Genomic DNA, 56,774 nt, shown 5'->3' on the forward strand with positions numbered 1-56,774 from the left:
GCAAAGGCGATTGCATAGCTTTCTTTCATATCTTCCGGCTTTAGTGGAGTTCCTTTTGCTTGACAGTATGAGCAGCCATTACCGTAGGCCAGCACCCTTCTGACGTTTTCCTTTAACTTCTTCGAAAGTTTCCCATCTGCAGATATGCAATCTGAAAGCTCCGACCATTTATGCGAAATCTCTTCAGAATGAAATAATCTTTGAAACGGACTGGATCCAATCGATGATTTTTTTATTCTTGTCATGAACATCTCCCCTTTGAGATAATCCTAATATAAAAACCCAGGAATTTTAATTCCGTTTGTAAAGTATTGCGGTTGAATAATGAATGAATGTAAAGAGAAGAAGGGAAATAATTTTAAAATGAAAATAGATGAAAAAGACCAGAGTATCCTTGCCGAATTAGCGTTGAATAGCCGAATTTCCATGAGGGAATTGGCAAAGAAAGTAAACCTCTCCGCCCCCACCGTTGCCGAACGGGTACGGCAAATGGAGTCGTTCGGGATCATTAAAGGGTATGTTGCCGAGATAGATCATAAAAAGATCGGCTTTCCGATTGAGTGTATCGTGGAAGCAACGATAAAAAATGGCGAATATGAGAAATTCAAAAAGTATATTTCCAAGGAGCCGAATGTTGACTTTTGTTATCGAATTGCCGGGCAGGCTTGCTTTATGCTTAAAATACACAGTGAGAGCCTTGAAGCAGTGGAGGAATTCATCAATCGGACCATTCCTTTTGCGGCAACCGTTACCCATGTTATTCTTTCTGAGGTAAGGCTAAGTCATGAATAAGAAATTTTTTATTTCCCGTGAACGATTTCATCATCTGAAACGTCAAATAAGTATAAAGGTTACGGATGTGAGAGTGGTGACGATAAATGGACGAAAAAGATCTGGTTAAAGCAGCAAAAAAGGGAGATGATCAAGCGTTAGCTGAATTGTTTCAAGGTTCCTATCCTTTTCTGCTTAAATATTTACTGAAGTTGACCTTTGATCTCGAAAATGCTGAAGATTTAGCTCAGGAGACTTATTCGAAAGCAATTGAGAATCTCTCGAGGTTCAAGGGTGCTTCGAAGTTTTCCACATGGCTGATTTCCATTGCAACCCGTTTATTTTTGGATCAGAAACGGAAACAGAAGCGAGAATTCACCTGGTTAAAACAAGAGAAGACAGTACGAAAACTGAAATGGGAAACACAAAACAATAACCAAGCTTGGGATGATGTCATGGAAGCGTTGGGTCACCTACCGGATGAGTTACGTGTGCCAATCATTTTGAAGCATTACTATGGTTTTTCTTACGAAGAAATAGCAAAAATAGTCAAAGTTCCAGAAGGTACCGTGAAATCACGTGTCCATAAAGGTATAAAAACAGTAAGAAAGGAGTTGAATCCGGTTGATGAAGAACCATCCCATTTATCCAAACCATTCAGGCAGTGATGATCAAGAAACAATCAGCCAAATAAATCGGAGCCTGGAAAATTTTGATGAAGCTTTTACAATTGATATCCCTCAAGCAGCTTATTTTGAACAAAAAGTTAAGATACAGCGTGAAAAACTTAAAAAAAAATGGTGGAAAGAGCTGTTTATATTTACTGTAACCGCTGCAGTCATCCTAAGTTTTCTGGTTATTGCCCTATTCCATCAACCAGAAGTGTTTCTGGCGCTCCAAATGATGACCGTGATTTTCATTGGTCTATATACGTTTTACGTGAAAAGGAAGGTGAAGGTGAGTCATGAGCAGCCTTGAAATATATGCATTAATCGTGTGCGGGTTGATTTTACTGACCCAAAGCATTTATTTATTTATCGATGCCAGGAAGAATGGCTTTAACCAATGGATGTGGGGTATTTTAGGTTTGATTCAAGCACCTGTTCCATTAATTTTTTATTTGATAATAAAAAGAATAAGAAAAAAGGAAGAGGATGAGCTATATGATTATCGTGACTACTAATACCGTCCCTGGTAAAGAAATTAAAGAACTGAAGGGACTTGTTAAGGGAAACTGTGTTCAATCGAAGCATATTGGGAAAGATATTCTCGCAGGATTACGGACAATAGTCGGTGGTGAAATTACTGAGTATACAGAAATGATGATGGAAGCCAGACAAAAAGCAATTGGCAGGATGGTGGATGAAGCAAAAGGAAAAGGGGCGAACGCAATTGTCGCAATGCGTCTGGAAACCTCTGCGATCATGCAAAACGCTTGTGAAATCATTGCTTACGGCACGGCAGTTCATGTTGAGTGACAAAAGGTTTGATTCATATCCTTTTGTAGTCCTTATTTTATTGAATCAATTTCACACTATTCAGTAAAGTTGTTGGAAATGGGCAGTAGCTCCCTGGAATTTTTAATAAAATGCTACAGGCAATTTGAATGGGAGCATTCGGAATTTAATAGAGATTATTATTTACCATAAGATTATCGTTCATTGAACTTTTTTAAAACCGATTCGAAGCTATCGGACTTCGGTTTAATGTAGTAATAATTGAAATGGTTAAAGCGCCGGGATTTTTCCAGGCGTTTTCTTTTTGTAAAAAGTTCAGTCATGAGAAATGTGATAGAGCATAAGGAAGTCCATTAATGGGTAGAGGTAATAACAGTGAAAAAGATTTTTTGACATTGAAAAATGGGGTGTGTGTTATGGAGGAAAATGATAATTTGAAACCTGAACTAGCCAGGGAAGCAGTTAATGTAATTGAAGATGTAGCTGGAAAACATCCTGGTTATCGGCGTGTACATGCAAGGGGATATGTTTATGAGGGGGTTTTTACCCCAAACGGAAAAGCGTCCCCATTAACGGTGGCTTCGCATCTTCAGGATGAAGCTGTGCCGGCGATCATTCGGTTTTCAAATAGCTCGCCGATTCCAAGCCATCCTGATGCCATTTCCCCTGTAAAGGGCATGGCAGTCAAGTTTCAATTGCCGGATGGAGAGGTGTCAGATCTTATTGCTGTGACCATTCCGTTATTCTTTGCGAAAACACCGGAAGCGTTTGTTGATATTGCTGGTTTTTTCAAATCTGCCAAAGAAGGTTTCCCAAATCTGAAAGAACTTGCAAAAATCCTGTGGAAGTACCCTGAAAGCAAGGCAAGCCTGCAAATGCTTAAAGAAATGCGTTCTCCAGCCAGTTTCTCAACGTGTCAATATTACTCGATTCATGCATTCTATTTCATTAACGCGGAAGGAAGGCGGCAGGCCATCAAGTACGAGTGGGTACCTGATGCCGGCCTTAGTATGCTAGAAAAAAAGGATTTGGCCATGCATTCGCCAGAGTATCTGAATGAAGAAATGGAAGAGAGGCTTAAAGAAGGTCCGGTGGGCTTTAAATTGAACATACAAATAGGAGGGGAAAATGACCCGACTGACGATCCAACCACAGCTTGGCCGGAAGATAAACAGGTAATCACGATTGGGCATTTAATGATCTCCAAAAAATCGGAAGTGTGTAAAGATACTTTATTGTTTGATCCAACCAATATTCCTGAAGGAATCGAGTGCTCGGAAGACCGGATCTTGCATTTCCGCCATAGTGCGTATGCCGTTTCATATGAACGACGGATAAATAACCAATGAATGAAATCACGAAAAGGGAACCCTGCATTAAAGGGGTTCCCTTCAGACTGCTGGAAAACCTGCTTTCAGAAATCCACTCCCTTTCCCACTGTCAGACAAGCCTCATCAAAGCAAGCGTCTGTGGGGTTTCGGTTAGCCAGTTATTCGGCAGGAGTGTTGCAAATTTCCTCAATCCAGTGAGAATTGCAGTAAAAAACTTAAAGGATAAGGACTTGTTTTAAATTCATGGTTCGGGATGAGACCAATCTGAACCCCTTTTATAGTAGGTTACATTTTTCCGGATCTGAAAATGGTGTAGAGCATAAGTAGGAACATCAGGGTTGCAACGACAAATCCAATCTCGATAACCGGTATTTTCCATAGGGTCAAGGTTTCCCCGCCTATTGCAGAGCCGATAATGAGACCGACCATGATTATGCTGAATGCAAGCAGGATAATACTGAACGACAACCGGTTCGAGATTTGATCAAGCTTATGTAAAAATACTTGAAGTTCGGGAATGTTGATATCGAGCCGCAATTTCCCTTTTTTAATGATACCTGTCACTTCCTTGATATCCTTGGGCAGTTCGGCAATGGCTTCAGCAGACTCGATGAATTGATTCCAAGCGTTTTTCGCAATGTTTTTTGGATTGTAGCGTTCTTTAAAAAGCCTCTCCCCAAAAGGTTCAGCTGCCTTCATGATGCTGAAATTCGGATCTAACCCTTCGACAATGGCCTCCATGGTAAGCAGAGCCTTGCCGAGCATCGTGAATTCGGGTGGGATTTGGACTTGGTGCCGATTGGCAACAGTGAACAGGTCATTGACTGCTCCGCCTAAGCTGATTTGGCTCAATGGGATATCATAATATTTGTTTCGCAGTTCATCAATATCCCCCCTTAATGGGGCCATATCGATTTCGTCCGTCAGGAGGCCCATATCTGAAAGCGTCTTGATCAATCCATTGGTGCTTCCGCGTTTCAGGTTGATGACAAGCGAGGCGAACTGATATTTCGTTTCTTCCTCCAGACGTCCCACCATTCCGAAATCCATGAGTGCGACGACATTTCCCGGCAAAATGATGATATTGCCAGGATGGGGATCGCCGTGGTAAAAGCCATCGATCAATATTTGCTGAAGCATGGAGTTCGCTAATCTTTCCGCGATTTGCCGGCGATCATAACCTTCATCATCAAGCTGTTTATAATGATTGATCTTAATTCCTTGAATGAAATCCATCGTCAGGACCCTTTTTGTGGAATACTCCCAATGGATCCTTGGTACCTTAAACCCTTGATCACCGGTGAACTGCTTGGCAATTCTTTCCCCGTTTCGACCCTCGGAGTTATAATCGAGTTCTGCGCGGAGTGATTTAGCGAATTCATCAATCATTTTTCTGATTTGGTAGCGTCTTGCCCAAGATATGCGAGCTTCCATAAGTCTTGCCAAATCATCGAGAATTTCCAAATCCGTTTCCACTGTCGGCAGAATATCGGGCCGCTGCACTTTGATTGCTACGACTTCCTGTGAAGGAAGCCGTGCCGTATGGACCTGTCCAATTGAAGCGGTTGCCAGAGGGGTTTCATTAAATTCAAGAAAAATGTTTTCCAAAGAATCGCCCAATTCGGCTTCGACAATTTTGCGAACCTTATCAAATGGAAAGGGGGTCACTTGGTCCTGTAGCTTTTCAAGTTCGCGGACGATCTCGTCGGGAACGAAATCACGCCTCGTGCTTGCAATCTGACCAAGTTTAATGAATGTTGGTCCCAAGCTTTGTAATATCTTATGCAGCCGCTCTCCGATTGAGCGGAGGTTCAGGTTTTCATCGGGTTGGAGTTTCGATACCGCTTTGTTCTCGGATAATCCCAGGCGATAGATGAAGTAACCGAAACCATTTTTCAAGAAGGCATTAATGATTTCCTGGTAACGATGTGCGTGTTTCAGTCGCTTGCGAAACATTCAAGTACCTCCTGTCACGATTGTAAGTTTTGGTTCTGCTTCTCCAAAATTACGATACGGCGCTCCAATTCCTGAACTTCTTCTTTAGTTGCCAAGTTTAGGCCATTGAGCGCTTGATTGACTTTGGCCTTGACGGAATCATCCAGCTGCTTTTGGGCTTGTTCCCCTTTTTCGATCCATTGCTTCAAAAGGACCCTGGAGTCTTCTTTGCTGATATCGCCTTTTTTGACAAGAGAGTCCACTGCTTTTTCAATTTGCTCTTTTGTAGCAGCGGCAGCACCTAATCCTAAAGAAAACACATTTTTTAATAAGTCCATTTTTACATTCCTCCAATATAAGTTTTTTACACCGTAAGAAGATAATAGCGGATGCCGTTCACTCTGGTTCATTCTTGCTGTTACCATCTATCATACATCACTTTAGGGCAGCTAGAGAAATATAAGGGTCCTGCAGGTTTTTGATGATAGGAAATTGTTTGAAGTGAAGCGAATTGGATATTATGATAGGGACAAATCTGTGAAAGTGAGGGTGGAATAATGGGTTTCAAAAATAAAACGGTGATTGTAACAGGCGCTTCGAATGGTATAGGGAGAGGTGTGGCAAAGGGATATGCAGAAAGCGGCGCTTCAGTCGTTCTCGCAGATTTGGACGAGCGGGAAGGTCTTTCGTATGTGGAAGAGCTCAAAAGTAACGGTCATGAAGCCATGTTCGTCAAAACGGATGTACGCAAGGAAGCTGACATCCGTCATTTGATGGATGTAACTCTAAAAACATATAAGACCATTGATATATTAATCAATAATGCAGGAAAGGCATTATTCAAATCGCTTTATGACCTGACGATTGAGGAATGGGACGATATGATGAATACGAATTTGCGCAGTGTTTTCCTTTGTTCCCGGGCTGCGGCAGAATCGATGCGGAAAAATGAAAAGGGAGGTGCAATCATCAATTTGGCATCAACCAGAGCGATGATGTCTGAGCCTGATTCGGAATCCTATGCAGCGACAAAAGGGGGGATCAAAGCACTGACACATGCACTTGCCGCTTCTTTAGGCAAAGAGAAAATTACGGTCAATTCGATTTCGCCGGGATGGATTGAAACGCGAGATTATGAATCGCTGAGGGATAAAGATCACCAGCAGCATTTTTCCAATCGGGTTGGCAAGCCTGAAGATATTGCAAGGGCCTGTCTTTATTTGACGGCACCGGAAAATGATTTCGTTACGGGTGCGGATCTTATCGTCGATGGAGGCATGACAAGAAAAATGATGTACGAGGAGTGATCTCATTTTTTTCGATAAAGATATTGCAGTTCAGTCCCGAGTTCACGGTTGAGCAGCTGTTCCATTTCTTCAAGCTCTTTTATGCCGATTGGGCCATCGGCAGCTGTCCAGTGAATGGTATAAACAAAATAGTAATCTCTTATTTTTCGGAAAATAACAGGCGAATTCGGGAATTGATCAAAAATTGCCTTGATATTATAGCGTCTCATGTAGGACCACTTAACAAGCTGCATGTAGCTACCCATCCTTTTCAAAAGAGATCAATGACTGCCATAGTGGCAGCCATTGGTCCGTTTCTTATTTATCGTTGAATAAATTGAATAAGCCTCTAGCTACGCTGCCTTCTTCGGAGGATCCTCCATTTTGCGGCGCTGCAGCAAAAACACGGCTTGCAAGCCGGCTGAATGGCAAAGATTGCACCCAGACGGTTCCGGGTCCTTTTAATGTTGCAAAGAACAAACCTTCGCCTCCGAATAAAGCGGTTTTCACGCCTTTTACAGTTTCAATATTATAATCTACCCCGCTAGTCATTGCTACTAAACATCCTGTATCGACGCGTAAGATCTCTCCTGCAGCCAATTCTTTTTTATGGATCGTGCCGCCGGCATGAACGAAGGTCATTCCATCTCCTTCAAGTTTTTGCATGATGAAGCCTTCACCGCCAAAGAAGCCTGCCCCTATCTTTCTTTGAAACTCAATTCCGACTGAAACGCCTTTCGCTGCCGCCAGGAATGCGTCTTTTTGACAAATGATTTTCCCGCCGAGCTCGCTTAAATCCATCGGAATGATTTTACCTGGATAAGGCGAGGCGAATGAAACGTGTTTTTTATCTCGTCCTTCATTCGTAAAAGCCGTCATGAAAAGACTCTCACCAGTAAGGAGCCGTTTCCCGGCACCGAATAGCTTACCCATCATTCCGCTGTCACCATTCGAAGACCCATCGCCAAAGATGGTTTCCATCTTGATTTGATCTTCCATCATCATCAAACTTCCGGCTTCGGCAATCACCGTTTCCTGAGGATCCAATTCCACTTCAACAAACTGCATGTCATCTCCATATAATTTAAAATCTATTTCATGGTTATTCATTTTCCATTCCTCCTATCAATCTTATTTTCATTGTAAAAGATAAACTCTTAACCTGCCAATATTTTTCAGTTTACTGCTGTAATTTATATATTTTTGTTTTCACGGGTAAATCTAGTAAAATGAAGAAAGAAAAAACAGCATGACACTTAAGCTGAAATGAACCTTTTCTTAAGTGCAGGAGGAGACAGCCGTGGAGACTTACATACTATCATTGGACCAGGGAACGACAAGTTCCCGGGCCATTTTATTTAATAAAAGCGGGGAAGTTTTGCATATTGCCCAAAAGGAATTCACCCAATATTTCAGAAATCCAGGATGGGTGGAGCATAACGCCAATGAAATTTGGGGTTCCATCCTATCGGTAATCGCTTCCTGTCTATCGGAAATGAATGTAAAGCCTGAACAGATCGCTGGAATTGGCATAACGAATCAACGGGAAACGACCGTGGTATGGGATAAGGAAACAGGTCAGCCGATTCATCATGCCATCGTCTGGCAATCCCGGCAGACAAGCGAAATTTGTACGCAATTGAAGGATGAGGGCCTCGATGACTTATTTTTGCAGAAAACCGGATTGTTGATTGATGCATATTTTTCCGGAACAAAGGTGAAATGGATTCTCGACCATGTAGATGGGGCACGTGAAAAGGCTGAAAACGGAGACTTATTGTTTGGTACGATCGATACGTGGCTGATATGGAAACTTTCGGGTGGTAAATCACATGTAACCGATTATTCGAATGCTTCAAGGACGCTGATGTATAACATTCATGACCTGAAGTGGGACGAAGAGCTGCTGGAAATCCTGCAAGTGCCGCGATCGATGCTTCCGGATGTTCGTTCTTCATCGGAGATATACGGGAAAACAGCGCCACACCATTTCTTTGGGCACGAAATCCCGATTGCCGGAGCAGCGGGAGATCAACAGGCTGCCTTGTTCGGACAAGAATGCTTTGAAAAAGGAATGGCTAAGAATACGTATGGCACCGGATGCTTCATGCTGATGAACACAGGAGAAAAGGCAGTGAAATCAGAGCATGGCCTGTTGACCACGATTGCATGGGGACTGAATGGAAAAGTCGAATATGCCTTGGAAGGAAGTATTTTTGTCGCAGGTTCGGCCATACAATGGTTAAGGGATGGACTGAAACTCTTGCATGATCCGAAAGACAGTGAAAAGTATGCTTTGCGGGTCACTTCAGCCGATGGTGTTTATGTAGTTCCCGCATTTGTTGGATTAGGTACCCCTTATTGGGATAGTGATGTCAGGGGAGCTGTATTCGGACTGACAAGGGGGACATCGAAGGAGCATTTCGTCCGGGCAACATTGGAAGCATTGGCCTACCAGACAAAAGATGTCCTCAGCGCCATGGAAGTCGATTCAGGGATTAACCTAAAGGCATTGAGGGTTGATGGCGGGGTTGTCAAAAACAACTTCTTGATGGAATTTCAAAGCGGCCTCCTGAATGTACCAGTCGAAAGACCCGTTATTAGTGAAACGACAGCGTTAGGAGCGGCGTATTTGGCTGGGCTCGCTGTCGGTTATTGGGAAAGTCAGGAAGAGATTTCAAAGCTATGGGCAGTCGATAAGAAATTCGAACCCGGGATGGAAGAACAGGAACGGAAGGATTTATATAATGGCTGGAAAAAGGCAGTTCAGGCGGCAAGGGTTTTTAAATAGAGTAAGTAAGGGTATTAATAGGGGAGAGATGAATACAGAACGTACAAACTTAAAAAAGGGGTGGTAATATGTTAGTTAAGGATTTCATGATAAGGGAAGTCTTTGTAGCCCGTCCTGATTTTACATTAAAGGAAATTCTGCGGATCTTAATCGAAAATAAAGTGGGCGGGGTCCCTGTTGTGGATGAACATGATAAGCTATTGGGAATGGTGACTGACGGGGATATCCTTCGTTACTTGACACCTGCAGAGGAAGCCATCATGGGGTATTTCACCTACATTACGGTTCTTCCCGGTGAAGAATTGGATGAAAAGGTTACATCCAAAATGAATGATAAAGTCTCACAAATCATTAAAAATAAAAAGATTACAAAGCTATCTCCCGAAGATCCGTTAGATGAATTGATAAAGGTCCTTTCCAAGCATCATTTCAAGAAAATCCCTGTCGTGGACAAAAATGATAAAGTCGTCGGCATCATCAGCAGGGGAGATGCACTTAGGGCCCTTTATAAGGAATTCGTCCAAAAGCTGGAATAAATGGGCATCATAAAAAAGGCCTGCTCGATTACGAGCAGGCCTTTTTTGTAATCATCATTGAGTGCTTTCTACTGCCTTATCTGCATCAGATTCACCTTTTGCTCTTTTTTCCTTCAATTTAAAGTAGGCGTCCATTACGTCCCGCCCGATCCTTTTGTTTATATCATCAGAGGGCTTGCCTTGATACACCCATGGCACGACAACAGAAAATGCCACTTCCGGATTATTGTGAGGTGCATAACCTACAAGAGTCAAATTTATGGTTTCCAAGGGTTCACTATATTGATTTCTCCGCGGTCCGTCGTAAAAGGCCTCGGCAGTACCCGTTTTTGCTGCCGCACGGTAGGACTTACCGCCGAAATATTTATATGCCGTCCCGCCTGGCTCCTGTGCGACCTGTCTGAATCCTTCCTGGACACGTTGCATCCAAACGTCTTTTCCGCCTAAGTCGTTTAATACTTTAGGACTCATTGTTTTAAAAACGCTGCCCAATTCTTGGTGTTCGTTGGAAGGATTCCTGATTTCCCTGACCATATGGGGCTCAAGCCTTTTTCCGCCATTTGCAATCGTCGATACGTACTGTGCCAATTGCATAGGAGTATATGTATCATACTGCCCAATCGATAAATCCAGCAGCAATCCGTCTGTTGACATATCGACTCCTTTAAACCCTACGGATTCATTTGGAAGGTCGATGCCTGTGCGGACACCCAATCCAAATTGGGCATAATGATTTCGCATGATTGAATAAGCTTCCCGGTTGATTCCTAACGGCCGGTTAGGGATATAATGACCGCCGGCAATTTTGATTGCCGTCATGAACATATAGACATTCGACGATTTCTTTAACGCAGAGACATCGGTTACATAACCCAATTCACTATAAGATCCTTTGGGCTTAGCCCTTGCTAATTGGAGTTTTCTGTCAAAAAAAGCTGACCCTGGTGCGATGGCTCCTGTCTGAAAGCCTGTGTAGACAGTGGCTCCTTTAACAGATGACCCCATCGTATAGGATGTCGTAATGTTTCCAAGGGCGAAATCGTTCATTTCGGTCAAGCCGGTTTTACTGTTGCGGCCGTATTGCCTGCCGGCCATCGTGAGCACCTCGCCTGTATTCGGGTCCATTAAAACGACAAAGGCACGATCCAATAAGTAGGTATTTCCTTTGGCTTTCGTTTTCCGCAATTCTCTCTCGATGATTTTTTCAACCTGCTGCTGCAGCTCCATATCAATTGTAAGGACCAAGTCTTTTCCGCTTTGCCCTTCAGTGAGGGTATTCGTTTTGATTACTTCCCCTTTGCTCAGCACATTTTCAATCCGTGTCTTTTGACCGCGCAGGACATCTTCATATTGCTTTTCGATATAACTTTTTCCGACCCGATCATTCCTGGTATAGTCTCGTGCCAGATAATAGTCGATATTTTCACTGGGAATGCCTTCTTCGGAAGAAGAGACCTTGCCAAGAACCGAACGAAGGGTCTTGGCATACTTATAGGTCCTTTCCCAATCCGTCGTTACATCCACGCCTGGCATTTCATCCAAATGTTCGCTGACCCTGGCGAATTCCTTAGTGGTGACATCTTTATTTTTCACGATCGAGGGTGCAAGGGCATAGCCGCTATTGAATTCCCGGAAGATGGCGATCACTTCCAATTCATCTTTGGTGAATTCGTTGATATCCTCATCGGTTACCCGTTCCATTTGAAGTTTGTATAAATTTTTTTGCTCCAGTTTCTTTTCGACTACTTTCTTCCTCTCGGCCTTGGTAATCAAGGCTTCGGCTTCTTTCGGATGCTTTAAAATCCAAAAATCCTTTTTATCCGGCAGGGTTACCTTTTTGGTATCTTTTTCTATCAAGGTGGCAAGGACCTCTGCCGTCTTCACCATATCTGCCGTTTTCGTATTCGGGTATTTCGTATAGGTGATGGCATTGCGTGGCTCATTATCAACGACCGGATTCAAGTTACGGTCATACATCTTGCCACGGGGAACGGGGGTATTGGCCACATCGTTTTCCGTTCGGTCGACTTCGCGGAGGTAATCATCCCCATATACGATTTGGACGATGCCAAGCCGGATTATTAAGCTTGAAAATAAAATGAATATTAAAAAGAACATAAAGTTCAGTCGGAAAGGAATTGGGGTTTTTTTCTTTTTTTCTTTGGCCATCATTAACATTCCTTTCTAGTAAAAGTAAAAAATAAGAAAATTCCTATCTCCAATGATATATAAAATTAACTTATTTTTCTATGGTTTATCCGTAAATTTATCTATATTTCCAAAAGATTGTTCTGAAGTTAGATAATCCCTAGTAATCTTATAATTGGGAAAATTAATACAAATATAAAGGTCAATGGGGGTTTTAATAGATAAAGAGAGAGCGAAGCGGCAAAGCGACAAAGCGACAATCATGAGGAGAGATGCAATTATGAGTCGCTCTTGTGACCAAAGCGCTTGGAAGGAAATTTTTAAATGAAAGAAAAATGTAAACCTTATAATCCATTCACAATGACTTAAGTACCATGATAAACATTAATTTGCTTCATATTTCCTAACGGGAGTTTGAGTCGTGACACTGATAACCTCTTTGAAATATCCGCATAGCTCAAGCCATTTTTCAGGGTAAATATAGTTGAAGCGTTCGATCGTTTCTAGGGAGTGAAGCACAAGGCAATCAATTTGACCCGTTTTTTTACTTTGTAAATTGAATAGAAGCTCATGCGGGATTGTGTAATAAGGGTGGATTTGATACGGATTGAGTATGACCGGGGAAATATTCTTCTCTTCCATATACTTGTCCGTCACGATCTTTTGGATTGCAAAGCTTTCATCTGTATGTAAATCCCCGATTTTGTAATTTGGGTTCAATAGTACAATGCCTCTCATTTGCTTCACCCATCCTTTTTGCTAACCATTCTTGCCAAATGGGGGAAGGGATATTCAAAGTAAGAGGCTTCATGCTAGAAAATGGCTTTCATTCCGTTAAGGGTTTTGAGATGCGTGACATTTTCGAGCACCTCGTTGGTCAGGTCCGCCCTTTTAATGATCGGTAAGCTTCGTAAATCTTCTATGAAGCTTTCATTCGTGAACCAATCAAAGGAATGGGGAGGAAAGACTAGATGGTCTTTCCATGCATCATGAAGAGTGGGGCTGTAAACTTTATCATCTTTTGACGTGGAACCATCAGAGGTATATATGCTTGCCCAGTAATCCTCTCTTGAACCCGTGTGAGGAATCTCTTTTGTAAATTGGCCAACACCGCGAAAAACCACCGGATGCTGAAAAAGAAGCTCATATAATGATTTGCCCGTTTCAATACGCTGTTTCGGGTCGGCAAAGCGTTCAACGGTAAGGCCTGTCAAGGAATGAAATCCTTTTTGCTTGTTTGCATAAGGAAAAATCACTTTCATGAAGCCTAAGTATTCCTGCAGTTGAAAATCAAGCCTGCGGAGGATTTCGCCATGACGGGTGCGTTTTAATATCCTTTCCTGAAGCATTCTTTGTTCATTGATGATAAGGGCCGTTGTCAAAAGGGGGGAATGGGGCTCTTCAATGAAAGATTCCCAAATCGGGGCCATGAATCTTGAAATGCGGAATACCGGTAAATACCTTCTTAGCGGAAGTTCTTTTTGTTTGGAATGTTCATATAAAAGAAGCTGGGGGAAAGCATCAGCAAATATGGCTGAATTGGCGCGCTCAAGGAAAAGGAAGAATTTCTGCCGTTCCGCTCGGTCAAGGAGGTGGGTCATGATTGAACTTTTCAAGTCAGACATATGGTATCCTCCATTCCTCGAAACCATATGTGCTAAAAAGGCCCAATGGACCTCTGGATTACGATTGTAAAAGGCAAGATATGCTTGTGTTCTTGTGATATTGTTCCGGTTCAAGGCAGCCGTCACGGTTCGAATCCTTTTTATAAGAGCGGTTTCCTCAGGGAAAAAAGCTTTTGACTCATCAAAAGGCTGAAAGAGCTCTTTTTGTAAAAGGGATTTTAGCGTGACATATCTTTCAGCATCGATGATGGGTTTTGTTTTGGCAGGGTGTTTACCCAACAGCTTTTTCAAATATTGGGAGAGCATACAATCACCACGAATGTTTTTCGATCATTATATGCAGAGCCGTCAAGAAAGGGGCGTTGCATTTGCAACGCCCCCAGGTGATGTCATTTTTTCCTTTCCCGGTACAATAAAATATAATAGACTATCCAGAAAAGAAACACAGGAATGAAGGATAAAAATCTATATTGGACCGGTACGGCAAATAAGATGAAAATGGATGATAATAAAAAGGGAACCGCCAGGAGTATATATTTTCTCCATTGCATATGCTGAACCTCCTTAGGTTACGTCATCCTATAAGAATAAAGGAATATCCATCAATAATCTAGAATAGTCGCAATTGACAAAAATAAGCAAACGTAGTAATCTTTAAATATAAGTTAAAAATTACCATTAATTTTAAAAAAGGAGGCGAACGTCATGACTAAATCAGTTAAGCACAGTGATGTCATAATCGAATATCATACGTCCGCCTGCCCAGAGATCTTGTCTTTCTAGATAAGGGATCCGACGTGTTCATTGATCATTTTAAAGCGCAGGTTGTGGAATTTTCGCGGCCTGCGCTTTTATATGTGTTATTACGCATCTAAAAAAGCTTCCGCTAATTGGCGGGGGCTTTTTGGCATTTGGGATCTAGGTGCATTAGCATCCTTTCCATATAAAAGATAGGAGGAACTTAAAATGAGACAAAAGACATTGGAAATTTTATTGAAGCCGGGAGATCCAGAAAGCGGTTAGCGAGTGAAAGATTTGACCAAAAGGGAGGGGAATTCATGTTTGCGATTTTTAAAAAGCTGTCCTGGTTCTTTAAAGAACAGTGGCAGCGTTACACCTTGGCGATTTTATTTCTATGTCTAGTGAATATCTTGGAGGTTATCCCGCCAAAACTTGTCGGGAATGCCATCGATGATATGAACAATGGCACCATGACGCAGGAAGCGGTCATGAAATACGTTATTTATTTGCTCATGGTACTGATCGGCAGTTACATATTTGGTTACTTATGGAGTTATCTGTTATTCGGCGGAGGTAACCTGGTCGAACGAAAACTAAGGTCCGGATTTATGGGCCATTTGCTGAAAATGACGCCGAGCTTTTATGAAAAAAACCGTACAGGGGATTTAATGGCAAGGGCAACCAATGATTTAAAGGCAATATCCCTCACGGCTGGTTTCGGGATATTGACCCTCGTTGACGCAGTGCTGTTCACCATTACGGTAGTGGTCATGATGGGGGCCACGATCAGCTGGCAGTTGACGATTGCGGCGGTGCTGCCGCTTCCGATCATGGCAGTGATGATGCAAATTTACGTGAAGAAAATTTACAAACGTTTTACGGATGCACAAGCAGCCTTTGGTACTTTAAATGACAAGGTCCTGGAATCCATTTCAGGTGTCCGTGTTATCCGGGCCTATGTCCAGGAACGGGAAGATGAAAAGCGGTTTGATGAAATGACCGAGAATGTATATCGCAAAAATCTAGCCGTGGCAAGAATCGATGCCCTCTTTGATCCGACGATTAGCATTATCATCGGCATCAGTTATTTAATCGGGTTGGGCTATGGCGCTTATCTTGTGTTTCAACAGGCCATAACGCTTGGCGGACTTGTTTCGTTCAATGTGTATCTAGGCATGTTAATCTGGCCGATGATCGCGGTGGGTGAACTGATCAATGTCATGCAAAGGGGAAATGCTTCACTAGATCGTGTTCAGGATACCCTTTCACATGAAGCGGATGTGAAGAATTCAGTTGGGCTGGGGAGTATTGCGAATCCGGGAAATATCCAATTCGATTCAGTGTATTTTACATACCCTTCCTCAACGGTTGTGAATCTATCCAATATTTCCGTTCAGCTTGAGCGCGGTCAAACATTGGGGATAGTGGGGAAAACAGGTAGTGGAAAAACGACATTCGTGAAGCAATTGCTGCGGGAATACCCTTTAGGAAAAGGTGAAATCGCTTTTGCAGGCATGCCGCTGGAGCAACTGACCCTTGAAGATATTCGTAAATGGATCGGCTACGTTCCACAGGACCATTTTTTATTCTCGAAGTCTGTTAGGGATAACATCTTATTCGGTAAAATGGATGCAACGGAAGATGAACTGGCTAAAGCTATCCGGCTTGCGGATTTTGAGAAGGACTTAATGATGCTGCCAAACCGTCTTGAGACACTAGTGGGTGAGAAGGGTGTCGCACTATCCGGAGGGCAAAAGCAGAGGATTTCGATTGCCAGGGCACTGATCAAAAATCCAGAAATCCTTATATTGGATGATTCCTTATCTGCTGTAGATGCAAAAACGGAAACGACGATCATCGAAAATATCCAAAATGAACGAGCAGGGAAAACGACCATCATCACAACCCATCGCTTATCAGCCGTTCAGCACGCGGACAGGATTATTGTGTTGGACAGTGGAGAGATCATCGAAGAGGGGACTCATGAGGATTTGCTGCTTAAAGATGGCTGGTATAAGGAGCAATATGAGCGACAGCAGGTTGACGAAGGGAAGGAGGTGAAGGCATGAAGGTCGTAAAGAAACTTTTTAATTATGCTGCCCTTTATAAAAAATTGATCATTGGCGCCCTGATCATGCTGGCACTTTCGGTAGCGGCCGATTTAACGGGTCCTTTCGTTGCCAAGAAAATCATCGATTCACATATACTTGGCATTGAATCTTCCTGGTATGAGACGGATAAAGGAAAGGATGCTGTCAAGTACGATGGAAATTGGTATAAACGGACTGATTACTTTGCAAAAGGTGAGAAGAAAGGCAGGGAAGTCCATGTTCTGCAGGTTGGCAATCAATTTGTCTTCGTAAATGAAGCTGTCCCTATTGATGGGCGCAGAACCTTGGAGGACCAATCATTGATCATCAGGAAAGACGGGAAAGAGCAACGTTCACAAGCAGTGAAATTGACAAGTCAGGAAGTGATGGGATTTTACCAACCGGAAATCCCTCGGATCATTAAGCTTGTGGCTTTTTATTTTAGCCTTGTCATCCTTTCCTCCATTTTTCAATATGGACAGAGCTTTTATTTACAGAAAGCGGCGAACCGAATCATACAGAAGATGCGAAATGATATTTTTAAGCACATTTCCCGTCTGCCGATACGTTATTTCGATAATATGCCGGCGGGTAAAGTTGTGGCAAGGGTCACTAATGATACGGAAGCGATCCGGGAATTATATGTAACCGTGCTCGCCAACTTTTTCTCGAGTACAATTAATATCTTCGGCGTTCTAATTGCTTTGTATATTCTGGATCCACGAGTCGGTACCATTGGCACTTTACTTATTCCGATCATCGTCATCTGGACGATGGTATACCGTAAATTCGCCTCGAAATATAATCACATCATTCGGGAACGGGTCAGCGATATTAATGGGATGATCAATGAATCCATTTCTGGAATGAGCATCATCCAGGCATTTGGACGTGAAAAGGAGACGAAGCAATCTTTTGAAAACCTGAACCGGGAGCATTATTCCTATCAAAATAAAATGCTCCATTTAAATTCGTTGACGGGTGGAAACTTGATTGGCGTCATTAAGGTTTTGGCGCTAATGGCATTCGTCTGGTATTTCGGCGGGATTTCCCTTACAGCGAGTTCGGCCATTTCCTTAGGGATGATGTATGCAATTGTTGATTTGATCAGCCGCCTGCTTCATCCGCTTCATGGAATCGTCAATCAGTTCGCTAACCTTGAACAGGCGCTTGTTGCAGGGGAGCGGGCATTCAGTTTATTGGATGAGCAGGGATTGGCAGTCAGTGATGAAAACATATCCAGATACAAAGGAAACGTTCAATTCGAAAATGTTTCTTTTGGTTATAAGGATAATGAATATGTGCTAAGGGACATTTCCTTTTCCGCTAAACAAGGCGAAACGGTCGCTTTAGTTGGCCACACCGGGTCAGGAAAAAGTTCCATAATGAATTTATTGTTCCGCTTTTATGACAGCAGTGAAGGCCAAATTAAAATCGATGGCAGAAATATATTGGATATCCCCCATCAAACGCTTAGGGAGCATATGGGAATCGTCCTTCAGGATCCCTATTTATTCACTGGCACCATCGCCTCCAATATCAGTCTGAATCATAAAGGCATCACAAGGGAAATGGTTGAAAAAGCATTAAGAGATGTCGGGGGGGACAAAGTGCTGAAGCATCTTCCTTTAGGGCTTGACGAACCCGTAATCGAAAAAGGCGGAACGCTGTCTTCCGGACAGCGGCAGCTAATCTCTTTTGCACGTGCTCTTGCATTCAATCCGGCCATATTGATTTTGGATGAAGCGACAGCAAGCATCGACACCGAAACCGAGGCAATTATCCAGGAGGGAATGGAAGTGCTGAAAAAAGGGAGAACGACCTTCATCATTGCACATAGACTTTCCACGATAAAAAATGCCGACCAAATTCTTGTACTGGATAAAGGGCGGATTGCAGAACTTGGTACACATGAGGAATTAATGGAACTAAAAGGGAAGTACTATCAAATGTATGAACTGCAGGCTGGTCCGCATAAAGGCATGGCTGGCTGACACAATTGAATAAGGGTGGTTCATCAAGATTAAACTATAAAGAGGGTGCCGACTATTGGTACCCCCAAGCATAATGGTTGATAATAGTAATCATTACGTTTAAGATATACTTATACTGACGATGAGGTGATAATAGTGAAACAAGAAATTCATCCCGATTATCAACAAGTGGTATTCATGGATACCAACAGTGGGTATAAATTTTTGACAGGTTCCACGAAGACGTCCAATGAAACGATCGTTTGGGAAGACGGCCAAACATATCCATTATTAAAAGTGGAAATCAGCTCGGATACGCACCCTTATTATACAGGAAAGCAGAAGTTTGCTGAAAAAGGCGGACGGGTGGATCGCTTCCTGGATAAATATAATATGAAGAAATGAAAGTCAGGCCATCGGGAAATCGATGGCCTTTTTTTATGACTGGGTAGAAATAGAGTTAATAATGATGCAAGGAAAAAGGGTGCCCATAATATATGAGGCACCCATCCTTTATTCATTTTGCAGCAATTGCTTCCCCTTTGGCAATATTGACTAGGGCCGCATCAAAGTCCTTGATTATATCGTCCGGGTTTTCAAGTCCGACAGAGAGGCGGAGCAAGCTGTTCGTGATGCCTCGCTTTTCCCTTTCATCAGCAGGCATGGCAGCATGGGACATTTTGGCAGGGTAGGATAATATGGATTCGACCGCCCCTAGGCTTACGGCAAAAACAGGGAGCTCGACAGTGTTTACGAAGGAACGGAAGATTTCCTCACTTTCCAATTCAAAAGATAGGACCGCCCCTGCTCCAAGTGACTGGCCTTTCTGGATGGCGTGCTGTGGATGATCGGCTAGGCCGGGATAATACACTTTTTTCACCAAGGGCTGCTCCTTTAAATAGGCTGCAATCTTTTCTGCCCCTTTTTGTGAATGTTCCATTCTAACTGACAAGGTTTTCAAACCTCTCATTACAAGCCAGGCATCCTGTACACCAAGGACCGCTCCAAAGGAGTTTTGGAGCGAACCGAGTCTTGCCGCCAATTCCGGATCTTTCACGACCGCAAGCCCAGCTACCACATCACTATGTCCGGATAAAAACTTCGTCGCGCTATGAAGGACAACATCAGCGCCCAGATTCAGCGGTTTTTGCAATGCGGGTGTCAAGAATGTGTTATCAACAAAACTTAAGGCACCGGCTTTTTTTGCGATATCACATACAGCTTGAATATCGGTCACTTTAAGTAACGGATTTGAAGGCGTTTCGATGTATATGGCCTTGGTATTTGGCTGAACGGCCGCTTTGACGCTTTCAAGGTCCGTCATGTCAACGAAGGTATGCTCAATATTGAAACGGGTCAATACGCTAGTGACCATCCTGAAAGTTCCGCCATACACATCTTCGGAAATGACGATATGGTCTCCGGCAGACAATAGCAGGAAGGCTGTTGAAATGGCAGCCATACCTGATGAAAAGGCAAAGCCGTGAGTGCCTTCCTCAAGATCGGCAATGATATCTTCAAGTGCTTCGCGAGTTGGGTTCCCGCTTCTGCTGTAATCATATTTGCCGAATTGATCGATATCGGATTGATGGAAAGTCGATGCATGCTGAATGGGGACGCTCACACCGCCCGTTGCCGGATCGAATTTATGTTGATTATGAAGTAATTTCGTTTCAAAGCTAAAATCATGACCTGTCATCGTAGTGCCTCCCTTTTTACATGTGTGAATGCTTGCTGCAGGTCACCAATCAAATCATCGCTATCCTCGATGCCAACGGAGAAGCGGAGCAGGCGATTACAAACCCCATTTGCCGTTCTGACCTCAAGCGGTATATCGGCATGTGTTTGTGTGGCAGGATAGGTGATGAAGCTTTCAACCCCTCCAAGGCTTTCTGCAAAGGAAATTAATGAGAGCGATTGTAAAAATGGGTTAACAGCCGCTTCATCAATGATGCGGAAAGAAATCATGCCGCCTCTGCCGGGATACAATACATCCGTGACACAATCATGCTCCGATAAGTAATCTACAAGTATTTTGGCATTCTTTTCATGACGCTCCATCCGCAATGCCAGGGTTTTCATTCCGCGCATCAACAGCCAAGAATCAAATGGGCTCAAGACAGCTCCAGTACCATTATGATGGAAGGCAAGTGCATCACATAATTCAGCGCCGCTAGCAACGATCAGTCCGGCGAGCACATCATTATGACCACCGAGATACTTGGTTGCACTGTGAATCACAATATCCGCTCCAAGCAGGATGGGTTGTTGAATAAGAGGCGTGTAAAAAGTGTTATCAACGATTAACAATAAATTATATCGTTTGGCCAATGCGGCAACAGCGCTAATGTCCGTTTGCTGCATAAGGGGGTTAGTGGGAGTTTCGATGAAGATGGCTTTCGTGTGAGGAGTGATGGCTTTTTCGATATCCTCCAAACAACAAGTGTTTACATAGTCACACTGCAATCCCCATTTTTTAAAACCTTGTTCTAACAGACGATATGTACCGCCATAAAGATCTTCGCTGACAATCCATGCATCCCCGGATTTAAAAAGGGCGAGAATGGTTGAGATGGCGGCCATTCCTGAACTGCAGGCATAACCTTGGTCTCCTTTTTCCAGATCGGCGATGGATCGCTCCAATAGCTGGCGTGTAGGGTTACCTGTCCTTGTGTAGTCGAATCCCGTCGATTGGCCAATTCCTTCGTGACGAAAGGCTGTTGAAAAGTATACCGGCGGATTGACTGTTCCTGTCGCCGTTTCGCTGCGATTTCCTAATTGAGCAAGATATGTTTCAGTTTTATACATGGTTTTCACTGCTCCTTTGAGTTATATAAAATAAAAAAAAGTCTTCTTTAAGAAGAAGACTTTGATTAAGTAAGGATGAGTCATTCTTCTTATCTTCCAAGTTCACAAACTTGTGGAATTAGCACCTTTTCATTGGTTTGAAACAAATGAAGGTTGCTGAGGTGTCATCGGGCCATTCCCTCTACCTCTCTCGATAAGAGTTTAGATTATTCAATTTCTTTTGAATTTACTATATATACAAAATACTGTCAAGGACATTTTGGGAGTGATGATGCTTTGATGTTCATGGCCAGGTCAATCGAAGCCTAGCGGTGCCTACACTTTATGTATCAAAAAAGAATATCCGAATTTTCATATAAACATGAAGGGAACATGGATTTTCCAGAAAAAATGGAAAGGGTCAGCGGGATATTTTTGCTTTAAAATAATAAAGTTTGTACAATGTATGGAGAGAAAGAATAATCCGACATTATTCATTTCATATGCAAAAGGTCTTCAATGAATAGTGCAAACATAGGAGGAGAACACATGGAATACAGAATCGAACGAGATACGATGGGTGAAGTGAAAGTTCCTGCTGATAAATATTGGGGAGCACAAACTGAGAGAAGCCGTAACAATTTCAAAATCGGTAACGAAAAAATGCCGATTGAATTAGTTCGTGCATTTGCATACGTTAAACAAGCTGCGGCAAAGGTGAACCATGATCTTGGTGATCTTTCCGAAGTTAAAAAGAATGCCATCGTCAAGATTTGCGGCGAAATCCTTGAAGGTACACTTGATGAACATTTCCCGCTTGTAGTTTGGCAAACTGGAAGCGGCACGCAAAGTAATATGAACGTGAATGAAGTGGTCGCTAACAAAGGGAATGAATGGTTAAAAGAAAATGGTGAATCGGAAACCCTTCACCCGAATGATGATGTAAACAAGGCTCAAAGCTCAAATGATACGTTCCCGACCGCCATGCATATTGCAGCCTTTATGGAAGTCGCTGAAAAATTGGTTCCTGCCATCAAAGCCCTTCGTGATACATTCGATACAAAAGAAAAAGAATTTTGGGATGTCGTGAAAATCGGCCGGACACATCTTCAAGATGCTACACCATTAACATTAGGACAAGAAATTTCCGGTTGGAAAGCGATGCTCGATAAAGATTTGGCAATGATTGAGGAAAGCAGCCAAAAATTATTGAACCTTGCTCTAGGCGGAACGGCTGTAGGAACCGGAATCAATACAAAGAAAGAATTCCCGGGACTTTCTGCCAAACAAATTGCCGCGGATACAGGATATCCTTTTGTCACATCTGATAATAAGTTCCATGCATTGACTAGCCATAACGAAATCGTCTACGCACACGGTGCTTTGAAAGCATTGGCGGCGGATTTAATGAAAATTGCGAACGATGTCAGATGGCTGGCAAGTGGTCCAAGAAGCGGAATCGGCGAAATAGCCATTCCGGAAAACGAGCCGGGCAGCTCCATCATGCCTGGTAAAGTCAATCCAACACAAAGTGAAGCGCTTACCATGATTGCAACACAAATCGTGGGTAACGATGCTACAATTGGCTTTGCAGCAAGCCAAGGTAACTTTGAATTGAATGTATTCAAACCAGTCATCATCTATAACTTCCTGCAAACGGTCAAGTTATTGACGGAAGGCATTCATTCATTCAACGACAATTGTGCGGTGGGCATCACTGCAAATGGAGATAAAATCAAAGAAAATGTAGAACGTTCCCTTATGTTGGTAACAGCATTGAACCCGCATATCGGTTATGAAAAAGCAGCCAAGATCGCCAAAACGGCATTCAAGGACAACTCTACTTTAAAAGAAGCGGCGTTGAAATTGGAGTTCCTGACGGAAGATGAATTCAAAGCATGGGTCGATCCTGCTAACATGGTTAATAAATAATTGCATAGAAGTGCCCTCCCACTGGTATTAGGGAGGGTGTTTCCATGTGTTAAAATAATGGAATCGACAAATACTGAAATCATAAGTATTGGGAACAGGAGGAAAAACAATGTCTATATGCCCGCTTTGCAACGGTTTGAGAAAAATTCATGTGAAATGCCCGGAATGCGGCAGTGATCTTGAGGATAAAGGGAAATTCATGGACTACGCTGATGATTATAGTGCTTATATGGATATCGACATACTTAAAGAAAACGACGGATACCCTCAATCCCTTCAAAAAGGCCAATGCCCGCATCTCATGAAATGCCCTGAATGCGGACATGATGAAGTGGTATTGGTTCAGGAATGATTCTATCGTTTTATTTGAATAAACGTAAAAAGACCCAATATGAATGGGTCTTTTTATGTTTAATTGGCAGATAACTTCATGCTTTCCTGCATCTGTTCATCTTCTTCAACTAAAATGCGATGTTCAGTTCCTTTATCAAAAAAGTGTGCTTTATTCATGTCGAGGGCAAGTTCGATCTTTTCCCCTGCCTGAATAATATTCTTGGCATCGACCCGTGCTACGAAGTCCTGCCCCTCTAATGAGGAGTAGAGCATGATCTCCGCGCCCATGAGTTCGGCTACATCAATTTGGGTCGTGAATGTTGTGTTAGGGGACTTCGTGAAGTAAGCTCCTTCATTATGGAAATCCTCAGGACGGATGCCAAGGATTACATCTTTTCCGACATATCCTTGATCACGCAGCATTTTCATTTTAAATTCAGGTATTTCAAGCGTTTGTTCGCCTATTTTAATTGTGCCTTCTTTTAATGTTCCGGTAAAGAAGTTCATGGCAGGCGATCCGATAAAGCCGCCGACGAAAACATTTATAGGTTTCTCATAAACGTCCTTTGGGGCACCGACCTGTTGGATGATACCATCTTTCATTACAACAAGACGTGTCGCCATGGTCATTGCCTCTGTTTGGTCATGCGTGACATATATCGTTGTGGTGTCGAGCCGTTTATGCAGTTTAGCGATTTCCGCACGCATTTGAACCCGCAGCTTTGCGTCGAGATTGGATAATGGCTCATCCATCAAGAAAACTTTTGCGTCCCTTACAATTGCGCGACCGAGAGCCACACGCTGGCGCTGACCACCTGAAAGCGCTTTAGGTTTCCTGTTAAGCAGCTCTTCAAGTCCGAGAATCCTTGCCGCTTCATTGACCCTTTGCTTGATTTCCGCTTTTGGCGTTTTCCTCAGCTTTAATCCGAATGCCATATTGTCAAAGACGGTCATATGAGGATATAAGGCATAGTTCTGGAAAACCATCGCAATATCACGATCTTTAGGAGGGACATCATTGACTCGCTTGCCGTCTATGTATAAATCCCCTTGGGAAATGTCCTCCAGTCCGGCAATCATCCTTAATGTCGTTGATTTGCCGCAACCGGAAGGTCCCACAAAAACGATGAATTCCTTATCGGCAACACGAAGGTTGAAGTCTTTAACAGCCGTCACCTTTTTATCATAAATCTTGAATATATGATCTAACACTAACTCTGCCATAAAAAATCCCCCTTTTAATCTCCTGATTACTTGTACCAATTAGCTATAGTCTAAGCTATCGGTTTAGAAAAAAGTATGGGCACATTGCACAAAAAAAGGATGATATTACCTCTTTGTAATGGAAATTAATCATTCAGCAGAAATATCAAGTACGCAGTAAGGGCATGACGGAAGTTTCTAATATCGAGACCAGTTCTTTCAGAGAATTTATCGATTCGGTATTGTAAGCTGTTCCGATGTATATAAAGCTGTTTGGCGGCATAGGTGGCATTGGAATTACATTCGATATACGTTTTAACTGTTTTGATAAGCTCAGTATCCTGCTTGGTCTTGCCAAGAATTTCATTGATATACCACTGTGCATTCTTAAAGGATGGATCATTTATTAATGAATGAGGGATGATGTCTGCCAAATCAGTCACCTTTAGATCCGGCAGATGCACCTGTGCCAAATCAAAACTCCTTTTCTCCTGGACCCAGTGATGGTGTAGGTCTTGATTTACAGGGTGAAAGCGTCCCGTGAACATACGGGTCTTTACATAAAAATCACTTTCAAGCGTGGAAGAAATGGCGATTAGTTCTTTATTTGATAATGGTTCATCCTTGTCGGTTTCAATTAAGACTCCTGCCGTTTCATTTTCCCAGATAATAGCTGCGTCAGATGGAACGAAAGCGAGGAAGGCCTCTTCAAAATCGGAGTTGGAAAAATCAGCATGAGTCAGCTTGAAATGAAGGAATCGAACATTCTCCCAGCTCGTTAAAGGCAATGGTGCATTCGGTTCGGATAAAAAATTTTTCCATGATGAGTCTGGATGTGCATTGAGGTTATTTGGGTTTATGGAAGGAGCAAAAAGCAGTTCCAATAAACGGATTTCCTCGGCTGTGATTTCTGAACGGGGAATGCCAAGTATACTTCTGGAGTCTTCGAACCAAACATATTCAGAAATATCATCAGTATCCTTTTTATTGGTAAGAGCGTTCGGGAATTTTTGTTTAAGATTTTCAAGCATCGGTTCCACCTTCTTTCTCCCTTTCCATATCATTATAGCGAAAAAGAATAAAGTTCAAAAGATTAGGATATTGCTAGTTTTTCCGAAAGGGAAATAAAAGAAAAGTTGCAAGTAATTATTAATGTTAGGAAAGGGTATTGCGTATGCTTTATGGAATATCGTTAAAAGGAGGAGATCTTATGAACATTTTAATATTGGGCGGTACACGCTTTTTAGGCAGGTATTTAGCAAAAGCTGCAATAGGGAAAGGGCATGATGTTACACTTTTTAACCGTGGAAGCGATCCTTATGTCTTTCCCGAAATAGAACAGTTAAAAGGGGACCGCGACGGGAATTTGGAAATATTGAAAGGAAGACAGTGGGATGCAGTCATTGACACATCAGGATTTATCCCTCGAACTGTATCGAAATCCTGTAAATTGCTTAATCAAGTTAAACATTATACATATATTTCAAGCATCTCAGTTTACAGTGATCCGACCGAGCCAGGAATTGATGAAAATGGAGAAGTTCATACACTAAATGAAGATAAAGCAGAAGAGATCACCCGTGGAACTGCTGGACCGATATACGGTGAATATTATGGACCGTTAAAATCATTAAGCGAAAAAGCAGCTGAAAAACAACTGCCGGGGAAAGTCCTGTCAATTCGCGCCGGGCAAATAGTGGGTCCATATGATTACACTGACAGATTGCCGTACTGGCTTAAAAGGATAGCGGAAGGGGGAGAAATTTTATCTCCTGGACGCCCTGGACGTCCAATCCAAGTTATCGATGCAAGGGACTTGGCCCAATGGATCATCCAAATGATAGAAAAAAGCATGACAGGTACGTATAATGCCGTTGGCCCAGATTACACACTGACTATGGGGCAATTACTTGAAGGCTGTAATAAGGTAACAGGAAGTAACGCTGATTTTACATGGGTATCTGAAAAATTTTTAAATGACAATAAAGTAGAGCCGTGGGGAGAAATGCCTTTATGGATACCAGAAGAATTTCCTTTACCTGGAGGAAAGGAACCTTTGAATGGGTTCTTGGCTGTCGATAACGGTAAAGCCATCAATAATGGACTAACATTCCGTCCCTTATCAGAAACTCTCGAAGATATATGGAATTGGGAAAAGTGCCGTCCGGAATCTGCCGATAGAAAAGCAGGCATTCACAGACAACATGAAAGTGATCTCCTTGGATTATGGAAACAGACAGTAGGTTGAAACCTTCTTTTATTATTTTTAAATAAACAATGTGAAGGGAAATAAAAAAAACGATGGGGTAAAAACCCCATCGTTTTTTAGTCTATGGATCTGCTTGCATGTTTTGCGAGGATTTCAAGGTTTTCCATGGCGGCTGCCACTTTTTCCTTGTTGATATCAGGGAAAAGAAGATGGATGTCTTCACCTTCTTTGACAGAGTGGGCTGCAATTTGTTGAAGTTCCGCCTTATGTTCAAACGTCAGGCCAATATCAAGCAATGTCATCGGCAGTTTAAGCACCTGGTAGATTGGCAGCAATTGTTTGATTTCCGAGAATTTCCCTTCTAACACAAGCTGGACTAAAATGCCATATGCCACTTTTTCCCCGTGAAGTAAATGATGCGCTTCCGTGATGGTAGTCATGCCATTATGAATGGAGTGGGCACCGGCAACGCGCAGGTACTGGCCGCCAAAGCCGCCAACTAGACCGCTGGTGATGATATTCGTTTCAATTACACGCTGCAGCGCATCTGTCCATTTACCCTTTTCCAAATCAGCTAGGGCTTCCTCGCCATATGTCAATAAAACTTCCTGGCATTGCCTTGCGGCTATATGGGCCATTTCAATACAAACGGACTTCGTGGCAATCTTTTCGGCGAGTGCATTGCCCTCGTACCATTTCGCCAATGTATCGCCGATTCCCGCACGTAAATAGTTAATCGGCGAATTAAGGAGAATTCCCGGTTCAATAAATAACATCCAAGCGCTTTTTTCATGAATATCATAGCGAACATATGAACCATTATCATCATAAATGACACTCAACGGTGTCCAGGCAGCGCAGGTGGAAGCCAAGGTTGGAATGAGGATGATTTCCTTTTGAAGCAAGCTTCCGGCCGATTTGACGAGGTCGAGCAACTTACCGCCGCCAATGCCGATTAATGCATCCGCACCATGTTCTAGAGCAGCCTTCTTGACGCGTTCAATTTCCGGGTCACTGCATTCCCCGCCGTATGTGAAAAAGATCTTCTCAATATTTTCTAAGGAAGGAAAAAAGGGTTCAGCAACTTCCCATGATTTTCTTCCATGAATAACGAGCACTTTACGAATGTTGCCATTACTCAGTTTTGCTTCCAAGTTTTCAAGGACATTAGCTTTACAGGCATAATAAGCGGGGCCGCTGCGGACCTCCAGTAAGGTATTCATATTCGTTCTCCTTAATGAAAGGCCTGTTCCCGGTAAAGGGGAAGCAGGCCTCGATTATTTGATCAATTCATCCAGTCTGGTTTTCCGAAACCGGCAAATTTGTCATCAATCACTTTTTCAAACTGGTCGGATTCCACTACTGATTTAATATCCTTGGCAAATTGAGCGTCTACATCTTTTGTATTCACTGCAACAACGTTTCGATACATATCCGGCATTTTTTCTAAAACAAGGGCATCCTGGAGCTCCATTTTCGCTGCAAGAGCGAAGTTTCCAGGGACCGCCGATAGGTCAACACTGTCTGTTGCACGGGGCAACTGAGCGGATTCCAATGGTTTTAGTTGGATGTTTTTTGGATTTTTCGTTACATCCTTTTCAGATATTTTTAAAGGGTCGACATCTGGATCGACTTCAAGCAACCCTTCATCCACAAGCACTTTTAGTGCACGTGCGAGGTTAACCGGATCATTGGGCACTGCAAGGGATGTACCGTCTTTAATTTCTTTCAATGATTTATACTTGTTCGAATATATGCCCATAGGTGCTGTTGGAACTATGATAAGGTCGGAAAGCTTTAAATCATTTTCTTTAGCGAAGTTATCCATGTACACTTTATGCTGGAAAAGATTGGCGTCGATCGAGTTGTTGCCAAGCGACTTATTCGGCTGGATATAGTCGGTGAATTCGACGATCTCTATTTTGTATCCGAGATCTTCCAGACCTGGTTTGATGGCCTCCTTAATCATATCGGCGTACGGCCCGGTAGTAGCCCCGATCTTCAATTCTTTTTTGTCTTCAGTACTTGGGGATGCATCATCGCTCCCGCAAGCTGCTAAGCCAAGTGCAAGTGCACAGACTGATAATAACGAAGCTATTTTCTTCATTTGAAATTCCTCCTGAGTAATGAAATGTATTGAATCATTGAAAAAATGACCGATCCTATCGTTTATTAACCATGTATGAGACTTTGTCACCAACCATTTGAATGAGTTGCACAAGGCAGATCAGCACGACGATCGTCGTGATCATGACTGTGTTGTCATAACGGTAATATCCGTACCGGATGGCCAGGTCGCCAATTCCGCCTCCGCCGATTGTGCCTGCCATTGCTGAGTAACCGATAAGCGAAATGGTCGTTAATGTCAGTCCTTGAATGATTCCCGGTTTTGCCTCTGGAAGAAGTACATCCTTAATGATCATCCATGGAGTGGCACCTACGGCTATTGCAGCTTCAATCACTCCTCTGTCTATTTCACGTAATGCCGTTTCAACAATCCTTGCAAAAAAAGGTATTGCGGATACGGAAAGGGAAACAGAAGCCGCTCTTGGCCCTATCGTCGATCCCGTAAGCAGGTCTGTTAAAGGAAGGAGGGCGACCAAGAGAATGATGAACGGGATTGAACGGACAATATTGACAGCGAAACCGAGAGATCGATTCACGATGCTATTTTCAAAAAATAAATTCCTGGTTGTCGTAAACAGCAATACTCCAAGCGGTAAACCGATCAGCAGGGCTACTGCAAGAGAAACGCCGACCATATAAATCGTTTCAAGAAAGGCTTTATTAAGATCAGGTAAAATATTCACGATGGGATTAAGCAGTGACATGGTTTAACACCTCCACAGAACTGGATCGATTTTTTATATATTCCAATGCCGAATGAATTTGGGCGGCATCGCCAATTAGCTCGATGATTAAAATGCCTAAAGGAACATCCTGGATATACTCAATTTTACCGTGTAAAATATTACCCCTTACTGCATGGGATTGGAGAGTATCCGAAAGAATCGACTCACCGGCGGTTTGCCCTTCGAATTGAATTTTAATAATGGTACCTTCACTTTCTTCAATCAAGTGCGAAGGGAGTTCGAAATCCAGTACACTGCTAATGAATTGCTTCGTTAACTCCTGCTTAGGCTGTGAAAATATTTCATAAACGGGTCCTTCTTCAATTACCCGGCCATCCTGCATGACAGCGACTCGGTGGCATAGTTCTTTGACCACTTCCATTTCATGTGTAATCAACACGATGGTGATACCAAGCTCACTGCTTATCTTTTTCAATAACTGTAAAATCGCTTTTGTAGTTGTTGGATCAAGGGCTGAAGTCGCTTCATCACATAATAGTACAGTGGGGTCATTTGCTAAGGCTCGAGCTATGCCGACCCGTTGCTTCTGTCCACCGCTAAGCTGTGCCGGATAGACATCTTTCTTATCGCTGAGCCCTACGATTTCCAACAATTCCAATACACGTAACCTGATTGCGTCCTTCGATCGATGCGCCGCCTTTAAGGCGAAAGCGACATTTTCATAAACGGTTTTTGAACTGACCAGGGAAAAATGCTGGAATATCATTCCGATTTTTTGGCGTTGCTTACGAAGCTCTTTACTTGATAAAGAGGTTAAATCAATGCCGTCGATGATGATATTTCCACCTGTCGGTCGTTCAAGCAAATTCAAGCAGCGGAGTAATGAGCTTTTTCCAGCTCCGCTGTAGCCGACAATTCCATATACTTCGCCAGTTTGGATGGTCAAAGATACGTTATCCACTCCGATAACTCGGTTTTTCTTCGAGACGTATTCCTTTCGGACTGAACGGATTTCAATCATGAGCTTTCCCCCTTAAACATTAAAAAAGCTGCCTCTATCATTCAGAAAGAGGCAGCGAAATCATATCTCGTCTTATCTTTCAGAATTCAATCATTCTGCAGGAATTGGCACCGTTCCCTAAGGGCGGTTGCCGGACATCAAAGGGCCTGATCCCTCCGTCACTCTTGATAAGTAATTTATTATTTTAGAATATTTCATGTTTTATAATATAATCTATATTATTTGTAAAATCCGACAATGTCAATCGTTTCTTTGATTTTTTTTGTCGTTAAATTTGGTACAGTCCTTTAAAACGATTCATGGAAAAAGGGCTATTATGCAATTATCCAGCATTTACATCCAGGCTATTTATTCCAATATTTCCTTGTCAAAAAGGTAAAGTGGTACTACATTTATTATAGTAAAGTTAAAAAAAGGAAGGTAAAACTATTTTTGTACAATGATGGGGAGGCAATTGAATGATAGAAATTAAGTCGATAAATGATGTGGTTTGTGTGCACGGGACTCCTGGCGGGAACAAGTCGGGGATGAGTGTTAATGTTTTTTTAACGGATGGACTATTGATAGATACTGGCGCACAGATTTTATTGGAAGAGCTTATTCCGTTCTATGAGTCCGCAGACTTCGACTCAGTGGCCCTGACTCACTATCATGAAGACCATACGGGGGGCGCTGCCTGGATACAGGAACATAAAAAGGTGCCGCTTTTCATTCACCCGATGTCGGTTGAGGTTTGTGCAAAGGATGCTGTATATCCTGAATATCGCAAAATTTTCTGGGGGAAGAGAGACGCCTTTAAAGCTGAGCCGCTAGGGGAGGCCATTCATTCACGCACCCAAACGTGGGAGCCGATTTTTACCCCTGGCCATGCAAAGGACCATATGGTGTATTTGAATCACAGTAATGGCGTGCTCTTTTCAGGAGACCTTTTCGTAACACCAAAGACAAAGCTTGTCTTACGGGAAGAGTCTGTCCCGGTCATCATCGATTCCATAAAAAGATTACTTCAATATGACTTCGGGGAAGTGTTTTGCTGTCATGCTGGGCATGTCCCTGATGGGAAGGAAATGTTCGGGAAAAAGCTGGATTATTTGGAAAACCTCCAAGGTGAAATTTTACGCTTGCATTCTCAAGGGCTGACCGTACATGAAATCCAGCAGGTCGTTTTACCGAATCGTTATCCCCTTATCGAGATATCTGGGCATGAATGGGATTCAGAGCATATCATTACATCGATATTAAACGAAAATATTTTGAGTGCAAGGGAGAATCGAACTATTTGAATGTTAACGGTCTGACTGATATAAAGGAGAGCTCTCCATAAGAGAGCCCACATAATTCATTTATTGATATTGGGATCTGTTTCATCATAAAAATCATGTGCTTCTTCGATGTTCTGAAGGTCAGCGACTTCATACACATTTCCGCCCGCCATTCCTTCATTGATAATACGGTCGATATCAAGATAAACGGAGTCCTTGCCATCATATTCGGTATCCTTTAAAAATGTCATTTTTTCTTTATCCAAAATAAATCCCTCCTAGCCTTTTCTTTAGTTTAGGCAAAGGAGTTTTTTTTATTCTGTTTAGGGATTTCATGAATGTAAAGGCGGTTCATTCATATACATGGAAGATCATTAAATCATGTATCATGCTTTTGAGTTTGGCTTCATCTGTTTCGGAAGGCGGATTGGCTGTCCACTCGATGGATCCATCTTTATGATACAAGGCTTGGATTGCCTGCTTGTTGAAATAAAAGGAAATTTTCCATCCTGGCAGATTCTTATGCAGTGGTGCCCATTGAAAATGAGTAATCATATGTATTACCTCCATATATACAGTTTCTCATTTAATTATAATGGAAAACGGCAGCTGGAGGTGTTATTTAATTGTCAGGCTGGGGAAAGTTAATTCAATAAAAAGATTTTTTAAATGCAAAAGCCTGTTTGTTTCAATTTCCTCCTCATCGAATTGCATGGGCTTTGAGTTCACTTCGTATATGAAGAGCGAGCCTGATTCGTCTTCCCCTATATCCATGGAAAACTCTCCGAGAAATCCGATTTTTTTTGATAGTATCTCTCCGCTTTTTTGGGCGATTTTCGCTAATTTTCGATTCAGGCTTCTTGATTGCAGGTCTTGATAAGGAAAAATCTTACCCCCTTGGGGAGTGTGGGTGGTGATTTCCTGGGTTTGTGACATCCTTACCGCTTTGCCGGTCACTTTATAAAAACCTTTTTCATAATGGACCAGAATCCGGTAATCATAACGATGTCCAAAAAGTTTTTTTGGTATGATCGCCTGTTGAGCAAGGTAGCTCCTTTTTAATAGCTCCCTTTTTTTTGTTTCCCAGAATGACGTGAAATCCGGGAAGGACTCACTATGCTTTAAGCTATTGAACAATAGTGTATCATCATCATTTTTGATTATGGTATAAATGCCTTTACCTTGGCTTCCTTTGCAGGGTTTAAGGTATATATGCCTGTAGGTCTCCAGGAAAGTATCAAGGCAGCCGCTGTTTCGCAAGACCATGGTGGGCGGGAGGTGATTGGTGAGGGATCCTTCTTCCAACAATGCTTCGAACATCACATATTTATCTATGAAACAGGGGTTGAAAAGATTCATTGGGTATTCTTTAAAATATTTGATGAGTTGTTGGAATTCCCCTGACGCCTCATAGCTCCTCGAGGGGATTCGGTTATAGACGATGTCAGGGAAGGGCACTTTACATTCGATCCACTTGTTTGAAATGGAGGAAAAAACATACCCTCTCATCGATTCGGAATGAAGGGCATTTCCTGTGAATACATACGCCAATATTCCATGTTTCAATAAATATAGTGATAGGTCCCGAAAAAGGGTCAGGTTTCCACCCAAACCTGATTCCTTTTTGGGATTGGAAACAGTCAGTATGCCGACAGCAAGCATCCGGTTACCTGGAAATATGGTGATTGGAATTAGGGGTTGATTCGTATGTTCCTTATTATAGCTGATTACCTCTTCGGCAGAGCCGGCGAAAAGTTCCGCATTCTCTTGATTGTGGTACCAATTTTCAGTGGGGATATCGTAAAAAATGTTCATCGCGGCACACTGATTGATTTCGTAATCGTCTGTTCCGTAAGATAAATGGCGTAATCAAGGCTAAGCTTTCTGGTCAGCAATTCGAAATCCTTGAGTTTTGGATGGGAGAAGATGGAACGTCCCGGTTTGGAATTGGCTTCAAACATCCAAACCTGCCCTTTTTTATCCAAGCCAAAATCAAATCCTATTTCTGCAACGATTCCGTCCAAGTTCTTTTCTATACTGTCACTTAAAATCAGTGCGGCTTCCGATAGCTTACGTTCGACTTCTTTCGCCTCATCGTCATCTCCAAATAGTTCGGCAACCGTTTTGATCACACCCCCGCTTTTAATATGGGTCGTGACGCTGCCGGCACCGGCGATTTTTGCGGCGATAGCGGTTACCTGCCATTTTCCATTACTGTCCTTGTTCGTATGGACCCGGAAATCCACTGGACGTTTTTCAGATCGAATTAATGGGATGCCCTGCTGCACGATAAGATTCTCAAGCGGCCGGTCGTGAAAAATATGTTTAACGATGGATTCCAGTGTGGAAAACTTTTGCAGTTTATTTTCTTTTGCTTCATTTGTATAGCGGCAATAGTAAACATTCTCATGCTTATCATAAAGAATTTGGTGAATCCCTAGGCCGAGGCTGCCGTGAATGGGCTTTATATAAACTTGCCGGTAATGGGAAAGAAGGGTTTCCACCACGGACATGGATTGAAATGGATACGTTTCCGGCAAATATGGCAGTGCCCGCTCATCTGCGCATAACCTTTCATTTACATCCCATTTATTGAAAAAACCAGGATTATACCATGGAATGGTATATTCTTTTTGAAATTTCTGCTTCACTTCTTTAGGTCCATCGCGGTTTTCCGTCAACCGATTTGGGAGACGGTCATAGATGACATTAGGAAAAGGAAATTCATTAATGTGCCAGTCATCGTTATCAAACACATAACCTTTGATCGTCTCCTCATCCCAATTGATTACATTCTCCCCAAAAACAAAGGGGATACAGCCTGTGGTCCTGCTAAGCGAAAGGAGCTTTGCGAAAAATTCCGATCTCTCGCCTAATGGTTTGTTTGAAATGCCGGTGAAGCCTGATGAAAAGATTCCGACCAGCGGTCCGATATGAATGCTCTTGCCGTATATGAATAAATGAAGGGGAATATCGGTATGATCGAATATTAGAGATTCCGCTAGACTTTCCGAAAGGACGATTGATTGATTGACGGCCGGGTTTTGTTTGACGATGGCAGGACATGAATGTCGTCCGAAGTAAATTAATTCAATCTCTGCCAAATCCCCAAGATCGGAAGGGTAGTAGAGAACATTGCCGGGAATAGAGGCAATTTCGGCAGGATAAGTCTTTCTCACTTTCTATTCACCTGCTTTCTGAAGATGTTCGGCTAAATACTGGCTATATTGAAACGGTGCGCGATGAATATCATTCATGGTCTCCGGCTGTAGTGCCTGAATGATTTTCCTTCCGGGCTTCGAGTTAATGTCCATTATCCAGATTTGGCCTTTTTTATCGATGCCTATATCGATCCCCAACTCGAATAACCTTTCAAAGACAGCTTCGGCTTCTGCGGGCAGGGTGCGAAGGATATGCTGAATCTTTTGTTCGACGGCAATCGAAATCGTTTCCGGGTTTCTTTTGATGAAATTATCCAATGAAATGGCTTCCCCGCCTGTGGCAAGATTTGAGGTGATTCCGTCCTTTTGTCCCGTACGAATTCCGCGGCCACGTTCCATCCATTGATTCTTCTCGTTTTTTTGAAGTAAAATCCGTAAATCGAATGGCTCGTTATTTTGGTTGCAAAGTTCCAAATATGGCTGGCAGAGGTAACGGTATCGATTTAATAAATGCTGCAGCCATTTGTTAAGCTGAGATTTGGAGGAGAATTGGCGGTCATATTTGGTGCCCTTTTTCGTCATGGATACCAAGGTGCCGTCTTCGTTTTTTGAAAGAAGATAGATCCCTGTACCGCCTGCACCGAATTCAGGTTTGATGATGATTTTATCCAGGCGTTCCAAATGACCGGTAATATCTTCCGGTGTCGTCACTTGTACGGTCTCTGGAAAAAATGCCTGTAGGTGTGGATGGTTTTTTAGGATTTGATACACCTCCCACTTACCAGGAAGGCCCAGCCCCAAGAAATTCGAGTTATCTTTTAACCAATCGATTTTGTGCCGCGTTTCCGTTGACTCACGGACTAATCCGTGAAAACAGCGATCATAAACAAAATCAGGTATATCAAAAGATGCGGCGATCCAAGTTTCGTTCTCGTCATCAAAACGCTCGCCGCGGACTTTTTTCAGATCCATATCAATATTTTCCGGTGAGAATTTACAAACTTTCATATTAAATGATTTTGCGGTTTTGGCTATTTCGGTGAAGTAGTTGTTTTCATGTGTATCCGACGCGGCCATTAATCCTATTAACACGTGCTAGCAACTCCTTTTATGGATGGTTTTCGCGGTTAAGGGCAAGCATGAAATCTATGATGGATTTTACTGATGGACGAAAGGTTTCATAGTTGCCTTGAAATTTTTTCGAAGGTTTTGAATTCACTTCGATGATCCATGGATGGGTATCGGTATCCAGTGCTAAATCGATCCCTAGCTCACCGAATGAATCATCATGGTTTTCGACCAAGGCCTGGGCAGTGTTTTTAGCCAGCCGTACGAGCTTTTGATATATGAGGCTGGCGTCCTGAAGGTCGAATGCTTCCTTTAGAAAATCCGGCCCATTTTTCATCAAGCCGCCTTGTGCAAGATTGGAAACGATAGTGCCAGGGTCTCCAATCCGGGCAACCATTGATGAAACTTTCCATTCAAGCAGATCGTTCCGGTGAAGAAGTATGCGGAAATCAACTTTTCTCTGCTCTGTTTCGAATAGGGAAATCCCTTTTTGAAGAATGAAGGATTGTTTTCTGGAAAACCTTTTTAAGGTTTCGTACAACTTTTCATCCGTATCAGCAAAATGCACTTCCTGGAGATTTCCGGATTGCTCGATTTTCCATTTTCCAGCTACTTGCGTTAATCTGCAAATATTCCTGCCTTGGCTGCCTGATGCGGGTTTAAAGTAGATTACCGAATGCTTTTCTATAAACCTCAAGAAAGATTCCTTTTCGTTAAAAAGTATCGTCTCCGGCAAATTTGGCAACAGCTCATCTTCTAAGATTAGCAGCTCATGTACATCATGTTTGGAGAGGAACCTTCCATTGAACATCGGTATCGACCGTTCCTCCAGTTCAGTTTTAAACAGCTTGAAAGAATGAGATTCCTCAAGTTTGCGCGAATGTATCCGGTTATAAAATACATCAGGAATGGGGAGGGACAAGGTTTGCCAGCCATCTTGCCCAGGCAGGTAGCCTTCCACAACTCCTTCTTGAAGAGACTGCAATTTTACTAAATAGAAGGGGATGCCCTGCTGATTACAATATGATTTCATTTCCTGATAAAATTTTTCCATCTCGCCGAATGTCCCGTCTTGCAAGGGAGTCTGGTTCATGAGTGAAGCGAAGAACGGACCTATTTTAATTGACCTTCCTTCCGCATGGTATGAGACGGAGATTGGATCGGAAAAAACGGGTAAGGTTAAAGTTTGGTTCATATCATATGAAAGTTTCAATGTAGGCTGGGATGACGGGAATGGCTGGACAAGTACCGGGACCGAACGGCATCCAGCCATGATCGTTACGGGTTCTCCAAATTGAAGGCCCCATTCCTCAAATAGTTTTTCTTCGATAAACAGTAGCGCCTTCTTTCGCGTCTCTGCGGGATTTACCGTAATGAAAACTTTCTGATGGTTAAGGTTCATAATAATTCCCCGTTTGCACTAAGTTTAATATCCTTTAATAATTAAATGATGGGCAAATGTGGATAACACATTCTATGTTCTTTTAATTAGAAGGTGTCATCAAGCCTCTATTTAAAGCAATAAAAAGAGAAATTTCATGGAGTTTTGGTTAAGGATACTGTATGTTCGTTTTGGGTGCTGTAATAGGTGGCTTCACTAAATTATTAGCTATCACAATGCAGTTCAGACTTTATAAACCAATCTATATTTTCGGGAAACAGCTGCCGTTGACACCAGGTTGATTCCGAAGCGGCAGGTTGAGTTAGCCAAATTGGTGTTGATCATTTAATCACGCCAGAGAGCATTCAAAGTAAAGTCATCAGATGCCTCTATACAGAATATGAAAATTTTCGTGAAGGCAGAAGTAAAGAAAGCATTGTCCACGGAAAAAAGTACTGCTCAAATGCTTGATCAACTGGAACAAAGATTACAAACATGCTTTCTTGGTAAATATGAAACATGGTCGGAAGAGATACGATTAACAATTGATTAACGAAAAACGTCTGAAATGCTGCCTGTCGCTTCGATCATGAATAAGCCGGTTCAAGATTGGACTGCCAATTTCTCGGACACCATTTCCCGGCTTGAGGAAATGGTCGCTTCCATCACTAAGAAGGAATTGTCGATGATCACCTACCTTGGGGCTTTGCTTGGTGGAATCATCGGTTTATTTCAAGGTTTTGTAACTGTTTTAATAGGATGACGTGTAATTCGCAATCGGATTTGTTATAGTGGAAAAGGTGTAGGAATACAATGATTACCGGGAGGGGAAATAAATGAGTAACGTATATGATGCAGCGTATGAAATGGAAAAGGCAATTAGGGCAAGTAATGAATATGCCGATTTACAACGCTTATATGATCTTGTCAATTCTGATGAAGCAACAAAAGGAATGTTTGAAAACTTCCGTAATCTGCAGATGTCATTGCAGCAAAAGCAAATGATGGGACAGGAGATTGCACCGGAAGAGGTTGAGCAAGCACAAAAGACGGTACAGCTTGTCCAACAAAACCCAACCATTTCACAATTGATGGAAGCTGAACAACGGATGAGCATGGTCATCGCAGACCTCAATAAAATTATCATGAAGCCGCTTGAAGATTTATATGGCTTGCCTGAACAACAGCAATAAGCAGTTAAAGACTCCCTTCCATAATGGTTGGGGGTTTTTTTGTTTCCTGAAAGCACCATGCATGGGTCGTGAACCACAATTTGTTCTATTCCCGAAATTTTAGTCATAAATTTGGAAAGAGGATACTACAGATGGGGGAGATCAGCATGGTATATCGACTACTTGCGGTCAATATCGACGGGACATTGCTCCAGTCGAATGGCCGTTTAAATAAATCGACTAAAGAAGCAATAGATTATGTTCACCAAAAAGGTGTCCATGTTGCACTTGTGACGTCAAGAAATTATCACTCAGCAAAAAAAGTGGCCAAAGCCCTAAAAATAAATCCGATGATCGTCGCTCAGCAAGGAGCCTTTGTCGGAGCTTCCATAGAAAAGCCGATAATGGTAAAAAGAATATCAGAAGAACTGACTGCAGAGCTCGTGCAAATGCTTGAAAAGACCACGTGCCAAATATTGCTCATTCATGAGAAATACTCGCTGGGCAATCGGGTGAACCTCCCGGAGAATTTGCTTGGTAAATCGGTTATGTATTTGAATGATCAAAATATTTATGCTCAAAATTATGTGGATGATATCAGTGAAGAGCTCATTGATCAGCCGATGGCCCCGACGAAGATGGACATTATATTTCCAGAAAAAAGTGCTAGAAATGATATGTTGAAATTGATAAAGGAAATGTTCCCTGAGGTGGATGCAATCTTACATCCAGGACATAAGCTGACAATCGTTCCGAAGGGTGTTTCTAAATGGAGCGGTGTATTGTATTTAGCTGACCATTTAGAAGTGAAAAGAACGGAGATCGTCTCGATTGGAGATGGATTGGATGATATTGAGATGATTGCCGGTTCTGGTCTGGGAGTTGCCATGGGCAATGCGGATGAGGAAGTAAGGAAAGTGGCAAAATGGGTGACGCGCTCCAATGATCAAGATGGTGTTGCCTATATGCTGAGGGAATTCTTCCGGAAACAGCATCCAATCGATTTTTTACAAAAGATGAATATGCTTAAATGAATGGTGGGGCTCCTTTTTATAGAAGGGGCCCCATTCAGATAATGCCGCTTTTTAGGCCTGTTATATTTCATAAATAATTATAAGCTTCTTTCCATAAGCTAAAGGAAAATCAGTAATGGAAAGGAAGAATTCAATGGGTGTAATCAATGCAAAAGAAGTGCAAGTCGGTGACGAAGTGTTTGTGATTTATAATAATCCCCACGTTCCTACCGTTTCGAATATAAGGGCGGCGGAAATCGTTCCGCATCCAAAAGATCCCAATGCAGTTGCCTTGTTCCTGAACGATACATTTCATACGATTGAGGACGATGATGCTTTGTTCACTTCGGAAGCCGCAGCGGAAAAAGCATACAGTGATTATATGGATAACCAAATGACTTAAAGAGACGTTCACTTCGCATGAACAGATGAAAGCCTTCGCTTATAGAGCGGGGGCTCTTTTTGATTAAATTCACGAGTATTTGCTGCAAACTCACGAGTAAATGCGCCAAACTCACGAGTATTTGCTCCGAACTCACGAGTAAAAGCGCCAAACTCACAAGTAATAGCTCCGAATTCACGAGTGGATGCTCGAACTCACGATAAAAGCTCAAAGTTCACGAGTATTTGCTCCCAAATCACGAATAAACGCTGCAAACTCACGAGTAAACGCACCCATACTCACATGTCAGAAGCCATTAGTGATTAAAACAGCCTATTTGACTGTGAAAAATAAAAAAATGCCACTCCTATTTCAAGAAATACAGAGTGACAGTTATTTATGATCTAATCTCAGTTATTGGATTGGATTAATAGTTTCATTGCGTGAATTTGTCCAATATGATTGGCTTCATGGAGCACTACAAAATTAATGAATTCCCCCACTGTTTCCATTCCGTTGAAAGGCTGTGCTGTTTTTTCAGTCAATCGTTCCTCCGGAATTTCAAGAAGTCGATCAAGTTGTTCATGCAGTTGTTGCTTTAATACTTCAACGGTAGGTACGTCCCCAGTCCAGTCCGCTGGTTTTGAACCATATCCGAATAGTTGGCTGTAATTCGCTGGCAATTCACTATTGGAGTTCAATAAAAATTTTTCGGCTGTAGTAAGGACATGTCCAAGGTGCCAATGGATTGTATTATTAAAACCTTCAGGCTGTACATCCATAAACTCTGGTTTGATTCCATCGATTTCTTTTAAAAGATTGCCGCGCATGACCGTTAGCTGATTTTTTACATAATTCATTTTACATTCCCCTTTCAATCTTGTTTTTTTCTAAACGCTATCCCATGAAATTATAGCAAGGATAATTCAATATTATCAAATTTTAGCTAAGCCATTTCACAAAGGAAAGGATTATCAATTTAAAAGGGTTTATACTGTCGGCTTATAATCGGATTAAATGCAATATAAGCGAGTATAAGCTTTTGATGAAATGGAAGGCTGCATCAACTATTTTCTGTATGGTTTGGTTGACAAGCCCAAGGGATACAAGGGGTCAAGAACTCTTAAGCCAAAAGCTTAAGTTTTTTTGGATAATAAATCAATAAACATTCCTATTACTCTTTTGCATGGAGAAGTATAATGAAATATATTGGATAATTAATCCAGTGGATTAAGAGGAGATGACATTAATGAAAAGGAAGCCGCTGCTTGTTGCACTTAGCCTATTATCAATAACGTTAGCTTCAGGCTGTACAACAAAGCAAGAACATATTTCCGTTCAAAAATATGAAGGTAAAAACTACAAATTCGAAGCATATAAAGAAAAGATAGAAACGGGGAAAACAGAAAAAACAAAAGAAATAGTAAGAAATGCAGATTGGGAAGAATTCGTGTTGGCGAAAGATCATCCTAAGGCGGACTTCATCTTTTATTTTAATGATGAGAAAAACGAAGGTAGACTAACCGTATATTATGTTTGGGTCAATCCTGATGAAAATATTGTAGAAATGACGAAGGATGAACATAGTCAGTATGTACAGTTAAATAGAAAAGATTCAAAAATCATATTAAGACTGCTGCATAAATGAAATGCCTCCAGACAGAGTTATTTAAAAAGTGTAATGGTTGGAATCGAGGCATTTAAAAAAAGAACTAAACCCTTAATCTCTTCCTGTTTTATACAAATATCTATACATGTTTGACAAAAAGGCGAAAGAATCCGGACTTCCAAACAAGTCCGGGTTCTTTCATTCTGCTCAGGCTGAATCAGTCTTCTTATTCGTTGTCCTCAATAGTGGCATGGTGCAGCAACGAAAGGAGCCGCCGGACTTGATGATTTCGCTTATATCGACTTCGATGACTTTGTATCCGCGTTCACGAAGCTGACTATTTACCTGTTTATTACATGGTAGACTGAATAATTTTTTATTCCCAATCGAAAGCACGTTGGTTCCTAATGTGAATTGTTCTTCTTTAGTCACTTCGATCATGTCATAACGTGAAGCTAATAGATCCATCTCTTTTTTTGTAAAGGACTCTGGAAAAATAAGCGCCTCTGTCGGTGATATGATATTGAAAACACAATCTAAATGAAGGAATGTTTCAATGAAAGGAACCGCGATGACATCGTATTCCGGTAATAAGGTTTGAAGATGCTTGACGGATGTTTCATCCGTTCTTTCACTGATTCCAATATAGATGGTCTTCCCGTCAATAAGGACATCCCCGCCCTCAATATGATTTTTGAGGAGGTTGAAATATGAGATGCCATTCGTTTCGAGCCAGGATTTCAATATTTGTTCTTCACCCTGCCTGATACCTGTTGCCAACTCAGCCACATAAACGGTATTGCCAAGAGTGAAACCGATATCCCTCGTGAAAACTTGTTCTGGATATGTAAATTGAGGCGTAAGTTTTATGACTTCAATTCCTTCATGTTCAAGAGCCTTTGTAAATTGGGCGTGCTGCTTCAAGGCTAGTGCTTGATCGATATTTTCCTCTTGAAACTCTTTTTGTGTTTCGTTAATGATCTCCCGGATTTCCATATAACGAGGTTCGCAGACGATAACCCGCGATAGCTTTGAATATTCACTCGCGCAATAAGCTTCTAGTTCTTCGTTTATTTTGTTTACCATAAATGAGCTCCCTCTAAATATAATTGTATCTTTACTATTTCCTCTTTTTTCTAGAAAGAAACATAAAAAATATGTCATGGAACTCATCACTAAATTTAGATGGTTTAAAAAACCTTTCAGATTCCGCTCTTAATAAATGATTCCGTTATATACCGGTTAGATCTTTTTCTATTTGAGTTAGTTGGCCCTACAGTTTTTTTATGTTTGCGCTTGATTTCAGAAATCCGCTCCCTTTCCGAATCCCGTTTTTGTCGTCAAACTGATAGGATCTGGTTTAGCCTTTTTTTGAAATATCATCACGCTAAACCCAAATTCAAAATAATCGTAAAAGGCACCTAGGGATAAAGGATTATTTTTTTTCTGGTCGAATATATAATGAGGATGCTTTTAATATAAGGGGGAGATTGTAATGATGGATACTCCATTGATCATGACTCAAATCATTGAGAGAGCTGAAAAATATTTTCCGAATAAAGAAGTAGTTTCGCGTACGGATGGTGGAATTCACACATTTACATATGCAGAGATTGCTGAACGTACAAGAAGGCTGACCAGTAATCTTGAAAAATTCGGCATTCAAACAGGTGACCGTATTGGAACACTTGCCTGGAACCATCATCGGCATTTAGAAGCATATTTTGCGATTCCTTGTCATGGTGCTGTCCTTCATACAATCAATATGCGTCTGTCTCCTCAACATGTTTCTTATATCGTCAATAGTGCGGAGGATCGATTACTATTGATAGACCCGGATGTCATTCCCCTCTTGGAAGCAATTAAAGATGAGTTAACGACAGTGGAAGGGTATATCATTATGACGGATAAAGAGGAGCTGCCTGATACGACCCTTTCACCCATTTATCATTATGAAAGATTATTAGCCGAAGGGAATCCGAAACAGCCATTCATTCAAACCTTGGATGAAAATGCGCCTGCCGGCATATGTTATACTTCCGCCACGACCGGGAATCCGAAAGGTGTGGTTTATTCACATCGCGGAATTTTGCTGCATGCGATTGCACTGGGGCTTGCCGATTCCACAGCAATAAGCGAACGTGATGTGGCCCTTCCTGTCGTGCCCATGTTTCATGTAAACGCTTGGGGCATGCCTTTTGCCAGTGTTTGGTTTGGAACGAAGATGGTTTTGCCGGGACCCTATTTCACCCCGAAGATTTTGGCTGAGCTTATAGAAACGGAGAAGGTTACAATCGCAGCAGGGGTGCCGACGATATGGCTGGGCTTATTGAAGGAGCTGGAAGAAGGCAGCCATGATACGAGCAGCATTCGTGCTGTTCTATGCGGAGGGTCGGCTGCTCCGAAAAGCATGATTAAAACCTTTGAACAAAAGTATGGGATACCATTCCTGCATGCCTATGGAATGACTGAAACGAGCCCGCTTGTTTTTGTTTCGAAACCAAAAAGCTATCAGGAAGACCTCCCTGAAGAAGAACTTTATGAGTTGAAGGCCAAGCAGGGCCTTGTTTCGCCAATGATAGAAATTAAAGTGATCGGTCAGGACGGCGAAGTGAAACCAGATGGAAAGGAAATGGGCGAATTGCTGATCAGGGGTCCTTGGATAGCGAATGAGTATTTTAAGGATGAGCGGTCAGAGGATACGTTTAAAGATGGCTGGCTGTATACGGGGGATGTTGTCACGATTGATGAAGAAGGGTTCGTCAAAATCGTTGACCGGACGAAAGATTTGATAAAAAGCGGCGGTGAGTGGATTTCTTCCGTAGATATAGAGAATGCATTAATGGCCCATGAAGGAATCTTCGAGGCGGCGGTAATTGCAGTGCCTCACGAAAAATGGCAGGAACGGCCGATCGCCTGTGTTGTCTTGAAGGAGGCATACAAGGGGCAAGTGTCCCAGGAAGACATAATCGAATTTTTAATGCCGCAGTTTGCAAAATGGTGGCTGCCGGATGAAGTGGTCTTTTTGGATGAAATCCCGAAAACGGGTGTTGGGAAGTTCTTGAAAAGGGCATTGCGTGATCAGCTTCAGGATAAATATATCAATAAATAATGCTGGGTTTGTATAATTGTAACTTTTCCCCCTATTCTGATAGTGGGGAGGGATATATAATAGAGTCATAGAACGAAAGAGGAGGAAATAAATTGAGTATTGAATCGACATCACCTGCAGGCACTGTTTTAGTCACATATTCGGACAGGACGGCCACTGTTGCAATGAACCGTCCAGAGGCCATGAATGCTTTAAATCCGAAAATGCTGCATGACTTTATTCATGCCTTGAAGGAAGTAAGTGAGAATGATGATGTGGATGTCGTCATTTTAAAAGGGAATGGGAAAGCATTTTCCGCAGGTGGTGACATTAAGATGATGCTCTCGCCTGGAAAAGAAAACGCTTTCGATGAACTGATGGATGGAATCAGTGAATTGGTGACCACTCTATACTTCATGCCTAAATTGACCATCAGTGCCATTCATGGTGCAGCTGCAGGGCTTGGGTTAAGTATAGCTCTTGCAACCGATCATCTTATTGCCGATTCAGAAAGTAAGGTTGCGATGAATTTTATCGGGATTGGATTAATCCCCGATGGCGGCGGACACTTCTTCCTTGAACGTCGTCTTGGTGAAGTGGGTGCAAAAGAACTAATCTGGGAAGGTAAAGTGCTTACTGCGCTTGAAGCAAAAGAAAAGGGCCTCATTCATGAAGTGGCTGACGGAACCTTGGAACATGCGGTAGAGAAGAAAGTGCAATCATGGCTGCAAAGCCCGGTTCAGGCCATGATTAAAACGAAAAAAATCCTTAGTGAAAAAAATCGCCCGCTATTGATTAAGATCCTTGAGATTGAAAAAGCTGCCCAGATGAAAATGCGCGAAACAGCGGACCACCAAGAGGGAATAAAAGCATTCGTGGAAAAAAGGAAACCGAACTTCATCGGAAAATGAATGAAAAAGGCCGTCACGTTATTGTGACGGCCCTTTTTATATAAGGAAACTAGATCATATTTTTAGTGATTGCGCTTCCATTTTCAATCAGCGATGAAAAAGCAATAAAGCGCCTGAAGGTGATGTACAGCGATGTGTTTGATCTTGATAGTTTTTTTCCTTCAATAGATTTTGTCCCAATTCTTTAGCTTGTTCATCATTCTCGGCTGTAAATGATTCATCCAATAGTTTTTCCCCTGACGGTTCAAAAACGGTTAATTTGTATATTCTGCTCATTTTCAAAAACTCCCTTATCAAAATGTTATTGTCTTAGGAACTGTTATAAAAATTTTATCATTATCTGTCAATTTTGACTATTATTATGTGAGGGAAATATATTAAGACAGGGAATATTGATAAGTAGCTGAATATCTTGAAAAACGATGGAAAATAACTATACCGAACTAACTTCAAAACAAAACCTATTTATACTAGAGGAATTCTCTCTTTAAAATGAAAAATCATAAATGATATAATGAACCTGAGTAAAAGTGCATCTAGGAAGTGTATGGATCGAAGGGGGATTTTTTGAATGACGGTAAAAATCGTTAATAATATCACTGAATTGATAGGAGATACACCTGTTGTAAGGATTAATCATTTAACAGCGGAGGGTGATGCTGAAGTATTTGTGAAACTTGAATATTTCAATCCGAGCCGCAGTGTAAAGGATCGGGCTGCCTTCAACTTAATTAGGCAGGCTGAACTGGACGGCATCATTCAATCCGGGGCCACGATCATAGAACCAACATCAGGTAATACAGGTATTGGGCTTGCTATGAATGCCGCGGCAAAGGGGTATCGGGCGATTATGGTCATGCCGGATAATATGTCGAAAGAAAGAATCAATATCTTAAAGGCATACGGAGCGGAAGTTGTCCTCACCCCTGCATCAGAGCGGATGCCTGGAGCCATTCGTAAAGCTGAGGAACTAGCCGCAGAAATTCCTAATAGCTTTATTCCGCAGCAATTCGAAAACCAAGCAAATCCTGATATTCACAGAGTGACGACAGCAGTCGAGATTCTAGATCAGATGGATGGCAACCTGGATGTGTTTGTCGCTACTGCTGGAACGGGAGGAACGATAACCGGTACAGGTGAAGCCTTAAAAGAACATCTGCCGGATTTAAGGGTGGTAGTTGTCGAGCCTAAGGGTTCCCCAGTTCTTTCCGGCGGAAAGCCTGGTCCTCATAAGTTAGTGGGTACAAGCCCTGGATTTATCCCCACCATCTTAAATACAGAGGTATTTGATGAAATCGTTCAAGCGGCAGATGAAGATGCAATATCCACCATGAAGGATCTGGCTTCGAAGGAAGGGATATTGATTGGACCTTCAGGAGGTGCCTCTGTCTGGACTGCCCTGCAGGAAGCCCGTCGTCTTGGAAGTGGAAAACGAGTATTATGCATTGCACCGGATAATGGTGAACGCTATTTAAGTATGGATATTTTTGAATGATGATAAAGACCGAATGCCGTGCATGAAACAATGTTCACGCCATTCGGTCTTTTTCCTGTTGAATTTGCCCATACTGCATGATGACGTATTAAAATAATAATGTATGGGAAAGTATGTTCTGTTCATGTTAAAATTAAATGTGAAATGTTGATAGAAATCGAGGTGACACTTATGAGCGGTGTGAGGTTCATTCATGCGGCGGATCTCCATCTGGATAGTCCCTTTTCGGGGTTGAAGGATATGCCGTCAACTATATTAAAGGAATTAAGGGAAGCTCCTTTTAAAGCTTTTCAAACTATCATTAATGAAGCAATTTCCCTTCAGGTTGACTTTATCGTGTTATCGGGGGATCTATTTGACGGGGAGAATCGGAGTCTCAGGACACAGGTCCGCTTTCGGACAGAAATGGAAAAACTCCAGCAGCATCAGATCCCTGCCTATATCATTCATGGTAACCATGATCATCTCAGCGGCTCATGGATTACTGTGGAGCTGCCGGATAATGTCCACGTATTTTCAGGGCAAACCGAAGTGAAACGGTTTGAAAAAATCGATGGGACGACTGTCCACCTTTATGGGTTCAGTTATCCGCGCCGTCACGTAAGGGAGAGAATGATCGAAACCTACATAAAAGCTGAAGGGGCCGATTATCATATAGGTCTGCTTCATGGGAATTTGGAAGGCAATTCCGAACATAGCCCATACGCCCCTTTTTCATTGAAGGAACTAGCTGCCAAAGATTTCGATTACTGGGCATTAGGCCATATTCATAAGCATCAGGTGGTTTCAGAAGATCCGCTAGTGATATACCCAGGAAATATTCAAGGCAGGAACAGAAAGGAGTCTGGCATTAAAGGGTGCCTGCTCGTCGAATTCGACGGGGACATGAAGCGTCATTCCTTTATTGAAACTTCTGAAGTGATATGGGAAAGCGATACAATTGAAATAACCGCGGATGGTGGATTTGATGCCCTGTTCAAGCAATGCAGGGAAGTAATTGAACGGAAGGGCATCGATGGGAGAAGCTTTCTTTTGGAATTGAAGCTGGATGCAGGAGACGCAGCAGGCCCTTCCGGGGAATATCTTGAAGAATTGACCCGGATCTTGCAGGACGAGGACCAAGGGGAATCGTTTGTCTGGGTGTATAAAATCAAAGTCATCCAGTCGATGCCGATGATTAGGTCAAATGAAACATTATTGCCATTTATGGCTGAGGTTTCAATGCTTGCATCTGAATTCGATGATTCGGATGCTGCTCTGGCCCCGCTTTATATTCATCCGGGTGCAAGAAGGTTTCTTGATACAATAGAGCCAAAAGAGCAGAGGGAACTTGTGGATGAAGCGGAAAGATGGCTTTTGCACGTTTTTGATGCGAATAAATGAGTGTAGGGAGGAGGAACGGGTTTGATTATTAAAGACCTCCATGTTTATGGTTACGGTAAACTGGAAAATCAGCGTTTTCCTGAATTGGGACAGCTGCAGATTTTCTTTGGGGAAAATGAATCGGGCAAGTCAACCATCATGTCCTTCATTCATAGTATGCTGTTTGGTTTTCCGACAAAGGTTCAAAACGAACCGCGTTACGAGCCCAAAATGCATGCCAAATATGGGGGAAGGCTCAGTCTCATAACAAAAAAAGATGGGGAAATCGTTATTGAACGTGTGAAGGGAAAAGCTACTGGCGATGTAAAATTGACCTTCGAGGATGGAAGGGTCGGCGGCGAGGAAGAATTGAATGAGATTCTCCATGGCGTTGATAAAAACTATTACCAAGCCATTTTTTCTTTCGACCTTCAAGGGCTGCAGGGATTACATACACTAAGTGAAGGTACCATGAGTAAATATCTGCTTTCAGCTGGGCTGATCGGGAATGATAAACTTCTTGAAGCCGAAACGAAATTGCAAAAAGAGCTCGATTCAAGGTTCAAGCCATCAGGCCAAAAACCTTTACTGAATGTGAGATTGAAAGAACTTAAGGAATTGCAGAAAAAGGTGAAAGCATCAGAAGAAGAACAGCAGTCGTATACGGCATTACTTCAGGAAGAAGCAAAACTTAAGGAGGAGCTCTACAAAGTCACGGAAGATATTCAAGAGATTGAAGAAAACCTTGTTGACGTGAGCACTTTTTTGCGAATTAAACCCTTGGTTGAAGAACAGGGGGAACTTGAGGCCGAAATAAGTGAAATTCCGGAAGTGAGTTTTCCTGTTGATGGCTTAAAAAGACTTGAACAGCTACAGGCAGTTGGAATGCCCATGAAAGCCCAACTTGCGGCATTGATCGAGAAAAAGGACAAACTTGAGGAAAGACTCACGGAAATCGAAATCAATCCGTTCATCAAGGAGCATAAAGAGCAAATTGAACATGCAATCGATCAAGGAACTATGCTTGAGAAGCTCGAGCTGGATATGAGAAAAGCGGAACACGAAAGGCAGTTGGAAGAAAAGAATATCGAAAAGGTGAAGCAGGAATTATTCTTGGATGTTTCTGATGATGAAATAAGAAAACTGGATATCAGTACATTCATGAAGGAAAAGGTGAAAAGGGCCGAGAGGGAAAAGCATCAACTCCAAAATGATAAGAAGCAGCTTGATGAGAAATATGAACTGCAAAAGGGAAGTCTGGAAACGACAGAAGCCCGCTTGAAGGAGATACAGGCCCAGTTAATGCCAGATGAAAAAAGAATCGAGCTGGAGTCCTTATACAACAAGCAGAATAACATCGAATTTGAAGCAGCACAATCGCTTATTCTTGATGAACAAATACTTGAACTTGAAAAGCAATTGGCATTACAGAGGAAGAAGGAAGCGGATAATCGCAAACGTTCACATATCCTGAATGGCAGTTTATTAGTACTTCTTTGTTTAGGTGCGATCGGAAGTTATTTCAGTGAACAGATGTTGTTGGGGATGATACTTCTAGCCGTGGCTGTTCTGTTTGCGGTATCCAGGTATCTTTTTAAAGGTGATGATATATTGTCCGGGTATATCAGGCAATTGGATGAGATGAAAAGGAAAAGGGCCGCAATTGGGACTGAGACCAATAGGGGGAGTGAAGGAGAGTCGATGGGTCGGCTGCTTGAACTGGACCAACGTCTCCAAAGGCGTTTTGAAAGTGAAAGTTTCAAATATGAAGAAAGGGAGGAAGCGTTTGAATCGACCATTCAGGAATATGCCGATTGGGAAGCTAGAAGGGACCGGTTGGATAAAGAATTGAGGAGCATCTTAAGCGATTGGGGTCTGTCTTATCCCGGAATGGAAATCAATCTTGAATCTGTATTTGAACTTCTAGAGAAATGGAAGGAAGCCGTTGATAGGAAATATGAAACAATCAAGAGGCATAATTTTCTGCAGGCAGAATTTGAGGGTAAATCAAAGGCTTTATTTCATTTTGCACACAGCCTTGATTTTGAACCATCCACATGGCGGGAAGCGATTGGCCTATTGAAGCGGGAATTGAATAAAGCGGTTGAATTCTCCGTTCAACTAACGCAATGGATGCAGGAACGAAGTCGTTTGACGAACGAAATTGAGCAGCTGACGATGGAAAATGGCTATCTTGATGCAGAAATGGAAATTCTTTTTAAGTTAGCGAAGGTCAAGGACGAGGAAGAATTCAGGCATGCCGCTGCATTGTCCGAAAAGAAAATCACTTTACAAAAACAGCTTGATTTGATTACCATTCAAATTGGGCAATCCAGAATGCTGCCTGATCAAATCCAAACTTACTTAAAACAGGGGATCAATACTTATACATTTGAAAATATAGAACGGAAACGGAAGGATTCTATAAAGGCGAAATCCCTTTTATTAGAGAAGCGGGCGGATGCGAAGCATAAGATAAAACAGCTTGAAGTTTCAGGGATTTATGATGATTTACTTCATCGTTTTTATGAAGAAAAAGCTGCTTTTAACGAAGAGGCGAAGGAATGGGCGAAATTGGCAATAGCCAAAAGCTTATTGAATAAAACATTGGACCGATATAAAAGGGAACGCCTACCGAAGGTGATCGCTGATGCCGAGCGCCACTTTTCCTTTTTAACGAATGGGAGCTATCGTAAAATCATCCTTGATCAGTCGGGAGAAGGAATTTGGGTACAGCGCAATGATGGTTTGAGTTTCAGGGTTGAAGAGGTCAGCCGCGGGACAGCAGAGCAAATTTATGTTTCCCTAAGGCTCGCACTTGCTGATCATACTTTTGAAAATGATTCATTCCCTCTCATCATTGATGATAGTTTCGTCAATTTTGATGCGGAAAGGACAAAACGGATGCTCGAGTTATTGAAAAAAGTTTCGGAAAAGCGGCAAATTTTATTTTTTACTTGTCACCGATATATAATGGAGTACTTTAGCGAAAATCAAGTGATTCGTCTATCCAGCCCCGTATTGCGCCAGGATATGAATGATTTGATCATCCCTGAAATATAATGGGTTTTAAACTATAGATAAAGAGAGTGAAGTCATTGAATATGAATGAGTTTGTAAGCCACCATGATTCTTCTTTGAAGTTAATCATCGAAAAGGAGTTTCCCGGTAAACGATGTGTTGGGGGAAAATATTCTGCCAAAGGACATAGCATCACTTTATATGAGAGAGATATCGAAATTCAGTGTGAACGCTCCCTAGGCTCGCTTGCAAGGCTTGAGGAATATACATGGGTGATCCTCACGCATGAGATGGGCCACGCATCAGACCCCGATCTAGCTGTGCTTAGTGAGGAGCTACACAGTACAGGAAAATCAGAAATCCTTTATCAAATAGAGGTCAATGCATGGAATATTGCAGAAGGATTAATTCCTTTTATCGATCAGGATTTATTTACCTTCATTAGGGATGAATCCTTGGCACATTGTACAAATCGACTGCTGGTCGGTTAAAAAGCTCTCCATATGGAGGGCTTTTTTATTTTCCGCTAAATGGAGATTCCGGAGATGAAGCACGGACTGATGAATCGGGGAGCTAGGAAAATGGTATTAATGTTTCCAAAGGAAGCTTCATATCTTTAAAGGAGCGTTCACTTTAATGAATCATAACAGAATGGGACATGAAGTTTTTGGTTTATATTCTTTTTTAAGATTGACAGTGAGAATCATTTTCATTAAACTGGTATTATTAGACTAAAAGGGGAGTATTTTAATGCGACCAGCTATTAACACACAGTCTTTATCGCTCGGTTATGGTGATAAATTAATTATAAATGATATGAATATAGAAATACCCAAAGGGGAGATTACCGTTTTCATCGGTGCAAATGGATGTGGAAAATCAACACTTCTAAGGTCTGTTGCCCGATTGTTAAAACCTCAATCCGGCTCTGTTTTGCTCGAAGGCAAAGCGATCTCGACCATGTCATCGAAGGATGTAGCAAGAAAGATGGCGATTCTTCCACAATCCCCGGTTGCTCCTGAAGGGCTTACAGTATACCAGCTTGTTAAACAAGGAAGATATCCTTATCAAAGTTGGTTGAAACAGTGGAGTTCCGTGGATGAAGAAAAAGTTCAAAAGGCGATTGAAGCAACGAACCTGACCGATTTAAAGGATCAGGCAGTCGATGAATTATCGGGAGGCCAGAAGCAACGGGCATGGATAGCCATGACGCTGGCTCAGGATACGGACATCATTTTATTGGATGAACCAACTACATATCTTGATATGACCCATCAAATCGAGATTTTGGACTTATTGTTCGACTTGAATGAGTTTGAGAACAGAACGATCGTGATGGTGCTTCATGATTTGAATTTAGCTTGCCGTTATGCGGATAATCTGGTGGCACTTAAAGATGGGTCGATACATGCTCAAGGCCGGCCAGAGGATATCATCACGCCTGAATTGGTACAGCATGTATTCAGCATGGACTGCCAAATATCCTTTGATCCAATTTTCGGCAGTCCCATGTGCGTCCCGTTTGGTAAAGGCCGCTACGCCCAAAGTCAGGTAAAAGCGCTGGCCAATGCATAACCTCACACCATCCATGGAAAAAGAGCTGCAAGGATATCGCATATCCTTCCGAGACGAAGCCAAAGTTTCCAAGACCTTCAATCATGCTGATGAACTTATTCAGTATGCACAAGCCCGGACTGGGGCGGAAACATCAGGGATAGCCATTTCAATGTGGTTCAGACGCTATGCTTTTTTTGTCACGGCACAATTTTACATGTTAAGCAAACATCGGCTTATCTGGGAAGGCACACTTCAGGACATTGGTGTTTTGGATGACCCGGAAGATGAACATTGGCTCCCGAATTTTTTGCTGAAAACTAACAGTTGGAGCAATGTCTCGGAAAAGGAAAGCCCTTCTGCCCTCCATTCCATATTGAGCAGATTTGGTGCTGATGCCATTCGCTCCTTTTCCGGAACTGCTAAAATATCGAAACTAGTACTCTGGGAAAATATTTGGAGCTATACGGTTTGGATGTATAGTGAGTTATTGAAGCAGACTGATATAAAGACGCGAGTTGAAAAGGACATTGAAAAGCTGCTTGAAGATGAAGTATGGCTGAATATTGAAACGCGTTCCCCCTTTAAACGATTCATAGGGGAAAAAAGTGTTCCGGCGTTCATGAATCCTTATAAACGGGTGACATGCTGTTTATATTACCGAATTGAGGGCAAGGAAAAGTGCGCGTATTGTCCGAACAAAAACTGTTGAAATAGATTTGATTGGAGAGCCAGGCTTGGGGTCAAGCCTGGTTTTCTTATGGAGTGATAAGAGAGACGGTCAGCCTTTGCTTTTCCTGTCCATTGTCCATCACTTATTAACGAAAACTAAACGCATTAACGAGATTGGTATGTTATAATGTTGATATTTAATTGAACGGAGGCAGTCGCATGGGAAATGGGATCATACACTACGGAATTGGTGAAGTAGTAGATATATATATGTACATTAAAACGAGTACAAAAGCGGTGGCAAGTAATGGAAAGCCGTTTTTAACATTGATTTTGTGCGATAAAACCGGGGAGATCGAGGCAAAGCTATGGGATGTTTCCGAGGCTGATGAGAAAACATACAGTGCGGAAGCTACGGTGAAAGTTCAAGGGGAAGTCCAGAATTATCGAGGACGCAGCCAATTGAAAATCCGTAACATTAGAATTACTTCAGATACTGATGGGGTCACGAAAGCCGATTTAATTCAAACGGCGCCTTTAAGTCAGGAAGAAATGATGGAAACCATCACTCAATTCATTTTTGAAATGAGGAATCCGAATATCCAAAGGGTGACTAGGCACCTCATTAAAAAATATCAGAATGAATTCCTGACGTTTCCTGCTGCCACCAAGAACCATCATGAGTATATGTCGGGACTGGCCTATCACGTTGTATCGATGCTAGGGCTGGCTAAGGCCATTTCAACCCTATATCCTTCGCTTAATAAGGATCTTTTGTATGCAGGAGTCATTCTGCATGACCTTGGAAAGGTACATGAGCTATCCGGACCTGTTTCGACTGTATATACAGTGGAAGGGAACTTGTTGGGGCATATAACCATCATGGTGAATGAAGTCGGTAAAGCTGCAGAGGAATTGGGCATTGAAGCGGAAGAAATCATGATTCTCAAGCACCTGATACTAAGTCACCATGGTAAAGCTGAGTGGGGCAGTCCCAAGCCGCCAATGGTTAGGGAAGCTGAAGTGCTGCATTATATTGATAATATGGATGCCAAGATAAATATGATGGACCGGGCCTTGGAAAAAGTGAAACCGGGTGAATTTACGGAAAGAGTTTTCGCGCTCGATAATCGTTCATTCTATAAACCAACATTTTAATGAAATATGCTTCTTTCTCTATGGAGAAAGAAGCATATTTTTTTTGTTCGCGCATATTCTCTAGTAAATGAATAGTAGATTTTTTGGGAGGGAATGGACATGCCAATTTGGATCTGGTTCGTGTTTATTGGGATAATTGTCAGTGCAGTCATGTCAATTTGGACAGCTAGGCAGGAACGCCTCATAGATGATGCTTGGATTGAGAAGGAAGGTCAGAAGTACATTGAACGCATGGAAGAAGAGCGCGAGAGGCGTAAAAAGGATATAAATCAGGGAGCATAGCTCGAACCATAAAAAAAGCGACAGGAAAAGTCCTGTCGCTTTTTACTATTCAATTATTTTTCAGCATTGGCTGCGTCACCGGAAGTGATGGCATCTTTTAGATCTTCGTCTTTAATCTTCACGTCCGCTTTTTTGACTTCTGAATTCAAAATGTCCTGAACTTTAGTTTGGTCAATTTGAGCGACTTTCAAATCATATTCAAGATCTTTTTTCATATCTTCGTATGATTCTTTTTCTTTTGTATCAAGAAGTTGGATGATGTGGTAGCCATAATCGGATTTAATCGGCTTGCTGATTTCATCTTTCTTCATTTTATAAGCTTGCTCTTCAAATGCAGGAACCATTTCACCTTGTCCGAACCAGCCTAGCTCCCCGCCTTTTTCAGCTGTGCCTGTGTCTGTTGAATATTCTTTTGCAAGTTTAGCGAAGTCTTCGCCTTTGTCCAATTTAGCTTTAACTTCGTTTGCTGTTTTTTGGTCTTCCACTAGAATATGTCTCGCTTTGATTTGTGGTTTATAGTCTTCATAAGCTTTTTTCACATCAGCTTCTTTAACTTTTATATCGGCAACGGCTGCTTTTTCTTGAAGCATGCCGATTTTAAGTGCACGTTTAAGATCATCTTCGCTCTTATATCCGGAAGAGGCAAGGGCCGTTTCGAAATTTTCACCCATTTGCTCTTTAAGTTCGTCCGTTTTAGCTTTAACTTCTTTATCCGTTACTGTATATTTTTCAGAAAGAACTTTTTCATAAACAAGTTCTTGAAGAACGGTTTCACCATAACGGTCTTTCATTACATTGTAAAATTCTTCTTTGGTGATATCCCCCGCTTTAGTTTCCACGACTGCTTCCTTGTCGCTGTTGCATGCTGTAAGTCCGATCAGCCCTGCAGTAACAGCAATCGATAATGCCCACTTCTTCATAAAAACAACTCCTAGTTATAAGTTTCTTGTTTGCTATTTTTTCGTATTTCCACAAAATTAACTATAACATATTCTGGTTACTTTACAAAAAATAATATATTGGTGCATGAATAAGAATTTTTTTAAAAATGGGTGTATGCCTAACCGGATATTAATCCATTACATATGATAAACCGAGGACAACAAAAGGGGGTAGCATAATGGGTAATGGATTTAACGGAGGCTTCGCTTTGTTAGTGGTGTTATTCATTTTATTAATAATTGTAGGAGCAGCCTAT

60 protein-coding genes and 2 riboswitches (2 of these 62 running past the window's edge) are annotated in these 56,774 nt (G+C 42.1%); of the genes, 33 read left to right on the forward strand and 27 right to left on the reverse strand.

Features of this window, described 5'->3' with window-relative positions:
* Positions 1-245, reverse strand: the 5' portion of a protein-coding gene (locus ABC374_RS04090; protein ID WP_350301640.1) for a carboxymuconolactone decarboxylase family protein. Its footprint begins 154 nt before the window's first position; the window shows 245 of its 399 coding nt (coding positions 1-245); it begins with the start codon at positions 243-245; the stop codon falls past the left edge of the window.
* A 118-nt stretch (positions 246-363) separates the two neighbouring features.
* Between ABC374_RS04090 and ABC374_RS04095 the strand changes: the two genes are divergently transcribed.
* From ABC374_RS04095 to ABC374_RS04125, 7 genes are all read left to right on the forward strand, one after another.
* Positions 364-792 (forward strand): Lrp/AsnC family transcriptional regulator, encoded by a 429-nt coding sequence (locus tag ABC374_RS04095; protein ID WP_413016108.1) that lies wholly within the window; start codon positions 364-366, stop codon positions 790-792.
* Between the two features lie 86 nt (positions 793-878).
* Positions 879-1,439: an RNA polymerase sigma factor SigY gene (sigY, locus tag ABC374_RS04100; RefSeq protein ID WP_350301642.1), complete on the forward strand. Its 561-nt coding sequence runs from the start codon at positions 879-881 to the stop codon at positions 1,437-1,439.
* Positions 1,399-1,749, forward strand: coding sequence for a DUF5345 family protein (locus tag ABC374_RS04105; RefSeq protein ID WP_413020267.1), 351 nt, complete (start codon positions 1,399-1,401; stop codon positions 1,747-1,749). The genes sigY and ABC374_RS04105 overlap by 41 nt, the downstream gene beginning before the upstream one ends.
* Positions 1,736-1,954, forward strand: coding sequence for a sigma-Y antisigma factor component (locus ABC374_RS04110; protein WP_137017007.1), 219 nt, complete (start codon positions 1,736-1,738; stop codon positions 1,952-1,954). The genes ABC374_RS04105 and ABC374_RS04110 overlap by 14 nt, the downstream gene beginning before the upstream one ends.
* On the forward strand, positions 1,935-2,249 hold the full coding sequence (locus ABC374_RS04115; RefSeq protein ID WP_350301643.1) for a YbjQ family protein: 315 nt from the start codon (positions 1,935-1,937) through the stop codon (positions 2,247-2,249). Before ABC374_RS04110 ends, ABC374_RS04115 begins: the two co-directional genes overlap by 20 nt.
* 335 nt (positions 2,250-2,584) lie before the next feature.
* Positions 2,585-3,577: a catalase family peroxidase gene (locus ABC374_RS04120; protein ID WP_413016111.1), complete on the forward strand. Its 993-nt coding sequence runs from the start codon at positions 2,585-2,587 to the stop codon at positions 3,575-3,577.
* Complete coding sequence (locus ABC374_RS04125) at positions 3,574-3,798, forward strand: hypothetical protein (protein WP_350301645.1); 225 nt, start codon at positions 3,574-3,576, stop codon at positions 3,796-3,798. The genes ABC374_RS04120 and ABC374_RS04125 overlap by 4 nt, the downstream gene beginning before the upstream one ends.
* A 46-nt stretch (positions 3,799-3,844) precedes the next feature.
* Here ABC374_RS04125 and ABC374_RS04130 read toward each other — a convergent pair whose 3' ends face one another.
* Both ABC374_RS04130 and ABC374_RS04135 read right to left on the reverse strand, forming a co-directional pair.
* A complete protein-coding gene (locus tag ABC374_RS04130) occupies positions 3,845-5,515 on the reverse strand; it encodes an ABC1 kinase family protein (RefSeq protein WP_413016113.1) in 1,671 nt (556 codons plus the stop codon).
* Positions 5,516-5,529: 14 nt separating this feature from the next.
* The gene (locus tag ABC374_RS04135) at positions 5,530-5,832 is read right to left on the reverse strand and encodes a phasin family protein (RefSeq protein WP_413016115.1); all 303 of its coding nucleotides are present in this window, start codon (positions 5,830-5,832) and stop codon (positions 5,530-5,532) included.
* Between the two features lie 219 nt (positions 5,833-6,051).
* Between ABC374_RS04135 and ABC374_RS04140 the strand changes: the two genes are divergently transcribed.
* The gene (locus ABC374_RS04140) at positions 6,052-6,801 is read left to right on the forward strand and encodes an SDR family NAD(P)-dependent oxidoreductase (protein ID WP_350301647.1); all 750 of its coding nucleotides are present in this window, start codon (positions 6,052-6,054) and stop codon (positions 6,799-6,801) included.
* Positions 6,802-6,803: 2 nt separating this feature from the next.
* Here the strand turns inward: ABC374_RS04140 and ABC374_RS04145 are convergent, their stop codons facing one another.
* Together ABC374_RS04145 and ABC374_RS04150 are read right to left on the reverse strand one after the other, a co-directional pair.
* Positions 6,804-7,046, reverse strand: a complete 243-nt coding sequence (locus tag ABC374_RS04145; RefSeq protein WP_488199292.1) for a hypothetical protein — start codon at positions 7,044-7,046, stop codon at positions 6,804-6,806.
* A gap of 52 nt (positions 7,047-7,098) precedes the next feature.
* Complete coding sequence (locus ABC374_RS04150) at positions 7,099-7,890, reverse strand: TIGR00266 family protein (RefSeq protein ID WP_048687434.1); 792 nt, start codon at positions 7,888-7,890, stop codon at positions 7,099-7,101.
* A 190-nt stretch (positions 7,891-8,080) separates the two neighbouring features.
* On the opposite strand from ABC374_RS04150, the gene glpK reads away from it, so the two are divergent.
* A complete protein-coding gene (gene glpK / locus ABC374_RS04155; protein WP_413016118.1) occupies positions 8,081-9,571 on the forward strand; it encodes a glycerol kinase GlpK in 1,491 nt (496 codons plus the stop codon).
* A gap of 68 nt (positions 9,572-9,639) precedes the next feature.
* Positions 9,640-10,107, forward strand: coding sequence for a CBS domain-containing protein (locus ABC374_RS04160; protein WP_275730962.1), 468 nt, complete (start codon positions 9,640-9,642; stop codon positions 10,105-10,107).
* 54 nt (positions 10,108-10,161) lie between these two features.
* Here the strand turns inward: ABC374_RS04160 and ABC374_RS04165 are convergent, their stop codons facing one another.
* The 4 genes from ABC374_RS04165 to ABC374_RS04180 all read right to left on the reverse strand — a co-directional run bounded on the left by ABC374_RS04165 (position 10,162) and on the right by ABC374_RS04180 (position 14,431).
* Positions 10,162-12,276: a peptidoglycan D,D-transpeptidase FtsI family protein gene (locus ABC374_RS04165; protein ID WP_459564382.1), complete on the reverse strand. Its 2,115-nt coding sequence runs from the start codon at positions 12,274-12,276 to the stop codon at positions 10,162-10,164.
* A 363-nt stretch (positions 12,277-12,639) separates the two neighbouring features.
* Positions 12,640-12,993, reverse strand: coding sequence for a hypothetical protein (locus tag ABC374_RS04170; protein ID WP_413016123.1), 354 nt, complete (start codon positions 12,991-12,993; stop codon positions 12,640-12,642).
* A gap of 74 nt (positions 12,994-13,067) precedes the next feature.
* Positions 13,068-14,186, reverse strand: coding sequence for a DUF2515 family protein (locus tag ABC374_RS04175; RefSeq protein ID WP_413016125.1), 1,119 nt, complete (start codon positions 14,184-14,186; stop codon positions 13,068-13,070).
* An 83-nt stretch (positions 14,187-14,269) separates the two neighbouring features.
* A complete protein-coding gene (locus tag ABC374_RS04180; RefSeq protein WP_413016127.1) occupies positions 14,270-14,431 on the reverse strand; it encodes a hypothetical protein in 162 nt (53 codons plus the stop codon).
* A gap of 507 nt (positions 14,432-14,938) precedes the next feature.
* Between ABC374_RS04180 and ABC374_RS04185 the strand changes: the two genes are divergently transcribed.
* The 3 genes from ABC374_RS04185 (at position 14,939) to ABC374_RS04195 (ending at position 19,089) form a co-directional block, all read left to right on the forward strand.
* Positions 14,939-16,690 carry an ABC transporter ATP-binding protein gene (locus ABC374_RS04185; RefSeq protein WP_413016129.1) on the forward strand — a complete coding sequence of 584 codons (1,752 nt, stop codon included), beginning with the start codon at positions 14,939-14,941 and terminating at the stop codon, positions 16,688-16,690.
* Entirely contained in the window at positions 16,687-18,705 is a 2,019-nt protein-coding gene (locus ABC374_RS04190) for an ABC transporter ATP-binding protein (RefSeq protein WP_413016131.1), read from the forward strand. The genes ABC374_RS04185 and ABC374_RS04190 overlap by 4 nt, the downstream gene beginning before the upstream one ends.
* Positions 18,706-18,840: 135 nt before the next feature.
* Positions 18,841-19,089, forward strand: coding sequence for a type B 50S ribosomal protein L31 (locus tag ABC374_RS04195; protein WP_034314776.1), 249 nt, complete (start codon positions 18,841-18,843; stop codon positions 19,087-19,089).
* A gap of 112 nt (positions 19,090-19,201) precedes the next feature.
* On the opposite strand, the gene metC is transcribed toward ABC374_RS04195, so the two are convergent.
* A complete protein-coding gene (gene metC / locus ABC374_RS04200) occupies positions 19,202-20,383 on the reverse strand; it encodes a cystathionine beta-lyase (protein WP_350301656.1) in 1,182 nt (393 codons plus the stop codon).
* Positions 20,380-21,492 carry a methionine biosynthesis PLP-dependent protein gene (locus tag ABC374_RS04205; RefSeq protein ID WP_413016133.1) on the reverse strand — a complete coding sequence of 371 codons (1,113 nt, stop codon included), beginning with the start codon at positions 21,490-21,492 and terminating at the stop codon, positions 20,380-20,382. Before ABC374_RS04205 ends, metC begins: the two co-directional genes overlap by 4 nt.
* Positions 21,493-21,578: 86 nt before the next feature.
* A riboswitch (SAM riboswitch) is annotated at positions 21,579-21,692 on the reverse strand.
* A gap of 328 nt (positions 21,693-22,020) precedes the next feature.
* Between ABC374_RS04205 and fumC the strand changes: the two genes are divergently transcribed.
* Entirely contained in the window at positions 22,021-23,403 is a 1,383-nt protein-coding gene (gene fumC, locus ABC374_RS04210) for a class II fumarate hydratase (RefSeq protein ID WP_413016135.1), read from the forward strand.
* A 109-nt stretch (positions 23,404-23,512) separates the two neighbouring features.
* Complete coding sequence (locus ABC374_RS04215) at positions 23,513-23,755, forward strand: hypothetical protein (protein ID WP_076367341.1); 243 nt, start codon at positions 23,513-23,515, stop codon at positions 23,753-23,755.
* A 59-nt stretch (positions 23,756-23,814) separates the two neighbouring features.
* Here the strand turns inward: ABC374_RS04215 and ABC374_RS04220 are convergent, their stop codons facing one another.
* Positions 23,815-24,960 carry an ABC transporter ATP-binding protein gene (locus tag ABC374_RS04220; RefSeq protein ID WP_413016137.1) on the reverse strand — a complete coding sequence of 382 codons (1,146 nt, stop codon included), beginning with the start codon at positions 24,958-24,960 and terminating at the stop codon, positions 23,815-23,817.
* Between the two features lie 125 nt (positions 24,961-25,085).
* On the reverse strand, positions 25,086-25,970 hold the full coding sequence (locus tag ABC374_RS04225) for a PucR family transcriptional regulator (protein WP_413016139.1): 885 nt from the start codon (positions 25,968-25,970) through the stop codon (positions 25,086-25,088).
* Positions 25,971-26,149: 179 nt separating this feature from the next.
* On the opposite strand from ABC374_RS04225, the gene ABC374_RS04230 reads away from it, so the two are divergent.
* Positions 26,150-27,187, forward strand: coding sequence for an NAD-dependent epimerase/dehydratase family protein (locus ABC374_RS04230; RefSeq protein ID WP_413016141.1), 1,038 nt, complete (start codon positions 26,150-26,152; stop codon positions 27,185-27,187).
* Positions 27,188-27,264: 77 nt separating this feature from the next.
* On the opposite strand, the gene ABC374_RS04235 is transcribed toward ABC374_RS04230, so the two are convergent.
* The 4 genes from ABC374_RS04235 to ABC374_RS04250 form a co-directional block, all read right to left on the reverse strand.
* The gene (locus ABC374_RS04235; protein WP_413016143.1) at positions 27,265-28,371 is read right to left on the reverse strand and encodes an iron-containing alcohol dehydrogenase family protein; all 1,107 of its coding nucleotides are present in this window, start codon (positions 28,369-28,371) and stop codon (positions 27,265-27,267) included.
* A 62-nt stretch (positions 28,372-28,433) separates the two neighbouring features.
* The gene (locus tag ABC374_RS04240) at positions 28,434-29,255 is read right to left on the reverse strand and encodes a MetQ/NlpA family ABC transporter substrate-binding protein (RefSeq protein ID WP_413016145.1); all 822 of its coding nucleotides are present in this window, start codon (positions 29,253-29,255) and stop codon (positions 28,434-28,436) included.
* Positions 29,256-29,310: 55 nt separating this feature from the next.
* Positions 29,311-29,979 carry a methionine ABC transporter permease gene (locus tag ABC374_RS04245; protein ID WP_214769537.1) on the reverse strand — a complete coding sequence of 223 codons (669 nt, stop codon included), beginning with the start codon at positions 29,977-29,979 and terminating at the stop codon, positions 29,311-29,313.
* The gene (locus ABC374_RS04250; protein WP_413016148.1) at positions 29,966-30,982 is read right to left on the reverse strand and encodes a methionine ABC transporter ATP-binding protein; all 1,017 of its coding nucleotides are present in this window, start codon (positions 30,980-30,982) and stop codon (positions 29,966-29,968) included. The genes ABC374_RS04245 and ABC374_RS04250 overlap by 14 nt, the downstream gene beginning before the upstream one ends.
* 69 nt (positions 30,983-31,051) lie before the next feature.
* A riboswitch (SAM riboswitch) is annotated at positions 31,052-31,156 on the reverse strand.
* Positions 31,157-31,440: 284 nt separating this feature from the next.
* On the opposite strand from ABC374_RS04250, the gene ABC374_RS04255 reads away from it, so the two are divergent.
* Positions 31,441-32,265 (forward strand): MBL fold metallo-hydrolase, encoded by an 825-nt coding sequence (locus ABC374_RS04255; protein ID WP_413016150.1) that lies wholly within the window; start codon positions 31,441-31,443, stop codon positions 32,263-32,265.
* Between the two features lie 56 nt (positions 32,266-32,321).
* On the opposite strand, the gene ABC374_RS04260 is transcribed toward ABC374_RS04255, so the two are convergent.
* From ABC374_RS04260 to ABC374_RS04285, 6 genes are all read right to left on the reverse strand, one after another.
* On the reverse strand, positions 32,322-32,510 hold the full coding sequence (locus ABC374_RS04260; RefSeq protein ID WP_137017041.1) for a hypothetical protein: 189 nt from the start codon (positions 32,508-32,510) through the stop codon (positions 32,322-32,324).
* A gap of 85 nt (positions 32,511-32,595) precedes the next feature.
* The gene (locus tag ABC374_RS04265) at positions 32,596-32,799 is read right to left on the reverse strand and encodes a YheE family protein (RefSeq protein ID WP_350301666.1); all 204 of its coding nucleotides are present in this window, start codon (positions 32,797-32,799) and stop codon (positions 32,596-32,598) included.
* A 63-nt stretch (positions 32,800-32,862) separates the two neighbouring features.
* Complete coding sequence (locus tag ABC374_RS04270) at positions 32,863-34,059, reverse strand: YheC/YheD family endospore coat-associated protein (RefSeq protein ID WP_413016153.1); 1,197 nt, start codon at positions 34,057-34,059, stop codon at positions 32,863-32,865.
* Positions 34,056-35,423, reverse strand: a complete 1,368-nt coding sequence (locus ABC374_RS04275; RefSeq protein WP_350301668.1) for a YheC/YheD family endospore coat-associated protein — start codon at positions 35,421-35,423, stop codon at positions 34,056-34,058. Before ABC374_RS04275 ends, ABC374_RS04270 begins: the two co-directional genes overlap by 4 nt.
* A 3-nt stretch (positions 35,424-35,426) precedes the next feature.
* Positions 35,427-36,497: a YheC/YheD family endospore coat-associated protein gene (locus ABC374_RS04280; RefSeq protein ID WP_413016155.1), complete on the reverse strand. Its 1,071-nt coding sequence runs from the start codon at positions 36,495-36,497 to the stop codon at positions 35,427-35,429.
* 16 nt (positions 36,498-36,513) lie between these two features.
* Positions 36,514-37,875 (reverse strand): YheC/YheD family endospore coat-associated protein, encoded by a 1,362-nt coding sequence (locus tag ABC374_RS04285; protein WP_413016157.1) that lies wholly within the window; start codon positions 37,873-37,875, stop codon positions 36,514-36,516.
* Between the two features lie 547 nt (positions 37,876-38,422).
* Between ABC374_RS04285 and ABC374_RS04290 the strand changes: the two genes are divergently transcribed.
* The 4 genes from ABC374_RS04290 to ABC374_RS04305 all read left to right on the forward strand — a co-directional run bounded on the left by ABC374_RS04290 (position 38,423) and on the right by ABC374_RS04305 (position 40,442).
* Positions 38,423-38,617 (forward strand): DUF445 family protein, encoded by a 195-nt coding sequence (locus ABC374_RS04290; RefSeq protein ID WP_413016159.1) that lies wholly within the window; start codon positions 38,423-38,425, stop codon positions 38,615-38,617.
* A gap of 73 nt (positions 38,618-38,690) precedes the next feature.
* The gene (locus ABC374_RS04295; RefSeq protein WP_034314741.1) at positions 38,691-39,047 is read left to right on the forward strand and encodes a YlbF/YmcA family competence regulator; all 357 of its coding nucleotides are present in this window, start codon (positions 38,691-38,693) and stop codon (positions 39,045-39,047) included.
* A 146-nt stretch (positions 39,048-39,193) separates the two neighbouring features.
* A complete protein-coding gene (locus ABC374_RS04300) occupies positions 39,194-40,060 on the forward strand; it encodes a Cof-type HAD-IIB family hydrolase (RefSeq protein WP_101224440.1) in 867 nt (288 codons plus the stop codon).
* A 115-nt stretch (positions 40,061-40,175) separates the two neighbouring features.
* Entirely contained in the window at positions 40,176-40,442 is a 267-nt protein-coding gene (locus ABC374_RS04305) for a transcriptional regulator SplA domain-containing protein (RefSeq protein WP_241590686.1), read from the forward strand.
* 389 nt (positions 40,443-40,831) lie between these two features.
* Here the strand turns inward: ABC374_RS04305 and ABC374_RS04310 are convergent, their stop codons facing one another.
* Entirely contained in the window at positions 40,832-41,281 is a 450-nt protein-coding gene (locus ABC374_RS04310) for a DinB family protein (protein ID WP_350301673.1), read from the reverse strand.
* A gap of 389 nt (positions 41,282-41,670) precedes the next feature.
* Between ABC374_RS04310 and ABC374_RS04315 the strand changes: the two genes are divergently transcribed.
* Positions 41,671-42,069 (forward strand): hypothetical protein, encoded by a 399-nt coding sequence (locus ABC374_RS04315; RefSeq protein ID WP_413016162.1) that lies wholly within the window; start codon positions 41,671-41,673, stop codon positions 42,067-42,069.
* A 168-nt stretch (positions 42,070-42,237) separates the two neighbouring features.
* Here the strand turns inward: ABC374_RS04315 and ABC374_RS04320 are convergent, their stop codons facing one another.
* Positions 42,238-43,116, reverse strand: coding sequence for a dimethylarginine dimethylaminohydrolase family protein (locus ABC374_RS04320; protein ID WP_413016164.1), 879 nt, complete (start codon positions 43,114-43,116; stop codon positions 42,238-42,240).
* Positions 43,117-43,525: 409 nt separating this feature from the next.
* On the opposite strand from ABC374_RS04320, the gene ABC374_RS04325 reads away from it, so the two are divergent.
* Together ABC374_RS04325 and ABC374_RS04330 are read left to right on the forward strand one after the other, a co-directional pair.
* The gene (locus ABC374_RS04325; RefSeq protein ID WP_413016166.1) at positions 43,526-45,142 is read left to right on the forward strand and encodes a long-chain fatty acid--CoA ligase; all 1,617 of its coding nucleotides are present in this window, start codon (positions 43,526-43,528) and stop codon (positions 45,140-45,142) included.
* Positions 45,143-45,234: 92 nt separating this feature from the next.
* Positions 45,235-46,032: an enoyl-CoA hydratase gene (locus ABC374_RS04330; RefSeq protein WP_350301677.1), complete on the forward strand. Its 798-nt coding sequence runs from the start codon at positions 45,235-45,237 to the stop codon at positions 46,030-46,032.
* A gap of 87 nt (positions 46,033-46,119) precedes the next feature.
* Here ABC374_RS04330 and ABC374_RS04335 read toward each other — a convergent pair whose 3' ends face one another.
* Positions 46,120-46,308, reverse strand: a complete 189-nt coding sequence (locus ABC374_RS04335; protein WP_048677954.1) for a YhzD family protein — start codon at positions 46,306-46,308, stop codon at positions 46,120-46,122.
* Between the two features lie 295 nt (positions 46,309-46,603).
* On the opposite strand from ABC374_RS04335, the gene cysK reads away from it, so the two are divergent.
* From cysK to ABC374_RS04375, 8 genes are all read left to right on the forward strand, one after another.
* Complete coding sequence (gene cysK, locus ABC374_RS04340; protein WP_137017070.1) at positions 46,604-47,527, forward strand: cysteine synthase A; 924 nt, start codon at positions 46,604-46,606, stop codon at positions 47,525-47,527.
* A gap of 171 nt (positions 47,528-47,698) precedes the next feature.
* Positions 47,699-48,910: a metallophosphoesterase family protein gene (locus ABC374_RS04345; protein ID WP_413016169.1), complete on the forward strand. Its 1,212-nt coding sequence runs from the start codon at positions 47,699-47,701 to the stop codon at positions 48,908-48,910.
* Between the two features lie 21 nt (positions 48,911-48,931).
* Positions 48,932-51,952 carry an ATP-binding protein gene (locus ABC374_RS04350; RefSeq protein WP_413016171.1) on the forward strand — a complete coding sequence of 1,007 codons (3,021 nt, stop codon included), beginning with the start codon at positions 48,932-48,934 and terminating at the stop codon, positions 51,950-51,952.
* A 41-nt stretch (positions 51,953-51,993) separates the two neighbouring features.
* Complete coding sequence (locus ABC374_RS04355; protein ID WP_232782974.1) at positions 51,994-52,401, forward strand: hypothetical protein; 408 nt, start codon at positions 51,994-51,996, stop codon at positions 52,399-52,401.
* A gap of 259 nt (positions 52,402-52,660) precedes the next feature.
* Positions 52,661-53,485 (forward strand): ABC transporter ATP-binding protein, encoded by an 825-nt coding sequence (locus tag ABC374_RS04360; RefSeq protein ID WP_137017077.1) that lies wholly within the window; start codon positions 52,661-52,663, stop codon positions 53,483-53,485.
* The gene (locus tag ABC374_RS04365; RefSeq protein WP_413016174.1) at positions 53,478-54,176 is read left to right on the forward strand and encodes a (2Fe-2S)-binding protein; all 699 of its coding nucleotides are present in this window, start codon (positions 53,478-53,480) and stop codon (positions 54,174-54,176) included. The genes ABC374_RS04360 and ABC374_RS04365 overlap by 8 nt, the downstream gene beginning before the upstream one ends.
* A gap of 179 nt (positions 54,177-54,355) precedes the next feature.
* Positions 54,356-55,294, forward strand: coding sequence for a 3'-5' exoribonuclease YhaM (yhaM, locus tag ABC374_RS04370; RefSeq protein ID WP_096339870.1), 939 nt, complete (start codon positions 54,356-54,358; stop codon positions 55,292-55,294).
* A 99-nt stretch (positions 55,295-55,393) separates the two neighbouring features.
* On the forward strand, positions 55,394-55,576 hold the full coding sequence (locus tag ABC374_RS04375) for a sporulation YhaL family protein (RefSeq protein WP_053344914.1): 183 nt from the start codon (positions 55,394-55,396) through the stop codon (positions 55,574-55,576).
* Positions 55,577-55,629: 53 nt separating this feature from the next.
* Here ABC374_RS04375 and ABC374_RS04380 read toward each other — a convergent pair whose 3' ends face one another.
* Positions 55,630-56,496, reverse strand: a complete 867-nt coding sequence (locus tag ABC374_RS04380; protein ID WP_101224184.1) for a peptidylprolyl isomerase — start codon at positions 56,494-56,496, stop codon at positions 55,630-55,632.
* A 200-nt stretch (positions 56,497-56,696) separates the two neighbouring features.
* Here ABC374_RS04380 and ABC374_RS04385 point away from each other — a divergent pair, with 200 nt between their 5' ends.
* A protein-coding gene (locus ABC374_RS04385; RefSeq protein WP_034314701.1) for a YjcZ family sporulation protein crosses the window boundary here: on the forward strand, positions 56,697-56,774 show its 5' portion. The gene runs 6 nt beyond the window's last position; 78 of the gene's 84 nt are visible here — the first part of the coding sequence; its start codon is at positions 56,697-56,699; its stop codon lies off the right edge, out of view.

Origin of the sequence: Peribacillus phoenicis, from assembly GCF_047238085.1 — a bacterium.
GTDB lineage: Bacteria > Bacillota > Bacilli > Bacillales > DSM-1321 > Peribacillus.

Bases quoted from the DNA above. Each gene is read 5' to 3' on its own strand.
- ABC374_RS04095 (WP_413016108.1), top strand. From the start codon at position 364: ATGAAAATAGATGAAAAAGACCAGAGTATCCTTGCCGAATTAGCGTTG.
- sigY (WP_350301642.1), top strand. From the start codon at position 879: ATGGACGAAAAAGATCTGGTTAAAGCAGCAAAAAAGGGAGATGATCAA.
- ABC374_RS04105 (WP_413020267.1), top strand. From the start codon at position 1,399: ATGAAGAACCATCCCATTTATCCAAACCATTCAGGCAGTGATGATCAA.
- ABC374_RS04110 (WP_137017007.1), top strand. From the start codon at position 1,736: ATGAGCAGCCTTGAAATATATGCATTAATCGTGTGCGGGTTGATTTTA.
- ABC374_RS04115 (WP_350301643.1), top strand. From the start codon at position 1,935: ATGATTATCGTGACTACTAATACCGTCCCTGGTAAAGAAATTAAAGAA.
- ABC374_RS04120 (WP_413016111.1), top strand. From the start codon at position 2,585: ATGGGTAGAGGTAATAACAGTGAAAAAGATTTTTTGACATTGAAAAAT.
- ABC374_RS04125 (WP_350301645.1), top strand. From the start codon at position 3,574: ATGAATGAAATCACGAAAAGGGAACCCTGCATTAAAGGGGTTCCCTTC.
- ABC374_RS04130 (WP_413016113.1), bottom strand. From the start codon at position 5,515: ATGTTTCGCAAGCGACTGAAACACGCACATCGTTACCAGGAAATCATT.
- ABC374_RS04135 (WP_413016115.1), bottom strand. From the start codon at position 5,832: ATGGACTTATTAAAAAATGTGTTTTCTTTAGGATTAGGTGCTGCCGCT.
- ABC374_RS04140 (WP_350301647.1), top strand. From the start codon at position 6,052: ATGGGTTTCAAAAATAAAACGGTGATTGTAACAGGCGCTTCGAATGGT.
- ABC374_RS04145 (WP_488199292.1), bottom strand. From the start codon at position 7,046: ATGGGTAGCTACATGCAGCTTGTTAAGTGGTCCTACATGAGACGCTAT.
- ABC374_RS04150 (WP_048687434.1), bottom strand. From the start codon at position 7,890: ATGAATAACCATGAAATAGATTTTAAATTATATGGAGATGACATGCAG.
- ABC374_RS04160 (WP_275730962.1), top strand. From the start codon at position 9,640: ATGTTAGTTAAGGATTTCATGATAAGGGAAGTCTTTGTAGCCCGTCCT.
- ABC374_RS04165 (WP_459564382.1), bottom strand. From the start codon at position 12,276: ATGGCCAAAGAAAAAAAGAAAAAAACCCCAATTCCTTTCCGACTGAAC.
- ABC374_RS04170 (WP_413016123.1), bottom strand. From the start codon at position 12,993: ATGAGAGGCATTGTACTATTGAACCCAAATTACAAAATCGGGGATTTA.
- ABC374_RS04175 (WP_413016125.1), bottom strand. From the start codon at position 14,186: ATGCTCTCCCAATATTTGAAAAAGCTGTTGGGTAAACACCCTGCCAAA.
- ABC374_RS04180 (WP_413016127.1), bottom strand. From the start codon at position 14,431: ATGCAATGGAGAAAATATATACTCCTGGCGGTTCCCTTTTTATTATCA.
- ABC374_RS04185 (WP_413016129.1), top strand. From the start codon at position 14,939: ATGTTTGCGATTTTTAAAAAGCTGTCCTGGTTCTTTAAAGAACAGTGG.
- ABC374_RS04190 (WP_413016131.1), top strand. From the start codon at position 16,687: ATGAAGGTCGTAAAGAAACTTTTTAATTATGCTGCCCTTTATAAAAAA.
- metC (WP_350301656.1), bottom strand. From the start codon at position 20,383: ATGACAGGTCATGATTTTAGCTTTGAAACGAAATTACTTCATAATCAA.
- ABC374_RS04205 (WP_413016133.1), bottom strand. From the start codon at position 21,492: ATGTATAAAACTGAAACATATCTTGCTCAATTAGGAAATCGCAGCGAA.
- fumC (WP_413016135.1), top strand. From the start codon at position 22,021: ATGGAATACAGAATCGAACGAGATACGATGGGTGAAGTGAAAGTTCCT.
- ABC374_RS04215 (WP_076367341.1), top strand. From the start codon at position 23,513: ATGTCTATATGCCCGCTTTGCAACGGTTTGAGAAAAATTCATGTGAAA.
- ABC374_RS04220 (WP_413016137.1), bottom strand. From the start codon at position 24,960: ATGGCAGAGTTAGTGTTAGATCATATATTCAAGATTTATGATAAAAAG.
- ABC374_RS04225 (WP_413016139.1), bottom strand. From the start codon at position 25,970: ATGCTTGAAAATCTTAAACAAAAATTCCCGAACGCTCTTACCAATAAA.
- ABC374_RS04230 (WP_413016141.1), top strand. From the start codon at position 26,150: ATGAACATTTTAATATTGGGCGGTACACGCTTTTTAGGCAGGTATTTA.
- ABC374_RS04235 (WP_413016143.1), bottom strand. From the start codon at position 28,371: ATGAATACCTTACTGGAGGTCCGCAGCGGCCCCGCTTATTATGCCTGT.
- ABC374_RS04240 (WP_413016145.1), bottom strand. From the start codon at position 29,255: ATGAAGAAAATAGCTTCGTTATTATCAGTCTGTGCACTTGCACTTGGC.
- ABC374_RS04245 (WP_214769537.1), bottom strand. From the start codon at position 29,979: ATGTCACTGCTTAATCCCATCGTGAATATTTTACCTGATCTTAATAAA.
- ABC374_RS04250 (WP_413016148.1), bottom strand. From the start codon at position 30,982: ATGATTGAAATCCGTTCAGTCCGAAAGGAATACGTCTCGAAGAAAAAC.
- ABC374_RS04255 (WP_413016150.1), top strand. From the start codon at position 31,441: ATGATAGAAATTAAGTCGATAAATGATGTGGTTTGTGTGCACGGGACT.
- ABC374_RS04265 (WP_350301666.1), bottom strand. From the start codon at position 32,799: ATGATTACTCATTTTCAATGGGCACCACTGCATAAGAATCTGCCAGGA.
- ABC374_RS04270 (WP_413016153.1), bottom strand. From the start codon at position 34,059: ATGAACATTTTTTACGATATCCCCACTGAAAATTGGTACCACAATCAA.
- ABC374_RS04285 (WP_413016157.1), bottom strand. From the start codon at position 37,875: ATGAACCTTAACCATCAGAAAGTTTTCATTACGGTAAATCCCGCAGAG.
- ABC374_RS04290 (WP_413016159.1), top strand. From the start codon at position 38,423: ATGCTGCCTGTCGCTTCGATCATGAATAAGCCGGTTCAAGATTGGACT.
- ABC374_RS04295 (WP_034314741.1), top strand. From the start codon at position 38,691: ATGAGTAACGTATATGATGCAGCGTATGAAATGGAAAAGGCAATTAGG.
- ABC374_RS04300 (WP_101224440.1), top strand. From the start codon at position 39,194: ATGGTATATCGACTACTTGCGGTCAATATCGACGGGACATTGCTCCAG.
- ABC374_RS04305 (WP_241590686.1), top strand. From the start codon at position 40,176: ATGGAAAGGAAGAATTCAATGGGTGTAATCAATGCAAAAGAAGTGCAA.
- ABC374_RS04310 (WP_350301673.1), bottom strand. From the start codon at position 41,281: ATGAATTATGTAAAAAATCAGCTAACGGTCATGCGCGGCAATCTTTTA.
- ABC374_RS04315 (WP_413016162.1), top strand. From the start codon at position 41,671: ATGAAAAGGAAGCCGCTGCTTGTTGCACTTAGCCTATTATCAATAACG.
- ABC374_RS04320 (WP_413016164.1), bottom strand. From the start codon at position 43,116: ATGGTAAACAAAATAAACGAAGAACTAGAAGCTTATTGCGCGAGTGAA.
- ABC374_RS04325 (WP_413016166.1), top strand. From the start codon at position 43,526: ATGATGGATACTCCATTGATCATGACTCAAATCATTGAGAGAGCTGAA.
- ABC374_RS04335 (WP_048677954.1), bottom strand. From the start codon at position 46,308: ATGAGCAGAATATACAAATTAACCGTTTTTGAACCGTCAGGGGAAAAA.
- cysK (WP_137017070.1), top strand. From the start codon at position 46,604: ATGACGGTAAAAATCGTTAATAATATCACTGAATTGATAGGAGATACA.
- ABC374_RS04345 (WP_413016169.1), top strand. From the start codon at position 47,699: ATGAGCGGTGTGAGGTTCATTCATGCGGCGGATCTCCATCTGGATAGT.
- ABC374_RS04355 (WP_232782974.1), top strand. From the start codon at position 51,994: ATGAATGAGTTTGTAAGCCACCATGATTCTTCTTTGAAGTTAATCATC.
- ABC374_RS04360 (WP_137017077.1), top strand. From the start codon at position 52,661: ATGCGACCAGCTATTAACACACAGTCTTTATCGCTCGGTTATGGTGAT.
- ABC374_RS04365 (WP_413016174.1), top strand. From the start codon at position 53,478: ATGCATAACCTCACACCATCCATGGAAAAAGAGCTGCAAGGATATCGC.
- yhaM (WP_096339870.1), top strand. From the start codon at position 54,356: ATGGGAAATGGGATCATACACTACGGAATTGGTGAAGTAGTAGATATA.
- ABC374_RS04375 (WP_053344914.1), top strand. From the start codon at position 55,394: ATGCCAATTTGGATCTGGTTCGTGTTTATTGGGATAATTGTCAGTGCA.
- ABC374_RS04380 (WP_101224184.1), bottom strand. From the start codon at position 56,496: ATGAAGAAGTGGGCATTATCGATTGCTGTTACTGCAGGGCTGATCGGA.